Below are 55,006 nucleotides of genomic sequence, written 5' to 3' on the forward strand. Positions count from 1 at the left end.
GCACGTATGAGCTTGAAGCAAACGGTGAGCATGTATTAGCCTATGTGCGCAAGGAGCGCGATCACTTCGTCAAAGGGGTGCTGGAGGAGACGGATTCGTTTCCTCAGGACACGGTGATCCGTGGCTACGCTCGCTTCGAGTCGCGTACCGTTCTTCTCATCGATGACTTCGCGCGCGTGGAAGCCACGGCCGTAGTGATCGCCACAGGCTCGGCATCCATCGTTCCAGACGATTTCAAGTTGTTCGGCGACCACCTGATCACAAGCGACGATGTCTTCGAGCTGAAGACCCTGCCCAAACGCTGCGCCGTTTTCGGCGCGGGGCCAATCGCCCTGGAACTCGGCCAGGCATTCGCCCGACTCGGCGTGGAAGTCTTCATGTTCAGCCAGAAAAACCAGGTGGGTGCGCTGTCGGACACTCCTGTGCGCGATACATTGATTGAAGCGCTGCAGCAGGAGTTTTACCTCGACCCCGACGCGACCATCCTCGAAAAATCGATGCAGGATGGAGAACCCACGATCCGCTTTAAAGCGCTGGATGGGACCGAACGCACTGAGCGCTTCGACCGCGTGCTCGTGGCGACCGGCAGGAAGCCTGCATTGACTTCATTGCAGCTTGAAAAGACCGGCGTCGAACTTAACGACAAGGGCGTTCCCCTCTTCAACGAACAGTCGATGCAGTGTGGCGACAGCAATATCTTCATGGCAGGCGATTGCGACGGCACGCGTCCCTTTCTCTCCGATGCCGCCGACGAAGGGAAGCTCGCCGGCGACAACGCCACGTGTTTTCCTGATGTCCAATCCGTCAAACGCAAGGTGCCATTTTCCATTGTGTTCTGCGAGCCACAAGTCGCGATCGCGGGTGCGTCCTACGACGACCTCGACAAGCAGATGACAGTAACCGGAAGCGTGTCGTTCGAAACCCAGGGGCGCAGTCGCGTACTGCGGCAAAATCGGGGTTTGCTGCATGTCTATGCCGACGCCAAGACCGGCAGATTGCTCGGTGCGCAAGGGTGTGGACCGGCCCTCGAACATCTCGGGCATCTGCTTGCATGGGCGTTACAACTGGAACTGTCCGTGGAAGACATGTTGAAGCTGCCGTTCTATCACCCGGTGATCGAGGAAGGATTGCGCACGGCGCTCAAGGAAGCGAACAAGAAATGCTTTGAATCACGCTCGCAGTCGGCGCCTGAATTGCCAACCGCGGTAGGTTGCTGATTTTCGAATCCGCAAGCGCTTAAAACCCAACGAAAAAAGCCCGCTCGAACAAAACATTCGAACAGGCTTTTTATTGCTGCGAGAACCTGAATAGCGCGACTGCTCACATAAACCGCGCGCTTTTATTTTGACGTTACATTGCGTATTGCAGTGCGAGGTCAAATCCGAGCACCACCACCGAGCAGAACACACCAAGCAGCAAGTTACCTGCACGATGTGCAACGTCATGGTGTTTCGTCAACATGGCCGCAGCCATGAATGCGATTTCAACAATAATCTGGATTGCAAACACCGCTAGCATCAGCGCAAATTCATACCCCATCGAACTGAAGTCCGCGAAGTTGAAGCCACGCACGGCCACCCACGAACCTACGCGCCATAACTCATACGCCAGCAGCACCAACGGGAACAGGTAGCTGAACACGTAGGTCGGCAGCGTTGCATGCCGCAATTCCATGTGAAAATGACGAGTTGTTTGCATCTGGCTCTCCTTGATCCTGGCTATTTGCCGCCGGCATTTCGCTGGCCTTAATTAACCTGATAAACCTAATAAACATCTCAAAGCGGCTTCGCTGCCTTCATCACTGAATTCATCGCTCAGTTAGTAATTTACTTACTAATACAGATGAAGACATGAACGTCGTGCTTTGAGAATAGGCCAAAATCAGAAGAAGCGAATCATCGTATTCCCCATGTCCTTGCTTGGCATGGCAGAGCGAATGCGATGCTGCAACGCAGCTTAAAAGATCACATAAAATGCGCCGCAGCAATTCGCAATCGGCAAATATTAATCAGGCCTCCTCGCTACTGTACAGCTTGATGATCGCGGAGAAGTCCAACCCGCCCAAGCCCTGCATGCTCATGGTCTGGTAGAGCTGCTGCGCGAGCGCACCCAGCAGGATGGGTTGCTTGACTTGACGCGCTGCATCAACGGCCAGCCCCAGATCCTTCAACATGAGATCCGCGCCGAACCCCCCCGTATACCCGCGTGACGAAGGGGCATTCGGTAAAACGTTAGGGTAGGGATTACACGTATCGGCGCTCCAGCAACGTCCTGTCGATGTATTGATGATTCCGGCAAGCTTGCCTGGTTCAATCCCAAGCGACGCACCCAGTTTCATTGCTTCCGCCACGCCGATCATCGAAATGCCGAGCAGCAGGTTATTGCAGATCTTCGCGATCTGACCCGTCCCCGTTTCGCCGCACTGAACCATGTTCTTGCCCATGCCGGCGAGCACCGGTTTGAGCGTTTCGAACAACTCAGCATTGGCGCCGACCATGAACGTCAGCGTGCCCGCCTGCGCGCCGACGGTGCCGCCGGAAACGGGGGCATCGGCGAATGGATTGCCCTGCTTCGAAGCGGCTTCGCCAATCAGCCGCGCGGTCGCCGGATCGATCGTACTGCTGTCGATCAGCGGCACGCCCGGACGAACCCCGGCGAGCACGCCATCCGGTTCCAGATACACCGCCCTGACGTGCGCGGCGGCCGGAAGCATGGTGATCACCACCTCACTTGCCTGAGCCGCCTCACGAGGCGATGCGGCCGTCCGCGCGCCTGCATCGACGGCCGCCTGCAATGCCGTCTTCGATAAATCGAAAACCGTCAGCGAATGCCCCGCTTTCAGCAAGTTGGCGGCCATGGGGCCGCCCATGTTGCCCAATCCGATAAAGCCGATTTCCATTGCGTTCCCCTTTTTATTGCTTCGCAAACCTGACAACCAACTTAGCGCAGCGAAATAGTCGTGTTGACGCCGTCGTTGACGGTGGCGTCGTCGAACCAGCGCGACGTGACGGTTTTGGTTTGCGTATAGAACTGCACGACTTGTTTGCCGTACGGTCCAAGGTCGCCCAGCTTCGAACCGCGCGATCCGGTGAAGCTGAAATACGGCACCGGCACGGGAATCGGAATGTTGATCCCCACCTGGCCGACATCGATCTCGCTCTGGAATTTGCGCGCCGCCGCGCCGCTTTGCGTAAAGAGGCCAACGCCGTTGCCCATCGGATTGCGGTTGACCAGTGCAATGGCATCGTCAAGCGTTGCGGCTTCCAGCACGCAAATGACCGGTCCGAAAATCTCCTGCTTGTAGATGGTCATGTCGGTGGTGACGCCAGAGAACACCGTCGGGCCAATGAAATTGCCCTGCTCGTATCCCTTCACCTTTACATCGCGGCCATCCAGCGAAAGGGTTGCACCTTCCTTCACGCCTGCATCGATCAACCCGAGGATCCGCTCCTTGGCCGCGCGCGAGACGACCGGTCCGACGTCGGTGTTCGCTTCCGTGCCGCCGTTCACGGACAAACCGCGCGCCCGCTCGACCAGTTCCGGCAACCAGTCCTTCGATGCCCCCACGAACACCACCACCGATGTCGCCATGCAACGCTGCCCCGCCGCTCCAAAACCCGCACCGGCAAGCGCGTTTAGCGTCTGCTCGCGGTTTGCATCGGGCAAGACGACTGCGTGATTCTTCGCGCCCATCATGGCCTGCACGCGCTTGCCGTGCTGGCTGCCGAGGTTGTAAACATGCGTTCCCACATGCGTCGATCCGACGAACGAGATCGCCTTGATGTCCGGATGCGTGCAGATTGCATCGACCACGTCCTTGCCGCCGTGCACGACATTCAGCACGCCCGCCGGAATGCCCGCTTCGAGCGCCAGCTCGACCAGCTCCATGGTGGACAACGGGTCCTGTTCCGATGGCTTCAGCACGAACGTATTGCCGCAGACGATCGCCATTGGGAACATCCACAGCGGGATCATGGCGGGGAAGTTGAACGGCGTGATGCCGGCGCACACGCCTATGGGCTGGCGCAGCGTGTAGGTATCCACGCCGCCCGCGACGTTCTCGGAGAATTCGCCCTGCTGCAGCGTGCCGATCGAACACGCATGCTCGATCACTTCGAGGCCGCGGAAGATATCGCCTTCGGCATCGGGCAGCGTCTTGCCCTGCTCGGCCGTCAGCGTCTGCGCGATCCGTTTCATGTTCTGGCGCACCAGGTCCTGGAAGCGCAGCATGATGCGCATGCGTGCGCCAAGCGGCGTCAGGCGCCACGTCTGGAACGCTTTTGCCGCCGACGCCACGGCGGCGTCCACTTCTGCCTCGGTCGCAAACGGCACCCGGCCAACGACCTCCTGGGTCGCAGGGTTCACGATATCGCGCCACTCCTGCGTCGTCGATTCAACGAACTTGCCATCGATCAGCAATTTTGCCGTGCGCACGCCGGCGTTGGATTGTTCGGCCTGCGACGGACGGTCAGCAACGGTATTCATAGAGAGGCTCCTTGAACGGAACGTTCCTGGTGGAACGGGATGACAGAGACGCGGACGCACGCGGAAAATGCCGCGCGGGTCGCCAGGGGGAATGTCGTCTCCGGATTATTTGAATGTTGTTGGCTCACCCATTACACAACGGCTAGGGAGAGTCCACAACCTTCAGTATAGTTATGCAAATCTCTACGAAGTATGGATACAAATACCCATCCGATATGCAAAAAAGCACGACTCCGGGCCTTAGCAACCTGAACTGGGACGATCTCCGGTACTTCCTCGAAGTGGCGCGAACCCAGCGCGCAAGCGGCGCGGCGAAGCGTCTGGGCGTCGATTACACGACGGTCGCGCGGCGCGTGCGCGCACTGGAAGACGCACTCGGCACCCTCCTCTTCGATAAATCCCGCAGCGGCGGTTTCATCATGACCGCCGAAGGACAGCGTCTGCTGGCATATGTCGACGCAATGGAAAGCACGGTTCAATCGGCGACCGAGCACATTGCCAACTCGGGACACGCGTTGTCCGGTCACGTGCGAGTTGGCTCGACCGAAGGTTTCGGCTGCTTCTTTCTGGCGCCGCAGCTCGCGCGCTTTCAAGACGTGCATCCGCAGATTTTCATCGACTTGTTGCCGGTGCCGCACTTCGTCAGCTTGTCCAAGCGCGAGGCCGACATCGCCGTCACGCTCGAGCGCCCGGAACACGGCCAGACCGTCTACACCAAACTCTGCGACTACCGCTTGCGCCTCTACGCCACGCGCGAGTATCTCGACCAGCATGAACAGATAAGCCGGGTGGAAGACCTCGCGACACATCGCTTCGCGAGTTATATCGATGACCTCGCGTTCAGCTACGAACTGCTCTATCTCGAACGCGCGATTCCGGGTGCTGTATCGCGTTGGCGGAGCACCAGCGTGATCGCGCAATATCACGCCGCGTTGCAGGGCCGCTCGCTCGCAATCCTGCCGTGTTTCATGGCCGCGCAGGACCCGCGCCTCGTGCCCGTTCTCGCCGATGACATCGTCGTCACGCGCGCTTTTTATCTCTCCTGCCGCGAAGATTTGCGCAAACTGAAACGCATCACGGCAGTGTGGGATTTCTTGCGCACAGTGGCTGAAATCAATCGTCCGCTGCTGATGGGCGAGGCGCGCGAGATGCTATGGAACGAAACGGTGAGGCCGTGAATTTCGTGTTTGTTCAGCTCCCCTTATATATGAGATACGCATTCGCGTAACGGGTGCATAATCGTCCGCCCATAAGGCTTTCCGCCGTAGCCCTGCTGCGGCGTTTTCACATGGACGTGACCTTTATCCATCTCATATTTATCACTCGCAGACAGACCGGTCATCCATCGCCCGGGGGTGTTTGCTCGCCCCCGTTTTTGCGCGCGCGTTTGCCGCGTTCGGTGCGCTGATGGCGTTCGTCATCTGGTCCCGCCGGAACGTGTCGCACCAGCGTGTGCGTTTCGTCGAAGCGCGCACTGTCCGCGCCATGGTGATCGTCGCCGTCGTTGCGATGATCCTGGCCGCGCTCGCGCTTGGCATCGCGATTGGCGCGGCCATGGGCAACACGCACGCGGCCGAAGAGAAAGCGCAAACAGAGCGGCGCTCCTACGAAATCGATGAGCTCGGCAAGATCAGCGCAACACTCACGCATATCGAACCGCGTGTGATCGAACTCGTGTCGCAAGTGAATGAACTTCAGGACTTCGAAGCACAATTGAAAGCGGCACGGCGCGCGGCCGATCATCCGGACATCCACGTGGTTCCGCCGCTCCCCGATAACGACGACGAATCGCCGCTCGACAGCAGCGCATCGGGCGGACCATCAATGCCGCCGCGCCTCTGCGACGCCCAGCACGCGGCGGCTACCGGTTCCGCGCCGCAGCGGTTGAAGCGGACACAAAGCGCGCTCGATTGCCTCGATACAACCATCGGTGCACTCGATGACGCCGTGCTCGCTCACTACGCGTCATACATGGCGTTTCCGGGCCGCCAGCCCGCGCCCGCTGCGCGCCCCGGTTCGCCATTCGGCAACCGCATCGACCCTTTCACAGGACATCTGAACTTTCATCCGGGCGTGGATCTCGTTGCCCCTACAGGCACGGCTATCTTCGCCAGCGCGGGCGGCCGCGTGATCCAGGCGGGACCGCATGGCGGCTACGGCAATGCCATCGATATCCAGCACAGCAGCGGCGTGATTACCCGCTACGGACATACATCGAAGATATTCGTGAAAGTGGGCGATCTCGTCATGCCCGGCCAGAAGATTGCCGAAATCGGCTCGACGGGCCGCTCGACCGGACCGCACTTGCACTTCGAGGTGATCATCGACGGGACACAACTCAATCCCACGTCTTATCTCGCCCTCTTCAAGCCGAAATCCAATGCCGCGAACTGATCGAAACAGGCCTTCGCACAAGCTCACGCGCCGCACCTATTCGCTGACATCAAGACGCGGTCCGACGTGGCCCATGCTGTTGCTCGGCACGATTGCCGCTGCCTGCGCCGCGGCCGCGCTGGCGGCGGCGGGCTTCGCACTTGTCACGTCGCGCGACAACAGCAAGAAGGCCGATGCGTTGTGCGCACCGCCCATGTCTGAACGCGAGATCCGCGAGCAACTTTCGAAGGCGCGCCTCGCTCTCGACCACGAAGTGGCGACGCGGCTCGTCATGGAGCAGCAAGCGGCCGAAAGCTCGGCGGAGATTCATCGAATGCGAACGGACCTGACCTTCCTCAAGCGTCAACGGGACAAGTCGAACTAGACCGACCGGTCCCAAGCCACCCTCCACGCCGGCACATCGATCCGTCCATGACCGGCAACCATTTTTGCAATCCAGACCAGAAGGGGTTCTCCCATGTTCAAGAAAAAATCTCCCGGCGTCAGTCAAGCCAAGCTGGCTACGCTGATCGCACACGATGTCCAGATCGCCGGCAACCTCGAATTCAGCGACGGGCTGCGCATGGATGGCCACGTCAAGGGCAACGTGACGGGCCGCGCGGGCGAGCAGACGCTGCTGGTCGTCAGCGACCAAGGTTCGATCACAGGCAATGTCATCGCGTATGACATCGTGATCAACGGCACCATCACCGGCGATGTCACCGTCGAGCATTTTGTCGAGCTGCAATCGAATGCGCATGTGAACGGCAACATCTATTACCAGCAACTGCGCATGGACGTTGGCGCTTCCGTGGAAGGCAAGCTCACGAAACGCGACAACTCCCTGGCGCCGCAGGCGGAAACGCCGCGGCTCAGTTCCGAACTGACCTCGGACTACTCGCATAGCGAGACGTAACTTGCGTGCCGGCCGGGTTGCAAGACGACGGATCAGGGAAGACGCCTGCGCAGTAGGCGCCCGGCAAATCCGCTAACATCTACCGCAATCCCGGCCATGCCTCCCTGATACGCTGCCGCTCTTCGCGAAAGGCGGCATGCGCCGGCACCATCACCGTGTGCGGGGGCAGGAATCCATGCTGGTTAATTGCGCGGCTTACCAGAAAGGCCGCAAGCTCGCCGACGTCGCTATCGACGATATTTCCGCATACCGGGACATTTCCGACTGCTTCGTCTGGGTCGCGCTGAAGGACCCCGGCCCGGGCGAACTCGCGCATATGTCACACCAGTTCGGGCTGCACGAACTTGCCGTGGAAGACGCTCAGCAAGGCCACGAACGCCCGAAGATCGACGAGTACGCGGACTCGCTGTTTTGCGTGCTCCACACCGTGGAACTCGATACCGACAACGAGCTGGTGGTCGGCGAGATCAACGTGTTCGTCGGAAAGAACTACGTGCTGTCCGTCCGTAACCGGACGAGCCAGGGTTTCCAGGACGTGCGCAAGCGGTGCGAGCGCGAACCGCATTTGCTGGAACACGGCCCGGCATTCGTGATGTACGCGCTGATCGACAATGTAGTCGACCGGTATTTCCCCATTCTGGAAACGCTCGGCGCGGAGCTCGACGAACTCGAGGAACGCATTTTCGAGCGCAACGGGTCGGCGGCGTCGCGGGTGATCATCGAAGACCTGTACTCCCTGAAGCGCCGGCTTGTCCTGCTGCAACATCACACCGCGCCGCTGCTGGAGGCGGTCAGCAAGCTGTACGGCGGCCGCGCGCCAGGCATTTGTACCGGCATGCAGGATTATTTCCGCGATGTGTACGATCACCTGTTGCGTATCGTGAAAACCATCGAAGGACGCCGCGAAATGATCGTTACCGCGATTCAGGTCAACCTGGGCATGATTTCGCTGGCGGAAAGCGAAGTGACCAAGCGGCTGGGGTCGTTTGCAGCACTGTTCGCCGTGCCCACCATGATCGCCGGGATCTACGGGATGAACTTCCACCGCATCCCGGAACTCGACTGGGCCTATGGCTATCCGGCGGTCATTGTCGTGATGCTGGCGCTGGACATTGGCCTTTACTGGCGGTTCCGCAAGGCAGGATGGCTATGATGGTTATAATGGATGCTTCGGTGCCGCTGGAAGGCGGTTGGATGACTTAAGACGATTCGGCAGAAACAGCGCGGAAGCCAAGCGCAGCTCCCGTCGGACGGCATGTCAGCATTGCAGCATCGAGAGGCGGGGCCTCCGGCGACAGCGGAACTTTTTTCTGATTTGCTGTCTAATAATACATAGTGCGCTTCTAGCGCAGCGTGTTTGCCACGGCAGCAGCGATCCATCCAACATTTCAGCGCTTCGCTTTGGCTGAATGTCATCGCCCCGGCAGTGTGGGCTCCGCAAACGGTCGCGGCCCTGCATTCGTCTTCAAAGTTTAAACAGCAGCGACGTCGACGGTTGCTTGTTTCCACGCGTTGTACCGCGCATGGTTGCATAGGTAATACGTGCATAGGGGCATGGGCAGCGCGACATGCGCGGCGCACGTGTTACTGCGGTGTTACCGCGACGTTCTTCAACACCTACAGCCCAGCGAGCGGCTGCGCCATGTGTGCGCCGCGCGTCATTTTTTGCTCGTAAGCGCTTGGTCGGCCGCGCGTGCCATGGGGCACCGAACGGTCGACGAAGTGGTTTTCAAGGCATCGTCCGCACCATTTCGATGCCCGGGCGGGCGCAATACAGGAACTCAGGAAACATGAAAGAACTGGTCAAGCCGCTTAAGACGTACAAAGGTTATGAAATTCATCCGCTGATTTACCCCCGTGGCGCCCGTGACGGCGGTGCCGCAGTCCGTGCAGCGGATACCGGCTACGAAGCGTCGGTGCGCATCCGCCGCGCGCCGCCGGCAGGCGAGGAAGCAACGGGCGAAAGCCGCGTGTTCCGCATTGAACAGACCGGATCGTTTGAAAACGGCGGCCAGGCTCGCCGGGCGTGCTTGTTGCATGCGGAAAAACTGATCGACGGCCAGATCGACGGGCAGACTGTTGCAGATCTGTGACTAGATGCGGCTGTTAGACGTTAAAAGGCATCGCGAGGTCGGGCCGGTCTCGCATACAATCGCATCGAATAGATGATTTAAGGAGCTTTATATGGCGAAAGAAGAGTTACTCGAGCTGGACGGCATTGTTGACGAAGTGCTTCCCGACAGCCGCTACCGCGTGACGCTGGACAACGGCGTGGTCGTGGGCGCGTACGCATCGGGCCGCATGCGCAAGAACCACATCCGGATTCTCGCGGGCGACCGTGTGACGCTGGAATTGTCGGTGTATGACCTGACGAAAGGCCGGATCAACTTCCGGCACAAGGACGAACGCGCAACCGGCGGCGGTCAACGTCCGCAAATGCGTCGCCGCTAAGCAGAACGCTGTCGTGACGCGCCGTTAAAGCGAGTCCCGCGCAGTTTTGTTGGCTGGAGTCGAGACGAGAGCAACGCTTCGTCGGCGCCACCGCTTGATGCTGCCAGTCAGCATCGCATGGCGCCGATGTCGCTCTCCTACGCGTCCTCGTTCTCCTCAACCCTCGCATCATCATTTTCCCTTCCGGGCCGCCAGCAATCCGTTGAGGCCTAAAGCGAAGCCGTCTTCATCGTTCGTAGCCGACACAAACGTTGCGTGCGATTGAACGTCTGCCGACGCCTGACCCATCACAATGGAAACGCCCGCCACGTCGAACATGGCGACGTCGTTGCCCATGTCTCCCAGCACCGCCACGTTTCCCAGCGCAACGCCCGCCAGCCGCGCCAGTTCGCGCACGCCCTCGCCTTTGTTCGCGAGCGGATGCGTGATGTCGAGGTAATAGGTTTGTGAGCGCATTGCCATGGCGCGGCCCTTGAGCGTGTCCTGGAACTCGGCCTCCTTTCGTCCAAGCAGCACCGCGTCTTTCGTCGATGCCACGATCTTTTCGACCGAATCCAGGTCGATGTCCTCGAAACGCTTGACCACCACCGCGTCGTATCCCACGGTCCGGCGCTCCAGCGGCACGTATTCGCCGCCGGGATTCGTGATGTACCACTGGTCGTCGATGAACACCCATGCATCCACTCCGTCGCGCTCCAGGCTCTCCAAGGTCGCTTGCGCCGCGTCGCGCGACAACAAGTGAGCGCTCAAGGTCTTCCAGCCGGCGGGATCAACGAGTTTGCCGCCGTTGAAAGCGGCAAACGGCGACTGGATCCCAAGCGTTTCGACGATCGAATGCATGCCCTTGCCCGGCCGGCTGCTCGCCACGGTGAAGCGGACACCCGCGGCGGTCAGATTGCGCACCGCTTCCTTCGCAGGCTCACCGAGCGATTTATCCGTATAGAGCAAGGTGCCGTCGCAATCCGTGATCACGAGTTCGACCTTCGCCAGCGCCTTCTCCGGATCATCGTGACCGGGACTGAGCTTGAGACCCGTATCGCCAATGGATGTCATTCAAACGCTCCAGCCGGCAACTGCCGCGTTTCGCGCACTGAACGCGGGTGCCAAAGCCGCGCGCCCCCTTCAATACCTGCTTCGTTCGAGACGACTTTCACGTTATCCGGCAAGTCGAAGTTAAGGTTGGCTGCGTTGCCGCCGCCAATCCACAGACGGTCGTAGTTCACGAGCGAACTCAGAATGCCGATGATCTTCTCCACGCGGCGGTTCCAGCGCTTGTTGCCCGCCTTGTCGCGCGCCGCATTGCCGAGATATTCGTCGTACGTCTTGTTCTTGCTCACCGGATGATGCGCCAACTCGAGATGCGGCATGAGTTCGCCATCGCGGAAAAGCGCGGTGCCTGCACCCGTGCCGAGCGTCAGCACGAACTCGATCCCTTTCCCTTCGATAGCAGCAAGCCCCTGCATCTCGGCGTCGTTGATGATACGCACCGGGAGGTGCCCAAGATGCTCGGCCAGCATCGCCGCGAGCGGCACGTTGCGCCAGAATTCGTTGCCGAGGTTTGGTGCGGTCAGTATGTGGTTATCCCGCACTACGCCCGGAAAACCAATCGAGATCTGCGTGGCCGGCAGCGGCGTCAACAGCGGCCCGACCAATTCCACCAGCTTCTGCACCAACACGTCCGGCGGACACGGATGCGGCGTCGCCACCTTGACCCGCTCCGTTTCCATCTTCCCGTGCGCGTCGATAATCGCGGCCTTCAGGCCCGTCCCGCCCACGTCGATGGCAAGAATCCGTTCCTTCGCGCTCGAACGTCGGGCGGTCTTGCTTGCTGGTGCCTTGCTTGCGACTTTCTTCACTGCTACGGTTTTCTTCACTGCGGCCTTGCGCGCTGCTGTCCCCATACGGTTCTCCTTAGTTCTTGTCGTCGTGATCGGTTTTTTGCGTGTGATCGTCAGCCACCAGCGGACGCCAGGCGCGGCCGTCGGCCTTCAGCAGTTCGTCGGCTTCCTTCGGTCCCGCGCTGCCCGCCGTGTAGCCATGTACCGGCAACGGGCCGCCTTCGGGATGCAACACACCGTCAACCGCCGCCCAGCTTGTTTCAATGCTGTCCGCTCGCTGGAACAGCGTTTCGTCGCCGAGCATGCAGTCATACAGCAGCGTTTCGTAACCGACGTTCGGCTTTTCATCGAAGAAATCGCCGTATTTGAACGATGACTTGACGGCCCCGACCTTCATCACGGGCCCAGGCACCTTCACGTTGAAATCGAAGCTCGTGCCGTGTTCCGGGTCAATCCGCAAAGTCAGCACGTTCGGCACGAGGGTATCCACCGGCGTGTCGCGGAACAACAGGAACGGCACGGCTTTCAGTTGTATCGATATCTCCGTGCGCCGCGCCGTCATCCGCTTACCCGTGCGCAGATAAAACGGCACGCCGGCCCAGCGCCAGTTCTCCACGAACACCCGCGCCGCCGCATACGTCTCCGTCTGGCTATCCGGCGCGACGTCGGCTTCTTCCCGATACCCCGCCATGGTCGCCGATTTTTCGTACTGCCCGAGCACCACGTCATTGGGTTTCAGCGGCTGGATCGCATCGAAAATGTCCGCTTTCTTGTCACGCACGGCTTCAGCATCGAATGAATTCGGCGGTTCCATGGCGACCATGCCGAGCAACTGGAACAGGTGGTTCGGGACCATGTCGCGGAACGCGCCGGTCTGCTCGTAAAACCCGCCACGCGCTTCCACGCCAATGGTTTCGGCCGCCGTGATCTGCACGTGATCGATGTACTCGCGCCGGAAAATGGGTTCGAACAACGCGTTCGCGAAGCGCACCGCGAGGATGCTCTGCACCGTGTCCTTGCCCAGAAAATGATCGATACGATAAATCTGGTTCTCGCCGGCGAACTTGAGAATGCTCTCGTTGAGATCCTTCGCCGATGCGTAGTCGTGTCCAAACGGTTTCTCGATCACGACACGCCGGAAACCCTGGTCGGTTTCCTTCAGCAAACCCGCCTTGCCGAGCCGCTCGACGATCGGCTTGAAGAAGCGCGAACTGACAGCGAGATAAAAAATGACATTTCCACTGTCACCCAGCGACTGCTTGAGCTTGTTAAATACGTCATCGGTCTCGAACTCGCCAGCGACGTATTCCAGGCGCTCCGCGACCCAGTTCCACGCACGATCGTCGAGTTTGGAAGTATGGAAAGCACCCGCTTTGTCGGCGGCAAAACTTTTCAGCGATTCGGTCAGCTGGTCGCGCCAGGCGCTCGTCTCGAGCTCGCCGTGGTTTACGCCAATGATCTTCATCTTGTCGTCAAGCAGGCCATCGGACGACAGGTTGTACAGCGCCGGCATCAGCAGCCGTTTGGTCAGGTCACCGGCCGCGCCGAAGATGACGAGCGTACACGGCGGGGCGGGATGCTTGCCGGGAGGTTGCGGGGAGGAAGTTGCTGTAGCAAGTGAGGTCGACATAGGGTTCTTTAAAAGAAGAGTTGAACGCACTGCCTATTAAAGACCATGTTGGGCACAACACAGTTCAAAATCCTGCCCAAACGGTCTGCTTCTGGCCTGCTACTGCGTTTTCGAGTGATGCAAGTCGTATGCAATATGTAATCGGCGCGTGGGCTGTGCCGTAGAATGTCGGCACCTCGCGGCGGCTCGCCCGGCCTCGTTTCCATCACCCGTGCAAGAGTTCCAAATGAATCAGACACTCTCCCCGGCGCAACTCGCCGCGTATTTCGACCGCATTGGCTATACCGGGCCTCAGCAGGCTACATCAGAGACGCTGCACGCGCTGCACAGGCTGCATCCGCAAGTCATCCCGTTCGAAAATCTCGACTCGCTGCTCGGGCGCACGCCGCGCCTCGACCTCGCGTCCGTGTTCGCGAAGCTCGTGAACGCGCGGCGCGGTGGTTATTGTTACGAACACAACCTGCTGTTTCGCGCCGTGCTCGACACGCTCGGCTTCAATACGACAGGCCTCGCCGCGCGCGTCATGTGGAACGACGCGGCTGCCATGCCGCCGCGTACCCACATGACCTTGCTGGTCGAAACACCCGACGAAACCTGGCTCGCGGATGTCGGCTTTGGCAGCATGACGCTCAGCGCTCCGCTGCTCTTCGACGCAGGCCGCGAACAGGCGACCCCGCACGAGCCGTTCCGCCTCGACCTGATCGAGCGCGGTGATTTCCTCCTGCAAGTGAAGCTCGGCGATACCTGGAAACCTGTCTATCGTTTCGACCTCGAACCGCAACTTCCCGCCGACTACGCCATGGCGAACCACTATGTGTCCACGTATCCCGAGTCGATCTTCCTGAATCACCTGATCGTGGCGCGGGTGTTGCCCGGACAGCGGCAGACCTTGTTCGACTCAACCCTGAGCCAGCGTGGTGCGACGGAATCCAAACGCGACCTCGCAAGCGCGGAAGAGTTGCGCGCCGCGCTGCACGACACGTTCGGGCTGACGCTGCCCGGCCAGGATTCCGGCACTCACCGGGAAACGTCGGCCGGTGGACTTGATGCCGTGCTCGAGCGCATTGTCCGCTCTTCCACGTCCATCGCATCCACCACGTCCTGATCGTCACGATGCGTAAAACCGCCAAGCGAGCCCATGAATCTTATCGGACGCCCGTGAAAAACGCAGTGCTCGAAAGCCGGCTGCCACGATGGCGCTCCACGCTGATCGTCATGCTGATGTTCGCCGCGTTTGCCGCTCTCGCAACCCGCGCGCTGTGGGTGCAGGTCGTGAACCAGGATTTTTATATCGGCGAGGGGCAAAAGCGTTATCAACGGACGCTCGAGCTCAGCGCTACGCGTGGACGAATTGTCGACCGGAATGGCGCGATGCTGGCCGTGAGTCTTGCGACCTATGCGATCTGGGCCACGCCCTCGCGCTTTGATCGCGATACCGTGCCAGCAGTCGCCAGGTTGATCGATATGCCCGAGACGGAGCTGGCGCGACGGCTTGACGGTGCGCGCTCGTTCGTCTTGCTGAAGCGGCAAGTCAATGCCGACACAGCCACGCGTATTGCGGAGACCGGCCTCGCCGGCATAACGCTAGTCGCCGACACCAAGCGCTTCTATCCCGAAGGAGAATCGGCGGCTCATATCGTCGGCTTCACCGATAACGAAGACAAAGGTCAGGAAGGCATCGAACTCGCGGCCAACGAGAGGCTGACCGGCGAGCACGGTCAACGCGAAGTGATCCGTGACCGGCTTGGGCGCGTCGTATCCGAGATCGGCGAAGTGGAGTTGCCGGAGAATGGCGAGACCATTCATCTGACTATCGATCGCCGTATCCAGCAACTTGCTCACACGCAGCTAGCCGCCGCTATCACGAAGCATCGCGCGCGGGCGGGCAGCGTGGTCGTGCTGGACGCCAAGAACGGCGAGATCCTCGCGCTCGCGAACTATCCGACCTTCGACCCCAACGACCGCGCGCATCTGACGGGCGAGCAGTTGCGCAACCGCGCGCTGACCGATACGTTCGAGCCGGGTTCGACGATCAAGCCGCTGGTGGCGGCGCTGGCTATCGACCTGGGTTACGTGCGGCCGGATACGCGTATCGATACATCGCCGGGGACGTTCAAACTCGGGCCCAACGTGATCCACGATACGTCGAACCATGGCGTCATCACGGTCTCCGAAGCCGTGCAGATGTCGAGCAATATTGCGTTGACGAAACTCTCGCTGAAGCTTCGGCCGCAAACGGTGTGGGACAAGTATCGCGAATACGGTATTGGCCAGGCGCCGGACCTGACTTTCCCGGGCGCGGCCACCGGACGCCTGCGGGCTTACGAGCGCTGGCGCCCGATCGAGCAGGCGACCATGGCCTATGGTTACGGCCTGTCGTTGTCGTTACTGCAGATTGCACAGGTTTATACGGCTTACGCGGGCAATGGCGAATTCCGGGAGTCCACCTTGATTCGCGGTCAGGCCGTGCGAGATCCCGTGCAAGTCACGAAACCCGCGACGGCAGCGGCTGTGCGCGACATGCTCGAACTCGCGATGGGACCCCGTGGCACGGGACGTGCGGCAGCGGTGGATGGGTATCGCGTGGGTGGAAAAACCGGCACGGCGCGCAAACAGATCGGGCGTACGTATGCGGCGAACAAGTATCGCGCGTCGTTCGTCGGGATGGCACCGATGAGTGACCCGCAAGTGATTGTGGCTGTCATGATCGATGAGCCGTCAGCCGGCGCCTATTACGGCGGGACGGTGGCGGGTCCGGTGTTTTCAGGCGTGGTCGGCGGCACCATGCAGCTTCTGGGCGTGCCGCCCGATGCCTGAACGTCTGTAGAGGTTCGCTTGGGCGCGGTTTTGTTCCCGCCGGATAGGATCTGCGAGGCCGGAAACGACGGAAAACGTAAGGCCGCTATGCTGTAATGTCGGATTGCTGTAATTGAATGCTGCGTCGGAAAGGCGGCCGCAAACCCTTTAAGGACACCATGAAAAAGATTGTCTGCGCTCTCGCGCTTCCTCTGTTGTTGATGCAAGCCTGTACCACCCGGTTCCATAACGCGGATGCCGGTCAGCCGGAAGTAGAAACGGCGCCAAACGCATCGGTGGCAAGCATCGTCCAGTGTCTGACCGACGAAGCGAAGAAACACGACGCCACCTTCAAGCAAACACCGATTCCCCAAGGCACGATGCTCGAATTCGGCGATTCCAACGTGATCAAGGTGCGCTTCGATAACGGCGAAACGTCGTACCGGTTTTATCCGGGTGAGCGGCATGTATCGAACTTGTGGCTCGAAGGTGCGAGCAAGAAATGCGCACCTTGATGTTGCGTTTGACGCAGCCCGGTGGAGTCCTTCACGACGCCGGGTTCATCACATGTTGCTTTGATCAGGCTGATCGTGCGCTCGACTAAAGCCATCAATGCCGTCGAGCGTCTCAAGACACGCTCCGGCAATCAGCACTACGCGGCCGTTAGCTTGAGCGGCGGTCTGTTCTATCTCGTGGACCGCGCGGCAAGCGGTGAGCAAAAGCTCTCCGCGCCGCAGACCATGGATGATTTCGTGACCTTTGTGAACGCGCTCAAGCCGGAGAAGCCACGACGCGTCAGTAAGCTCGATCTCGCCATGGACGAACAGATCAAACGCAGCGGCAAACCTCGGGCGACAGACGGCGAGTGACGCGCAATTGCGCGCGTCGTCCGATGTTTGAAGCCGCTTCGAAGCCGCTGCAAAATGACATCGAACGATCGCTCGATCGCTCTCCCGTCTCCCCAATATCTCCTGCCAGTCTCAAGCATTGTTCCGCCGGGAATTAGCGTCGTTCGGCGCACTCGCTTCGTGCCCCAGCACACGGAAAACGTTTGCATCGCCCGGTTTACCGGACTCCCGGTGCCTCCAATGTGCGATTTCAGACGGTGCGTGCGTCCCGCCCTGGGCGAATATGTATCACGGTCGAAACAAACCGAAGACCGCTTAGCGCAACGAAAAAACGCGCAGGCGACGGGGTATAGCTGGACGCAGCAATGAACGCGTTAGTCATCGATAGAATCGACAACGCGCTCAGAAGCTGGCCGGCAAAAATGGGGGCGCAGGATGAAAGCCAAAAGAACGCCGACGTCAGAAGGCCCACGAACGTCGACACAGGCCGATGCGGAGCTTCAGCACATTGAACGGGCCATCGGCCAGTTGCGGGCGATGAGTCAGAAGCCGGCCGGCACGCTCAATGTCGAGTATTGGCACGAACGCTTGACCGCGGTCTGTACCGGCTACGTGCTGGTGCCGGCGCAACAGCGTCGCGTCGATGCGTTGCGCAAAGTGCTGGAGTCATTCTCGCAACCAAAGGGCGACCCCACTTCCGGGCGCAAAAGAACAACCAACAGGCTTTGGGCGAAAGCGGCGTAATTACGGCGCTTTCGCCATCGCGCATCGTGCGCGTAATCGACGGCGGCCTTCAGGCCGCCGGATGTCGTGTTTCGGGCGTGCCCGTTGTTCGAACAGTCACGGGGCGACATCGGCAATTCCTGATTTCCTGATTCTTCACACCGGAACAAGCTTAGCGGGAATGCTTGGTTTGCCTGGCGGCGATGCGTCGATAAGATCGGAGCTCGTTCCGTCACTGAATTGCCATGAGCCTTTATATCGACGATGCTCAACGCCATCAAATACAGCAACAGCGCGCGTCCTGGCGCTGGCGCAGCGAATGGCCCACCTGGCTTCTGATCGTCGCCGTGTATGGCGGCTGGTTCGCAACGGCGCTTAACGCGCGCTCAATGGGCCTGCCGCTGGCGATAAGCATTCTCGCCGTGCTGTCGTGCCTGTATCTGTCATTGCAGCATGAACTCCTGCACGGCCATCCGACCCGCTTCCCCTTGTGCAACGCGCTGCTTGGCGTCGCCCCGCTCGCGGTCTGGTTCCCTTACGCGGTGTATCGCGAGTCACATCTGCGCCACCACAACGACACGCATCTCACCGACCCCGATCTGGACCCGGAAAGCTATTTCGTCTCCGCCGAACACTGGCGCGGCGCCGGTGCGGCCGTACGATTCCTGCTGGTTTGCCGCAACACGTTCTTCGGGCGCATGGTGCTCGGTCCCTGGTTTTCGATCGTGAAAGCGATCGTCTCGGCGTTCACCCAGATCGCACGGGGCAATGGCCGTATTGCAGGCGCGTGGGCCTTGCATCTCGTGCTGCTTGGGCTGCTCGCGACATGGCTTCAGCGCCGCTGCGGCATCAGTCCCGCGCTGTTCATCTTTGGCGTTGGGTATCCGGCGCTCGCGTTGAGTGCGATTCGATCGTTCCAGGAACATCGCGCCGCCGATCACGTCGCGGAACGCACGGTCATCAATGAAGCATCGTGGGCCTGGCGTTTTCTGTTCCTCAACAACAATTTCCACGCGGTACATCACGATCTCCCGAGCGTGCCGTGGTACGCGCTGGCAAGCGTTTATCATGAGCATCGTGATGCGTATCGGGTGCGCAATGGCGGTTTTATCGTGCGCGGTTATCAGGAATGGCTTGTGCGGCACGGCCTCCAGCCGGTTGCGCCTGCGTTGCATCCGCTTCATGCCCGCGCCGCCGATCTTATGGTGCAGGCTCAGGCCGGATCTGCCGGCTCAGCACCACTAGGCGATGCCGCGCAGCCTGTCTGATGTGTCTCTCCAGCCGCGTGTTCGATGCGAGCCGACGTAACGGGAAAGAATTTGCATGAACTGGGTGGCTGCTTTACCGATGTACAACGTCACGCCGGCGCTTGGCCGCGTCTGGCGCGTTTTGCTCGACCACGTCCACCAGCATCTGCGGCCATGGCTCGACGCTCGCGGTGACACGCTCACCCTGGTCGATCCCGAAACGTCCCTGCAGGAATTCTGGCTGCGCGACGACCTGCTGCTGTCGCAGACATGCGGATATCCGCTGGTCCAGGCGCTCGACGGACGCGTGCAGTTGGTCACCACGCCCGTTTTCAGCGTCGACGGTTGCGAGGACGGCAATTATCACAGCGTCCTGGTCACCCGGGCTGCGGCCAAAATCACGTCGCTCGCGCAATGCCGCGGTCTGCGCGCTGCGTTCAACACCCCCGATTCGAATAGCGGCATGAATTTGCTGCGCAGCGCGGTCGCGCCGCTTGCCGACCGCCAGCCATTGTTCGCATCGGTGGTCGAAACGGGTGGGCACCTCGCGTCGCTGCAGGCCCTGCAGGACGACCGGGCCGATGTTGCCGCCATCGACTGCGTGACTTTTGCGTTCGTCCTCGATCACCGTCCGGAACTTGCCCATGGCCTGGTCGAAATCGGCACGACACGAAGTGCACCGGGCTTGCCGCTGATTGCATCGAAACGGGTGCCGGCGGCGGGTATCGAGGCGCTGGTGAGCGCACTCGCCGACGCCGTCGCGCACGATCGCCCGTTGGCGAAACGGCTCAAGCTCGATGGTTTTGCGAGGCGTCCGCTCGAAGATTACGCCAGCATTCTGGAAATCGAACTGAACGCCGTCGAACTCGGCTACCCCCGCCTCGCCTGAGAAGCGTCGGGCGCGTTGGGCGCGTTGGGCGCGTTGGGCGCGTTGGGCGCGTTGGGCGCGTTGGGCGCGTTGGGCGCGTTGGGCGCGTTGGGCGCGTTGGGCGCGCTGGGCGCGTTGAGCGTGGTCACGGCAGACTTTCCCGACTTCCGCCACAATCGGCTTTTACCCGCGTGCAAGGTGCATCCCGGATTTTTCGTTCGGGATCGGCGCTTGACGGGAATTGGATCTCCGGTCCCCGCGCTGCCCCTACACGAAGCCATGGAAGCCGCAATGATCCCGTTTTCAGTTCTCGATTTATCCCCTATTCCCGCCGGATCCACCGCCGCCGACGCCTTCCGACACTCGCGCGAGCTGGCCCAGCATGCCGAAAAACTCGGTTACCTGCGATTCTGGCTGGCCGAACATCACAACATGACCGGGATCGCCAGCGCCGCGACGTCCGTGGTGATCGGACACGTTGCCGCAGGTACGAGCACGATCCGCGTCGGCTCGGGTGGCGTCATGCTGCCGAACCACGCGCCGCTTGTAATCGCCGAGCAGTTCGGCACGCTGGCGTCGCTGTTTCCCGGGCGTATCGATCTGGGCCTCGGCCGCGCGCCCGGCACCGACCAGACGACGGCCCGCGCGCTGCGCCGCGATCTGCAGGGCAGCGCGGATAATTTCCCCGATGACGTCGTGGAATTGCAGCGCTATTTCGCCGACCCGGTCGAAGGCCAGCGCGTGCGCGCGGTTCCGGGCGCCGGGCTGAACGTGCCGATCTGGCTGCTCGGCTCGTCCACGTTCAGTGCCCAGCTCGCCGCCGCGCTCGGCCTGCCGTTCGCCTTCGCTTCGCATTTCGCGCCTGACTACTTGCTGACCGCGCTGCAGGTTTACCGGACGCAATTCCGTCCGTCGAAACAACTTGACCGCCCTTATGCGATGGTCGGCGTGAATGTTTTTGCCGCTGACACCACGGAAGAAGCGGAGTTTCTGTTCACATCGTTGCAACAGCAATTCATCAACTTGCGACGCGGTACGCCAGGTCAGTTGCCGCCGCCCGTCAAGCAGATTCCGTGGAACGAGGGTGAACGCGCCGGCGTCGACCACTCGCTCGCCTGCTCCGTGATCGGCGACCAGCGCCAGGTGGAGGCCGGACTGGCGTCGCTGATCGAACAAACTCAGCCTGACGAGTTGATCGTGACCGCCCAAATCTTCGATCACGCGGCCCGCCTGCGTTCGTTCGAGATCACGGCTCAGGCCCGCACGGCGATAGCGGCGTAGCGCCCGGTCCGCCGCATCCCGGACATCAAACGGACATCAAACGGATGTCAAGCCGATAGCAACCGAAAGTGGCGCGGCGAACACGCATTCGGATGCTGGACGGGTATCGTTTTGACAAGCAATAATGAGGACGGCAGGTTTGAGATCCGCCGGCCTGTGCCCGCTTTTAGTGCCTTCCTGCGACCGGCAGCAGCGGGTAAGCCGTTCGAAGGGTTTCAACAGATAAGATGTTGGATATCGGAAGGGAGAAAATGAATGACCAGAAGTCCCGCCACAGGATCCATGACCTTGCTGACGGAGCGCGATGAAGCCACCGGTCAGGAAGTGCGGACGTTGCGCCTCGAACCTGCGCCCGACGGCAAGGCTGTCCTCCTGATAGAGGTCGATGAAAGGAAGGCCGGTATCCATCGTGAAGTGCGTTATGAAATCACGCCGGCTGAACTGATTGCGGCAATTCGTGCACACGGCGCGGAATTACCGGGCGAGCAACATAATCGTTAAAATGATTTAGGCATACAATAGCGGCATTCGGCGCTATCATTTCCTTGTGGCGCCCGCGGTTGTCTGGACGAATTGTTGAATTAGCGGCTGCATGCATGGTGCATTTGAAACATGCGCAGCCGCCAGCCGTGCACCGATCTGGTCGTGAGCTACAGCCGCTGATCCGGCGGCTTACGCATCTCGCACCGATCTCAAACACAGTAACCAGTTTGTCGAGCTGCTTGCTCGCAGAAGTCCGATTATCGGGCGCTGCGGGTTAAAGCGGCAATTTGCGGTATTACACTAATTGACGCGCGTCACTCGGCGCGCCACGATTTTAGTCAACCCACACATTCCTCGAGCCGCCCCGGTCCGCGCGGGCAGATGGCTCGCCTTCAAGAAAGTAAAAGCTGAATCAGGACAGCCGTGGACGAAAGAAAGCGAGACAGCATCATTGCCTATTTGCGCAGCCGAATGGCTGAGTTTGGCATTACAGAAACAGCGCTGGCCGAAGCATTGGCCGACGTGCAGGTTTCCGTTACCCCTCCTCCAATGACCAACGGTTCCAGCGCGGCTTCCAAGCGCGCGTTGCCGTCAATGCCCTCGTTGCCCGAGAACGCTAACGGCACCACGCCGGTATTCAGAAGCGCAAACGGCGACACGTGGGACGGGACGGGTGACATGCCAGAGTGGTTGAAACGCGCTCAGCATGCCGGGCAGGATATCGAGTTTTACCGGGTTTAAAGCGGCTCGCCAGAGCCCGGTGGAAACCACTGATGCAAACAGGAACGCCCCGCATGCCTTGCGGCATCGGGCGATGTGCGCCTGCGCGGCCATTGCGCGGCGCTATCTGAATACATGGATTTAAAAACCGTTCGCCCGGTCATTGTCGGAAACGGACGCTGTGCCTGATTGTTCCAGGCATCCGGGCGAGCGGGAACACCTCAGCCTAACGCTTGCACCATCCCTTTCTCCACATCGCCCACATAAATCCCGAACGCATCTTCCGTTCTCTCCTTCACGTAACGCCGCAACATGGACTCGACAGCCGGATCGCGGATCCGGTCCCAGGGGATTGCGCCGAGCGGCACGTGCCGTACATCGGCGGCCGCAGGTGCATCGTCGACAATGCGGCCCCGATAGTAAATGTGGGTGATGCCCTTCTCCTCAAACACGGCGAACAGGAAATCCAGGTTCGCGTTCAGCCGATACCGCTCCAGCACGCCGCGCAAGCTACCCGGGTCCGCAAGCGGTTCCAGCCGCGTTCCAATGGGTAAGTGCAACGCCCCCGACGCAGTCTCGATCAACACCAGACCCGCGGGATGCTCGAGGATCGCCCCAACCTGCGCTCGCTGACCGGTCGCGGCCAACGCCTCCTGCGACAAACTGAAATCCACGTACGCACCGCGGCAATAGCCTAGCGGCGTCGCGCTCGTGTGCGTGAAATCCACCACGCGCCCGATCAGGATGATGTGATCCCCCGCCTCCACCACCTGATGCGTCTCGCAGTCGAAACTCGCGGCCGCGCCGTCCATGACCGGGCTGCCGGTGCGTCGCGCATGCCAACCGACCTGTGCAAACTTGTCCGCACTCTTCGATGCAAACACGCCCGATACCGGCCGCTGATCTTCAGCGAGTACGCTGACCGCAAACCGCTGGGTCACCGAAAACACCGGATGGCTTGAGGCCGTCTTCGCGATGCACACCAGGATCAAGGCCGGATCAAGCGACACGGACGTGAACGAGTTGGCCGTAAAACCACGCGGTGATCCATCGGGTTGAACAGTCGTCACCACAGTCACACCCGTCACGAATGCGCCCAATGCACGGCGGAATTCGCTTGTATCGAAGGAAGACTCATTCATGCTTTACTCCTTGAAGTATCGGTGCTGCTCAGGCACTCAGGCGCGACTCGCTTCACGAATGAACTGCACCAGCCGCTGGTTCACGATCGCCGGCGCGGTGACGTTCATCATGTGCCGTTCATTCGCAATGATTTCGGCGCGTCCGCGCGGCGCAGCGGCCGCCATCGAATGCGACATTGCGGGACTCGAATTCGGATCGCACTCGCCGGTCATGAACAACGCGGGCATGGCGAGTTTCGGCAAGCGGCCGACATGCGCCTGGTCCGAACTCGCAAACAACCGGTACGTTCGCGCATAGCCCTCAGGGTTCACGGTCTCCAGTAACGAACGCACAAGTTCTGCCACCTGCGCGAGATGACCCGGCACGGGATCGTCGAACCAGCGTGCCACCGTGGCGTCGATGCTCGGTTGCTCAAGACCTCCGCCTTCCAGCGATGCCGCGCGCTCCATCACCGCGGCCCGCTGCGTCGGCGTGCGGTCGTACACCGCGTTCAGCGCAACCACGCTCGCCACTCGCTGCGGATACTGCAGCGCAAACTCAAGCGCGATCAAGGAGCCCATCGAGTGACCCACAACATGCGCTGTATCGATTTTCAAATGGTCCAGCAGCGCGGCGAGCTGTGCAGCGTATTCATCGAGTGCGGGTGAGACCGCCGGCAAACGGCTCGCGCCGTGGCCCAGCATGTCGTATGACACGACGCGAAAACACAACTGCAGCGCGTCAACCTGGGGCGCCCACACGCTGCGATTCATCCCCACGCCGTGGATCAAGACGAGCGCCGGCCCATCGCCCGCCACGCTGTAGGCGGTGCCGTTAAACACGCCGCTCATCGACGCACGGCCAGTCACTGTTTCATGCTTCATTGGACCCAAGCTCCTTCAGATCCTGATAGCGGTCGCCAATCCGATGATGCGGCCGCCCGCCAATCGATGCACCCAGCGCAATCACGAGTTCATCGGGGCCGGGGGCATCGATGATCGAGAACTGGATGGTGAGGTAATGCGAGCGCATGCCTTCATCGCCCTTGTGCATGAGTGGAATGGTCACCGGACAGTTAGGACCGCCACGCAAATTCGTGAAGCTTAAATAGCTCTTCGCACCCACCGCTTCGCGGAACTTGTTACCAAAGCGCAGCGTGTGGATCAATGCCGACGCATGTTCGACTTCGCCCGACATCCCGACAATCGCGGCTTTTCCATACCCCTCCACCGCCTCTCCCGATCCGGCGATCCGCAGGATTTCGGCCGTCAGGATCTCGCCCAGTTGCGGCGCGAGTCCGTGAATCTCCGGACGCAGGTCTTCGACGAAACCACGTCCCGCCCACGGATTGCGCAGCACGGCTGCCGCGGCAAACAGCTTCAACGGCCGCTCGGCCGCCTTACCGCCTTCAATGAAAGTGTCTTCCACATAGGTAACCAGCTTGCGAATCTCGAGTTTCATGGGGGGTTTCTCCGGTGGCAAAAACGCCGCGGCTTCATGCGATGGCGTCGTCTTAATATTATGGTATTCCATATTACTGGATGCAAGAATTTTTCGACGATTGAGGGGTTTACGAGAGCACGCCGAGTAGTCTGGATAACCTGAGGGCGAAAAAAAACCGTCGATATCGACGGCTTCGGTCACTGCAAACGCTCGTTATGCTGCAGTCAGACGCTGGCTTCGGCAGCCCTCTCGGCGAGCGTGGCCATCACGATGCCTGCCGTGTGGCGCACATGTTCAAGCGATGCCGCAGCGGCAGCGTCCCCGTCTTTCTTGGCGATAGCGGACAGCAACTTGTTCATTTCCCGATTGGAGTCCGCGCCCCGTCCCGGCGACGCAATCGTCACGGCCCGCAACTGGTTGATCCGTGCGTTCAGCGACTTGACCACCTGATGCATCATCAGCTTGTGGCCGCCGGTGAACATGGCTTCGTAGAACCGCTCCGTGTAGGTCAGCACGCGTTTGAAGTCCGACTCGTCGAACGCGTCTTCGATCTCCTTGCGGATTTCGCGTAGCTGTTTCACCAGCGCCGGGGTTGCATGCTCGGCACACGCGCGCGCCGCTTCGGACTCGAGCAACGCGCGGATTTCGTAGATTTCCTGAACCTGCTCAGGGTCGAGCCGCGCGACGATCGGACCGGAATGCGCCACCGTCTCGACCAGGCCTTCAGTTTCGAGGTGCCGCAGAACTTCACGCACCACGGTCCGGCTGACACCCAGCTGGTCGCACAGCGTGCGCTCGATCAAACGGTCGCCGGGATGATAGATGCCCTGCGAAATAGCATCGCGCAATTTTTCCAGCGTGAGCTCACGCAACGTCGGCGCGCTTCGGTCGACACGCATTTGATCGGTCATGGTTTTCTTGTCTCCGGTCTGATATCCGGAATCCCTGGTTTTTGGAATCCCAAAGTATTGCACACCCGTACGGCATTCCTTTCTGCGGGCCTTGTCGAGCTCGCATTTTCAGGCGGCGAACACCCGCGCGCTCTCGTTCTCCCATTCGAGCCAGGCCCGCGCACCGACCGCCAGGCTCGGCGCGCGCGAGCTGATGGATGTCCGCACCGCGATCTCCTGTTCCCAAGGCGTGGCGACTGCATAGTGCATGGTGTCGCCGAGATAAGTGACGTCGCGGACAATTACCGGCAAGCCGCCGTCCGCCATCTCCGACGGTTGCGCGCGAATGCGGATCTGTTCCGGCCGAAGCATCAGCGCGCCATTGTCGCCATCGTTCAACGCGTGATCGAATCCACCGACAGAAACTGGCTTGCCGTTCGGAAACACCGCGCGTGACGAGCCATTGCTGCCCGCCAGCGTAACCGGCAGGAAATTCGAATTGCCGATGAAACTTGCGACAAAGCGCGATGCCGGCTTCGCATAGAGCTCCTCGCCGCTGCCCACCTGCTCGATGCGCCCTTTGTTGAACACCGCGATCCGGTCAGACAAACGCAGCGCCTCTTCCTGGTCGTGGGTCACATACAAGATCGTCACGCCGGTCTGCTGGTGAATGCGCCGGAGTTCGGTCTGCAGTTCCTCGCGAAGTTTTTTATCGAGTGCTGAAAGCGGTTCGTCCATCAGGAGAACGGGCGGATCGTAGGCGAGCGCGCGGGCAATCGCCACGCGCTGCTGCATCCCGCCCGACAACTGGTCCGGCATGCGGTCGCGGCAATCGCCGAGGTGCACGAGCTTGAGCATCTGCTCGACCTTCAACTTCACCTGCGCGTCGGGCAAACGCCGCACGCGCAACGGAAACGCGACGTTCTCGCCGACCGTGAGATGCGGGAACAACGTATAGCGCTGAAACACCATGCCGATGTTGCGCTTGTTCGGTGCGACCGACAGCAGCGACTTGCCATCGAGCAGCACGCGCCCTTCGGTGGGCGACTGAAAGCCCGCGACAATGTATAACGTCGTGCTCTTGCCCGAGCCCGACGGCCCGAGGAAAGTCATGAACTCGCCCTTCTTGATATCGAGCGAAACATGGTCGATAGCGACGACCTGGTCGTAGGTTTTACGAAGCCGTTGGATCTGCAAAAACGGTGCGCTCACGATTTACCTCTCTTAAGGACAAGCCCCAACAACATCAGGATGACAGTCAAGCCGACCAGCAGCGACGACGCTGCGGCAATCACCGGCGTCAGGTCCTGCCGCAATGTGCTCCAGATGCGCACGGGCAGGGTCTGCAACGTCGGACTTGCCATGAAGATCGACACCACCACTTCGTCCCACGACGCAAGGAACGAGAAGATCGCGGCGGCGAACAGGCCGAGACGAATGGCAGGCAGCGTGACGCGCCACTTCACTTCGAACGGGCTCGCGCCGCAGATCAGCGCGGCATCTTCGAGCGCGGTATCGAAACTCTCAAGCGAATTGCTGATGGCGATGATCGAAAACGGCAACGCAATGATCAGGTGCCCGATCACGAATCCGACCAGCGTTCCCGTGAGCCCGATGCGCAAGAAAAAACCGTACAACGCGACGGCCAGAACAACGACGGGCAGTACCATCGGCGTGAGGAAAAACGCTTTCAGCAACGCGCGGCCGCGGAAATTGCCACGCGTCAAAGCAAGCGAGGCAAACAGTCCCAGCACGACCGACAACACCATCACCACCACGCCCAGTTCGACGCTGGTCATCAGCGAGTCGAGCCAGCCCGGATCGGTAAACAGCATGCTGTACCAGCGCAGGGTCCAGCCCGGCGGCGGAAACATCAGCCACTGCGAATCGCCGAACGACAACGCGACGATGAACAGCACCGGCAGCAGCAGGAACAGCGACACGGCTGCGCCGACGCCCAACAACGCCCAGCGCAACGGTCCGAGACGATCGAAATCGAGCAGCATGTCAGTGAACTCCTGAAGCGTCCGGTGCTCGACCGGAAAAGCGCAATTGCACCGCGTAAAGCGACAGCGTCACGAGCAGCAGCACGAAGGCGGCGGCACCCGCGAGCCCCCAGTTCAGCAATTGCTGCACGAGTTGCGCGATCAGTTCGGCGAGCATCATGTATTCAGGTCCACCAAGCAGAGCAGGCGTCACGAAATACCCTAGCGCCATCACGAACACCATCAATGCACCGCTAGCGATTCCCGGCATGGCGAGCGGCACCAGCACACGCCAGAATGCCTGCCAGCGGCTCGCACCGCAGATAGCGGCCGCACGCAGCGTAGTGGGGTCGATGGCACGCAGGGTCGCGTGCAGCGGCATCACGAGGAACGGCAACATGATGTAGGTCATGCCGATCGTGACGCCGGTCAAGTTGTTGACGAGCGTCAGCGGCTCATGAATCACGCCGAGCCACATCAGCAAGCGGTTGATCGGACCCGTCTGCTGCAGCAGGACCATCCACGCGAAGGTGCGTGCGAGCAGGTTGGTCCACATCGAGAGCAGCAGGATGGCGAACACCAGCTTGCTGACCCAGCGCGGTGCAATGGCGAGCAGCCACGCAGTCGGAAAGCCGATAACAAGCGTGACAGCCGTCACCACCGAGGCCACGAAAAACGTGTTGCCGAAGACCCGCAAGTAAGTTGTCGAGCCAAATAACTGTGCATAGTTTTGCAAGCCCGGCGACGGGTCCAGCACGCTTCTCAGCAACAGAGAAAGCACCGGCAGCAGGAAGAACACGATCAGCAACAGCAGGGCCGGCAGCACCAGCCGTGCCCTCCTGAAACCGGCGCTCACCTTGGGTAGAGACACCGCAGGCTCCGCTACCGTGCTTACTGCGTTCGACATGACAACTCCTTCAAGATGGTCGGCAGCCATTGCTTATTCCACTTCAACCCAGCGTTATTTCGATTGCCACGCGTACCAGCGCTTGGCAATTTCGTCACGATGATCGGCCCAGTACTTCATGTCGAGGTTGATCTGCGTCGCCTTGTACTGGTCCGGCTGGGTCTTCGCGACATCGGCCGGCAACAGCGCGGCGGACTTCAGGTTGACCGGCGCGTAGCCCGTCTCAGCCGCGAAATTCGCCTGCGCCTGAGCGCTGGTTGCAGTCGCGAGGAACTTCATTGCGTCGGCCTTGTGCTTCGCGCCCTTCGGGACCACGAGCATGTCGGCAGCGGTCAGGTTCTGGTTCCACGACACCCCCACATCCACGCCGGTCTGCTGCAACGCATGCAGGCGGCCGTTCCAGAATACGCCGAGCGGCGCCTCGCCCGATGCCATCAACTGCTGCGACTGCGCGCCGCCGCTCCACCAGACAATCTGGCTCTTGATGGTGTCGAGTTTCTTGAATGCGCGGTCGAGGTCGAGCGGATATAGCTTGTCAGGTGCCACGCCATCGGCGAGCAACGCGACTTCCAGCACGCCTGGCGCGGACCATTTGTAGAACGTCCGTTTGCCGGGGAAGCGCTTGGTATCGAAGAGATCGGCATAGTTAGCAGGACTGCCGTTCTTGAACGAAGCCTTGTTGTATCCCAGCACGAACGAATAATAGAAACTGCCGACCGCACCCGGCGACATGAAACGCGGATCGAGCTGGCTCTTGTTCACCACCGAATAATCGATCGGTTCGACCAGCCCGTCGCGCAACGCGGCATAGGCGAAGTCGCCTTCCACGTCGACCACATCCCACTGCACGTTGCCGCTGTCGACCATGGCCTTGAGCTTGCCGTAATCGGTCGGACCGTCCATCAGCACCTGGACTCCCGATGCCTGGGTGAAGGGCGTCGCCCAGTCTTTCTGTTGAGCTGATTGCGTCGTGCCGCCCCAACTCGCGAAGACAATCGGCGCGGCAGCCGCGAACACGGGCGCGCTAACAGAAACAACAGCGGTAACGATCAATGCGCGCGCGAGGGCGTGCAAATTTAAAGGTTGCTGCATGACGACTGCTCCTTGAGAGGAAACGGCTGGTTTTTACTTGAGCGGGGAAAATGCAGCGGGCTTCATGATCTTGCTTTCCATCGTTTCCAGCAGCGCCTGAATCTTCGGTGCAAAGGCCTGCCACGCGGGGTCTTCCGCGAGGCGCTGACGGCGTGCTTCGCGGTCATCGAGACTGGTATAGGCCCACATGTGGACGATCTGGTTGAGCGGGCCGATCTCGGAGAAGAAGTAGCCGACGAGCTCTCCCAGATGCTCCTTCTGCAAAGCAATGCCCTCTTCCTCAACAAGTTTGAGATAAGCCGGGACTGCGCCCGTGCGGATCTTGTAAGTGCGGATTTCGTAGTACATGGCGGCTCGTTCGTATTTGTCTTCAACGCATGACGAAGGGATCGGCAATCGGCTCGTCCGATGTCCGGATCCACACGGATTTGGTGCGGGTGTAATCGAGCACGGCGTCGAGTCCGCCTTCGCGTCCGAGACCGCTCAACTGGTAACCGCCGAACGGGACGATCGGCGAGACCGCGCGATACGTATTCACCCAGACGATGCCGGCGCGAAGCTTGCGCGTGAGCCGGTGCGCGCGTGTCAGGTCGCGCGTGAACACGCCTGAGGCGAGTCCGTATCGTGTGTCGTTGGCAAGTGCAATAGATTGCTCTTCGGTATCGAAACTCATCACGCTGAGCACGGGGCCGAACAACTCCTGCGCGACGCTCGGTACATCCGACGTGGCACATTCGACAATGGTCGGTTCGAAGAAAAACCCTTTGTCCATGCCTTCGGGACGATGCCCGCCGGTCAGCAGTTTTGCGCCCGCGGCGAGGCTCGCGGCCAGCACCGATTCGATGTGGTCACGTTGTTTTGCCGTGGCCAGCGGACCCATTTCAGTGTCCACGTTCTGCGGATCGCCTAGCTTGATTGCCCGCGCTTTCTCGACCAGTTTCGCCAGCAGCCGGTCGCGAATCCCACGCTGCACAAGGAGCCGCGAACCCGCCACGCAACTCTGGCCTGTCGCCGCGAAAATCCCTGCGATGACCGCGTTGCTGACGCTCTCGACGTCGGCGTCATCGAAGACCAATACCGGCGATTTGCCGCCCAGTTCCAGCGACGTCGCCGCGAGGTTCTCGGCCGAGTTCCGCACGATATGGCGTGCCGTTTCAGGGCCGCCCGTAAACGCGATCTTCGCGACCAGCGGATGCGTAGTGAGCGCGTGTCCGCAGTCGGCGCCGAAACCCGTCAGGATGTTCACCACGCCCGCCGGAAAGCCCACCTCATGCACAAGACGCGCAAACGCGAGCAAAGGCGCAGGACCTTCTTCGGATGCCTTGATAACGATCGTGCAACCCGCAGCCAATGCAGGTCCAATCTTCACCGCCGATAAAAACAGTTGCGAGTTCCAGGGCACGATTCCAGCGACGACACCCACCGGCTCGCGTCGAAGAAACACTTCCATGTCAGGCTTGTCGACGGGAAGATATGCCCCCTGAATCTTGTCCGCGACGCCCGCGTAATAGCGGTAGTACTCGGCGACATAACCAATCTGGCTGCGTGTCTCGCGGATGATCTTGCCGGTGTCGGCCGTCTCGAGTTCAGCGAGTTCTTGCGCGTTGGCCGCGACCAGATCCGCCAGCCGATACAGCAGCTTGCCGCGCTGGCTTGCATTCAGGTTGGCCCACTCGGGCGAGAACAGCGCGCGATCGGCTGCTCTGACCGCCCGGTCGACATCCTCCGCGCTGGCTGCGGGCATGCTCGCCCAAACCTCGCCCGTCGCCGGATTAATGCTGTCGAAGGTCTGCGACGCGTCGCTGAATTTGCCATCGATGTAATGCTGGAACGTCTGCACCATGTCATCTGCTCCGGTTTAGCGGGCGTCGAACGCGGGCATCACGTCGGCAATAAACAGTTCCAGCGAACGGCGCTTGCGCTCGAAACTCATGTTGCTGTCGAGCCAGAAGCTGTATTGATCGAAGCCGAGTTCTTCATACTGTTTCAACCGGGCGATGACATCGGCGGGCTGGCCGATCACCAGGTTCTTGCGAATCTGCTCCGGCGTGTATTGCGGGAACGAAGCGATGTCCACTTCCGTCAGCGGTTCAATGAACCCCTGCTTCACCGGCCGCTCATTCTTGAACCACTTGCTGAAATAACAATAGAAGCGGCTCAGGTCCGCCACGGCGGCATCGACTTCCGCGGCGTCCGCACCCACGAAGGTGTGCATCAGCATCATGATCTGCGGACGCGGCACGTCGGGGTTCGCCCTGCATGCTGCGTTGAATCGATCCATCAGGTTCACCACTTCGCCATCACCCGCCGCCAGCGACGTGACCTGCACATGGCAGCCATTCCTCACCGCGAATTCATGCGAATTCGGATCGCGCGCTGCGAGCCACATCGGCGGATTGGGTTGCTGGACCGGGCGCGGCACCGGCGTGGTCGAAGGCCACGACCAGAACTCGCCCTGATGCGCATAGTCGCCCTTGAACAGCTTCTGCAGCGCTGGCACGAGCTCGCGCATCCGGGCGCCGGCGCCGAATGCATCGAGGCCCGGCAGCAAGCGTTCATATTCGAAGGAGTACGCACCGCGCGCAATGCCGAGGTCGAGACGCCCGTTGCTTGCGACATCGACCATGCCGGCTTCGCCCGCGAGGCGGATCGGATGCCAGAACGGTGCGATCACCGTGCCGGTGCCGAGACGAATGCGTTCGGTGCGCGCGGCAAGGTACGAAAGGTTGATGAAGGGGTTAGGCGCGATCGTGAATTCCATCGCGTGGTGCTCGCCGACCCACGCGGTTTCGAAGCCGCCCTTTTCCGCGATCTGGACGAGTTCGGTGAGTTCGTCGAAGAGTTGCCGATGCGGTGTGTGCGCGTCGTACCGCTCCATGTGGAGAAACAGCGAGAATTTCATGATCGACCTATGTGCAGGAAACATGCAGGAAACAGTTCGTCTTGCTGCGGGTGCGAGGAACTCGAGCGACCCGCTTCGCGTCGACCGCTTGAACGTTGCGGCTGGTATTACGGTATTCCATCGAATGTCGCAAATCAAGTGTTTCAATATTATGGTATTCCATAATATTAGACGCGCGCAGGGATGGGTTTAGAGACGTGGAGTGAACAGGAAAGCCGGTCTTTAAAGCACGCGGGGGCCATGTGGGCTGGCGCAGTGTGCGCGGGAGAAATAAGCTGAGGGATAGCGCGCCGCAGGTTTTACGATCGTTCCAAGTAGCCGAAGACCGCGCGGATCACCCGGCGTTCGAGTTCGCCAATGTCCGTTTCACCGCGCTCTCCTGCGGAATCGGTCAGCGCGCGGGTGATCGCGAGGATGTCTGAGGCCAGGACGGCGATGTCCTCAGACGAACGCTCCGGCCGCTTCTTCAGCACCTCGACAATGGCTGCATGAATGGTGCTGGCGACACGCACGGCATGGGCCGGGAACGGCAGCCGGGCCTCCTCGAAATCGAGCAGCCGTGCGAGTTTCGGACGTGTGAGTTGATGCTCCGTCGCCGCACGGATCATCGACCTGAGCGCGTCTGCCCAGTCTTCCATGCGGGCCGCCTTCACCACGGCGTCCAGCAAGAGCGCCGATTCCTGCTCGATCAACGCGATGGTGATCGCGTCCTTGCCGGGGAAGTACTGATACAGCGAGCCGATGCTCGCGCCCGCGCGTTCGGCAATTGAATTGGTCGTGTAACCCTCGAAGCCGTGCTGCTCAAGAATGTGAGCCGCCGCTTCAAGAATGATGCTCACAGTTCGGCTCGAACGCGGCTGAGCCGGTTGTTTCCTGGGGTTGAGACGAGTGGCGGAGCGCGGTGGTGTCATGTCCGGAATGCGAGTAGCTGATGTGAGCTTGTGCTCGTATTATCTATCAAACGTTTCGACGAATGTTTTGTTCGATTCCTTTTGGTCCTCTGAGACTTCCTTTGCCTTTCGACTTCATTTCATGATAATTAGTGATCCTTATATTTGTTCCGCATTGATCCGTGGCGTTACGGATCAGTTAGCCGCATCGGCTGCGCCACCCAGACCGGACGAAACGGTCAACCAGCTCATACATCGTGTCACCCAGGCAAGCACGTGGGCAAGCACGGTGATGCGAACGGCGCTCCGCCAGCATTATCCGGACATTGGGTGGTCCAGTTCGGAAGCGCAGCCGGATAACCCCGATGAAACTTCGGCAGCTCCGTATTGGATCTACGACCCGATTGACGGCGCGTATCACTATGTTCAGGGACTGCCGTTATGGTCGAGTTCGCTGGCGTTGATTAGCGAAGGGCGTCCGGTCTTTTCAATCGTCTACGATCCGTCGCAGCGTGAGTTGTTCGTGGCACCGGAATCCGGCGGTGCCACGCTTAATGGCGGGCCCTTGCGGGTATCGGGAAAGTCGGATTTGCGCAGTGCGGTTGTGGCCACCGCGTTACCGCCTTTTGGATACGGCGATGAGGATGAGCATCGTCGATCGGTTGCGTTACTCGGCGCAGTGTCCAGGCGTGTATTTGTCGTGCGGCAGATGGCGTCCGCGTCGCTGCAACTGGCTTATGTGGCTGCGGGACGGCTCGATGCGTATTGGGAGACGGGTAATGACTTATACGACTGGATGGCGGGCGCGCTGCTGGTCAGGGAAGCCGGAGGTGAGGTAACTGATCTTGCCGGTGCGCCGTTAGGCTCGAATGCGAATGGCATTGCAGCCGCGCCAGCCGGGCTTAAGGTTGCGTTGCTTGAGGGGCTTGTGGGCTAGGGATTGCCGGGCCCCCAGCGTTGACCTTGGCGCTTATATAGGCCCTGCGGTCACGGCCGAATCGGCGCAAAGATTCGGCCGGTCGCAGCGGCTCTGTTCAAAAGAAGAACCGTGGGATCACCAGCAGACATAACCGCCGTCGGCCAGCACGATCGATCCGGTCATCAGGCTGGCCGCGTCGCTGGCGAGAAATAAAATGACCGCTGCCACTTCATCGACGCGTCCCATCCGGTTCATCGGCGTCCCGCCAACCCAGTGCTGCAATTTTTCCTTGTCCTGATAGACATAGGTATTCATCTCGGTATCGATATACGTCGGCGCAACCGCATTCACCCGCACGCCGCGTGCGCCCCACTCCGCTGCCAGCGACTTCGTCAGATGATGCACCGCCGCCTTCGACGCGTTGTAGTTCGCTTGCTCCTGTGGCCGGTTGACGATAAACCCCGACATGGAACCCACGTTCACAATGCTGCCCGCGCCGCGCTCAAGCATGCCTTTGCCAAACGCGCGGCAAGCCCAGAACACGCCATTGAGATTGACGTCGATGACCTTGCTCCAGATCTCGTCGGTCATGGTCTCAGCCGGATGATTCGAGATCGCGATGCCCGCGTTATTGACCAGCACATCCACGCGGCCGTGGCGCGCGACAACCGCGTCGTTGACTCGCTGGGCAGCGCCGGGGTCCGTGACATCGAATAATTCGGTCTCCACACGATAACCCTTCGACGCAAGCGTTTCGGCGGCCTTGGCAAGCAAGTCAGCATTCATGTCCGTGAGCACGACCAGCGCGCCGGCTTCAGCCAGCGCCTCGGCAGTGGCGAGACCGATGCCGCGTGCCGCGCCGGTGACAACAGCAATCTTGCCGGTCAGCTTGAACTTGTCGAGATACATGCAATGTTCCTTAAATGGATTTGGCGGGCGCCGGCTTGCCGGCTTGCGCCGCGATCCGGCTGATCTCGTCGAACCCGGGGCCGCGCACCGGGATGTCGACGTGAAAGACTTCCGCGATCACGCGCGTCCAGCCATAGATAAAGTAGGTCCAGCCGTCCTCTATCTGAAGTGAGCGTGCGGTTTGTTGAGCCCGCGCCTGATCGAGAAAAACCAGGTTGCCACGATAATTCAACTCCCACACGACCGCGCGCTCGGGGAACACGGCTGCGTCACTCAACGGTGACCCCGGGGCGTCCTTGCCCAGTCCGGTGGCGTTGATCACCAGCGCACCCGGCGACAAACGCTGCAGGACGGCGTCGTTATCTTCCGTCCTCGACGCAACGATATATTCGCACGGAACATCGAATTTCAGCTCACGATGGATACGTTCGATTTCTTCCAGCCTGCCAGCCGATCGGTCCGACACAAGGACCCTGGAAGGCCGGTTTGCGCCACGCTCCTTCTGCATCAGATGCCAGGTCAGCGCGATGGTCGACCCGCCCGCACCGATCGAAAAAACTTCTGCCCCAGTGATGGCGAAATGATCCCTGGGGAGGAAGCCGTCGAGCGCGAAACCCGACGTGATCGAATCCTTGGCATGACAGATTAATTTTCCGCCCTGCTTCGAGAGGCAACTCGTTTCACCCATGATCTGCGCGGTTGGATCGATGACATCGAAGAGATCCTTGCACGCCGCGTACAAATCGATCTTGTGCGTAGTCACCAAAGCACCGAGCGACAGCGGATCATGCTTGAGGAATTCGACCGCTTCCCGGTAGGCTTCAGGTGACGCATGCGGCTGGAAATCAATGCCCTTCATGTCCACATCGCCAAGTCCAAGATGCATGGCCCATTCCGGGAACACACGCATGATCGAACTTTGCGCTGTGGTCACGCCTATGAAATAGAACGTGGGCCGCTTGGCGGGTTCATAAGTGCTCATCGCGGCACCCCTTCCGCGGCCGCAACACCACGTGCTAGCAAGGCTTCGACTTCCTGCTGCGTGCGCGGCTTGTACTGCGGATTAGGTACGCTGCGCCATGAACCCGCACCGTCATCGACAATCCGCAGTTTCATGCCGTTCGACTGCTCGATGATCGCGTAGTCCTGACCCGAATCCGCCGGATAACAGAACAGCATCACGAAGTCCTCCTGCCCAAGATTGACCGACCGGTGAATCCATCGCGGCGGCACATAACAAGCCGTGTTCGCCTTGATCTCGACCACACGCGTATCACCGCTCGGCGACTCCATCACCATCACGCCGAAGCCCTTGAGCCCGAAGTACAACTCAGGCCGGTCGATAGCCGCGTGTATGTGCCCCCGCGTCATGAAGAATTCATCGCCCACTTTACCCGGACTCATGCGCGTCACGCCGGTAATCAAGTCGCCCGGGTTGCTGTTGGGCCGGTGATCGGTGACCTCATACACGACCTCATCGCCGCGAGCGGCTGCGAGCACGTCGAACGCGGCGGAATCGGCGTACAGGCCGCCCAGGTCGCGCAGGAATTTCTGATAACGCGAATCGGTGCCGGTCATCAAGCCGGTCTCCAAGTCGACATCGAAAGAACGCGGTTCAGGCCATTGCATCGGGTCCATCTCCTTGAATTTGCGAGTCGCTTCGCCCTTGATGAAATCGAATGACATTCACAGAAGGCTAAACGTTAGTTTTAATAATGATAACTTTAACTAAAACCCAAAAAATTGGGGTTTTCCCCGAAGCGCCACCACTGCTTTTTCGTTTAATGATAGCTATACTATCGTTCATGATGTGCAGACACAACGTTACTCGCACTAACGTTCGCTAACCTTGTGTCCTGCGCAAATTCGATTGCAAGGCGTGACGGCGCATCAAGAGCGCCGCCCGCCAACCCGCAGGAGTGATTCGATGCACGAACAATCGTCCCCCGCGCTCAACGGGTCCCAGCGCGCTGTGATTGCGCTGCGCGAGGTGCTTGGAGCAGAGGTAGTCAGCCTGCCGCACGAGTTCACCGGGAGGAAGAATTCGGACTCGAGCCGCATGCCAAGTGCGGAGCCGCTTGCGCTGATCCGGCCGCGCAATACGGAACACGTCGCCACTGCGCTGCGGATCTGCCATGAGCACGGGCAAGCGGTTGTCACGCAAGGCGGTTTGACGGGACTCGCCGGCGGCGCCACTTTCCTCGGCGGGGAAGTGGCGTTGAGCCTGGAATTGATGAACGGGATTGAAAGTATCGACGCGATCAGCGCATCAATGACCGTGCTATCCGGCACGCCGCTGCAGATCGTCCAGGAAGCCGCGGACGCCGCGGGCTTCATGTTTCCGCTTGATCTCGGCGCGCGTGGAAGCTGCACGATCGGCGGCAATCTCGCGACCAACGCGGGCGGCAACCGCGTGATCAAGTACGGGATGATGCGCGACCAGGTGCTCGATATAGAAGCCGTGCTGGCGGATGGCAGCATCGTTGGCGGCTTGCGCAAGATGATCAAGAACAATACCGGATACGACTTGCGCAACCTCTTGATCGGCAGCGAAGGAACGCTGGCCGTCATCACGCGCGCCGTGCTGCGCTTGCGGCCGAAACCACGCGCCGTATCGACCGCATGGTGCGGCCTGCCGGACTACGACGCCGTGACCACGTTACTGCGCCGCGCGCAGGAAAGCTTGCCCGCCGGCGTGTCCGCATTCGAAGTCATGTGGCCGGGTTATTACGATTTCGTGCTGTCGCGCTTGCCCGAATTGCGCGCACCGCTTGAAGGAAAACATGCGTTCTACGTGTTGCTGGAAAGCAGCGGCGCCGATCCCGAACGTCAGGCCGACGCGTTCGAGGACTTTCTCTCGGGCATGCTCGAAGAAGGACTACTTAGCGATGCCGCGCTCGCTTCGTCGGAATCCGATGCCGCCGCGTTCTGGGCCATTCGCGATGCGCCCGGTGAATATCAACGGCTGATTCCCGGCCGCGTTTCTTTCGACGTCAGCTTCTCGATCGCCGACGTGGGCGAAGCGGCCCGCCGATGCGAACAGCAGCTTCGCGAACATTGGCCGGGCGCGACCATCCTGATCTACGGACATCTCGGCGACGGCAACCTGCATATCGTCGTCCAGGAACCCGGCTGGCCGCGCGATACCGCGCCAAAGGTCCAAGCCGTGGTGTACGCGGTAACCGGTGAAATGGGCGGCTCGGTATCGGCGGAACACGGCATTGGCACAAAGAAACTGAAGGTGCTGGCGTTGTCGCGCACGCCTGCTGAACTCGCCGCCATGCGTGCAATCAAGGCCGCGCTCGATCCACTGAATATTCTCAATCCGGGAAAGTTGTTGCCGCACTGATTCAACAGTTTTGATGTTTTTTAAAACCGCCAAACCCTAACAACAGGAGGAGACATGACGCGGTTCGTGAAGCAGGTGATGTGTGGTGTAGCGCTGGCAGTGGCCAGCGCAATCGCAACGGCCCCGGCGTTTGCTGCCGACAAGATGAAAGTGGGCATTTCCATGAAGGTGCTCAATGCGCCTTATTTCTCGGCTGCAATGGAGTCAGCCAAGGCACGGGCTACGGAGAACGGCGCCGAGGTCATCACAGCCGATGCCCAGGGCAAGATGGGCAAGCAGATCTCGGACGTGGAAGACATGTTGACGCGCGGCATCAAGGTACTGATCATCGACCCGGCCGATCCCAAAGGCCTCGTTAATGCAGTCAACACTGCAACGGCTGCCGGCGTGAAAGTGGTCGTGATCGACAGTACGCTCGATCCCAAAGCTAACTACCTGACGCTCGTGCAATCGTCGAATCGCGAAAACGGTGCGCTGGTTGGCTCGTGGGTCGTCGACACCATGGGCGACAAGCCGCTGAAGATCGCGCTGATCTCCGGCGAGAAAGGCAATCCGGTCGGCAAGGAACGGCGTGACGGCGTGATCGAAGGGATTGTCGAAGCGCAGCTCGCCAAGACCGGCAAGGTCAACATGCAGATCGTCGGTCAGGGCTGGGGCAACTGGTCGGACGAAGGCGGCCTGAAGGCGATGGAAGATTTGCTGGTGGCCAACAAGGACATCAACATGGTGCTGGGCGAAAACGACAGCATGGTCCTGGGCGCACGCCGTGCAATCGAAAGCGCGAACCGTCAGGGCATCACGCTGGTTGCAGCCGCCGACGGCCAGAAGGAAGCGCTCAGCCTGATCAAACAAGGCAAGTACGGCGCGACCGCGTTGAACGATCCGGCACTTGTTGCACGCACGGCGGTGGACATCGGCATGAAGGCGGCCAAGGGTGAATCGACGAACGTGCCGAAGATCTCATACACGCCTTCCGCCGTGATCAACCAGAGCAACGTCGACAAGTTCTACAACCCGAAAGCGATCTTCTAAAGATTCGCGGGTTCATGCAACGCGCGCCGGCTTCGCCGGTGCGCGTGCATTCTGGAGACACCTTCATGATTCCGTTTATCGCCCTGACCGGCGTTGACAAGCGCTTCGGCGGCATTCACGCCATTGAAGACGTCGACTTCGATGTCCTTAGCGGCGAAGTCCATGCGCTTGTCGGCGAGAACGGCGCGGGCAAGTCGACGCTGATGCGAATTATCGGCGGCGGCCATCAACCCGATGCCGGAACGATCCAGGTCGAAGGGCGCGAGATGTCCTTGCGAAATCCGCATGCGGCCATGGAAGAAGGCATTGCGGTGATTCATCAGGAAACCGCGTTGGCGCCGGACTTGTCGGTCGCTGAAAACGTGTTTCTTGGCGCGTTGCCAGCCGTGATCGAGTGGCGTTCGTTGCGCAAGCGCGCGCATGAATTGATCGCGAGCCTTGGCTTTGACATCGACCCTTCAGCGCTGGTCGGCAGCCTGTCCACCGCACAATGCCAGGTGATTGAAATCGCCAAGGCGCTGAGCCGCCAGGTCAAGCTGCTGGTGCTGGACGAACCCACTGCCGCGCTCGCGCCGTCGGACGCCAACAAGCTCCTTGAGATCGTGCGCGACCTGCGTTCGCGCGGCGTGGGCATCGTGTATATATCGCATCGGCTGGAAGAGGTGTTTGCGATTGCCGACCGCATCACCGTGCTCAAGGACGGCAAGCGCGTGGACACCGTCAAGCCTGCCGATCTCAACATGGATGAACTCATTCGCAAGATGGTCGGCCGCCCGCTTTCAGTGCTGTTTCCGCAGCGTCACGCAACGCTCGGCGCCGAAGTGCTGAAGGTCACCGGCCTCGTACGCGGTCATGCGGTGCGCAACGTGTCGTTCACATTACGCGCGGGCGAAGTCGTTGGGCTGGGTGGTTTGATCGGCTCGGGGCGCACGGAAGTTGCCCGGCTGATCTTCGGTGCGGACACCCGCGATTCCGGCACCATCGAACTGAAACAAAAGCTGCTGGCGATTCGCTCGCCAATGGCAGCGGTCAGGGCCGGCATCGGCTTCGTCCCTGAAGATCGTAAAGGCCAGGGCGCGGTTTTATCGATGCCAATCCGCGTCAACGCCACGCTCGCAGCGCTTAAATCCGTCAGCCGCCCGGGTGGCTTTCTGGCCTTCGGCCGCGAGCGCGCGTTCGTTCAGAAGTTGATGGAACAACTGCGCATCAAGGCCCGTTCGATGGACGCCGATGTCTCCACGTTATCAGGCGGCAACCAGCAAAAAGTCGTGCTCGCCAAATGGTTTCATGCGGACGGCGACCTGATCATCCTCGACGAACCCACACGCGGTGTCGACGTGGGCGCCAAGGTGGAAATCTATACGCTGATCAACCAGCTCGCGGAACGGGGCAAGGCGGTACTCGTGATCTCGTCCGAGCACCAGGAGTTGATGGGTCTGTGCGACCGCATTCTCGTGATGGGCGAAGGCGAGATTCGCGGTGAACTCAAGCCCGCCGATTTCAGCGAAGAGCAGATCCTCTCGCTTTCCTTGCGTCGTACGCCGGACGAAGCGCCGGCAGCGCTTGCTCAATAAACCAGTCACGGAGACTCGCATCATGAATCCCAGCGCTGTCAGTCATAAATCTCATCAGGCCCAGTCCGGCCAGGCGAGACATTGGTGGTCGGTTGCGCGCCGCTTCAACACGGTTGCGATCCTGATCGTGCTCGTGATTGCCGCGTCGTTCGTATCGAGCGATTTCTTCTCGGTGGCGAATCTGTCCAACATCTCGCGTCAGGTCGCGGGCGTCGGCATCATGTCGGTCGGCATGCTGCTGGTCGTGCTGACCGGTGGTATCGACTTGTCGGTCGGCTCCATTGCGGCGCTGGGCAGTGTGGTGTCGGCCATGCTTATTCCTCAGTACGGCCTGAGCGTCGCCCTGCTCGTCACGCTCCTGGTCGGCGGTGTTTGCGGCTTTGTATCGGGCGCGTTGATCGCGTGGTTCCGTCTGACACCGTTTGTTGTCACGCTGGCCATGATGACCGTTGCGCGAGGCGTGGCAATGATCGTCTCCAACGGCTCGCCAATCCTCGTCGATGATCCCGGCCAGGCGTTGCTCGACTTCGGCCGTCACTCGTATTTTGGGGTTCCGGGACCCACGCTCGTCATGCTGATCGTATTCGTGATGGGCGGCATTGCGCTGAACCGGCTGCGTGCCGGCCGCGTAGTCCGCGCGATCGGATCGAACGAAGAAGCCGTGCGGCTTTCCGGCGTACCTGTTGCGCGGCATGTGCTCGGCACCTATGTCAGCTCAGGGTTGCTCGCGGCGCTTGCCGGCATCATTTCGACGTCGCGTGCCGGAGTGGGTGCGCCGACCGTCGGCGTGGGCGACGAACTGACTGTGATTGCAGCGGTCGTGATCGGCGGTGCGAGTCTGGCAGGCGGTAAAGGCGGCGCCGTGAATACGCTGATGGGCGTGCTGATCCTCGGTGTGATCGGCAACATCATGAACCTCGCCAGCGTGCCGGGTTACCATCAGCAAGTGGTGATGGGCGTGATCATTGTCGCGGCTGTCCTGTCCCAGCGCGGCGCCCGTTTCTGGCGCCGCTAGCGGCTTATCCCATTCGTCCAATTCGTCCGATACACTTGGCAGCCTGGCCTTACGCCAGCACGGGGCGCCGCTTGCGGCGCCCCGTGCACAATGAACGAAGGAACATCGAGTGCCCGATTACAACATCCTCGAACTGATCGACCGCGCGCGCCCCGGCCTTCGCCGCGGCAGCCGGCAAGTGGCCGACTACATCCTTGCAAACCTGGCTTCGATCTCCGACATCAACCTGGCTGAGCTTGCGCGCAACGCGCAGGTCAGCGAGCCAACCGTGCTGCGTTTTTGTTCGACGCTCGGATGCAGCGGGTTCAAGGACTTCAAGATCCGCATGGTGCAGAGCCTCGCGCTCGGCGCCCCTGCCACGCACTCGGTACTCGCCAAGGGCGACGACCCTGAAACCATCGCTACCAAGATCTTCGACTACACCATCACGAGCCTCGACTGGGCGCGCAAGAAGCTGGATTTTGCGGCTATTGGGCGCGCAGTGGATTTGCTGGCAAAAGCGCAGCGTATCGAGTTCTTCGGGTTCGGTGCATCGGGCATTGTCGCGCTGGACGCGCAGCAGAAGTTTCCCCTCTTCGGCGTGCCATGCGTCGCGCATCAGGATTCGCATCAGCAGTTCATTGCCGCGTCCATGCTCAAGCCCGGCGATGCGGTCGTGGCCATCTCGAACACGGGCTCTACCCGCTCGCTGATCGAGGTCGCGCGGACCGCCCGTGAACGCGGCGCAAGCGTCATTGTGATTACCGGATCTAATAGCCCGCTAGTGAGCTTCTCTGACGTCGCGGTCATTGCGGAGACGCTGGAAAATACAGATGTCTATACGCCGACCACGTCCCGGCTTGCCGCGCTCGTCATTATCGATATCCTTTCAACAAGCGTCGCTCTGCGCAAAGGCGACGCTCATACGCTCGCCGTGCTGGACATGAAAAAGCGCTTGGCCGACATGCGCTCGACCGGCGTTATTTAATGGCGGCAGCTTTCGTTGCTTGCATCAAATGACAAAGGCCTCTCCGGTCTTTGCATCAGGCGCTTGCCGCGCCTGACGGCTCTGGATAAGGGCCTGCGCGGACACATAAGCCTGAATCTCACCGAAATTGCGAGTCTTTCAATAAGTTGTTGTTCAAATAACACGCATGCGAATTGAATGTTCCGTGTAAGCCCGAACGTAAATATGATTTCACACAATTGAAATCGGGCCACATTAAGGTTCGTCGAGCCGAACGTTCATTACCCTTCGAAAACCTTACACATCGATGGATAAAGGTCGAACCGCCTGCTCGTGATCGGGTCGATCCCATGCTGCACGGTTTGGAATGCTAATTATTTCGGCTATATGAATTTTTAGCATGTTGCTTTAGAAAGCAACGGAATAACCAAACAATCAAACATCGGTGGGACTTTACGACCCTATCAAATAGGATGTCTCCTCTTTTCCCAACTGAAGCACAACAAAATGAAAATCCAAAAGACCACGGCTGCCATCCTTGCTATCGGAGCATTGTCCGGCACCGTACACGCACAAAGCAGCGTAACGCTGTACGGCATTGCCGACGGCGGTATTCTCTTTAACAACAACGTCAAGGGTGCGAAGCAATATGCGTTGTCCAGCGCCAACTCGTCACGTTGGGGTTTGCAGGGCGCTGAAGACCTGGGCGGCGGCCTCAAGGCAATCTTCACCATTGAAAACGGTTATACCCTCGGCACGGGCGCATTGAGCCAAGGCGGCCTGGAGTTCGGCCGCAAGGCCTTCGTCGGCCTGAAGAGCGATACCTACGGTACGGTGACGCTGGGCCGCCAGTACTCGGCCAGTAACGACGCTACTGCTTCGTTCGCGTCGGGCGCTGACTGGGCTGCATCCGGCCTCGGCTACGGCACGCGCGCAGGCGACGTCGATAACGTCGATACGTCGAACCGTATCCAGAACGCCCTCAAGTACACGAGCCCGAATTACCGCGGCTTGACGGTCGGCCTCCTGTACAGCCTGGGCGGCCAAGCCGGCCAGTTCTCGCGCAACGAAGTGACCGACGCAGCTGTGTCGTACGTCAATGGCCCGCTCAAGCTGGGTGCCAGCTACAACTTCACCAAGGACCCGTATTACGCCACGTTCGGCAACCAGGGCAACTCGTCGACGCCGACTTCGGCCGCGGGTGGGAACAACAACATGCCTAGCCGGATTTACGGCGGCTACGCTTCAGCAGGTTCGCAGCAGATCATCACGGCCGGCGGTTCGTACGTGCTGGGATCGGCAACGATCGCCCTGCTGTACTCGAACACGCAGTTCCAGAACCTCGGTCAGGTCAATGCAGTGGGCAGCTTCGGCACCAAGTACAACGGCGGCACCGCTACGTTCAATTCAGGCGAACTGAACGTAAAGTACGCGCTGACCCCGGCCCTAACGCTGGCCGGCGCCTACATCTACACGCATAACAGCGGCGCCGATGGCGTGGGCAGCGCGAAGTACAACCAGTTCAACCTGGGCACCATCTACTCGTTGTCCAAGCGTACGTCGCTCTACGCGATCGGCTTCTTCGAAACCGCATCGGGCGTGGATTCGACGGGCAAGCAGGCTGTAGCAGACTTCAGCGGATCGTCCTTCTCGTCCAACAATCACCAGTTGGCAGCGATTGTCGGCATCACGCACAAGTTCTAAAAAGTCCTGCAACGTTTAGGACGGTACTCCTAAGCTTTTTTAGCAGCATGTGGCCTTCTCTTTTCGGTTTCCGCGAGAGAGAAGGCTTTTTCCGTTTTACACGCCTGAAACGTAGCCACCATCCACGGGCAACGTGACGCCCGTGATGAACGCCGACGCCGGCGATGCCAGGAACACCGTGGCGCCTACCAGGTCGTCCACTTCGCCCCAACGCTTGAGCGCGCTGCGCGCCGCTATCTTCTCCGCGCTATCCGGTACTTCCCAAAGCGCGCGTGTCATGTCGGTGCGATGGTAGCCTGGCGCAATCGCATTCACCCGCACCCCTGCCGGGCCAAACGAATGAGCCAATGAACGCGTCAAACCAAGAATGCCAGTCTTGCTGGCGCAATAAGCCGGCACATCCACGTCGGCGATATAGCTCAGCATCGACGCCACGTTGACGATCGCTCCACGCGCGTGCTCGAGCTTGCTACGGGCGGCCATGGCGAGGCGCATGGCTGCCGTGAGGTTGACATCGATCACCTCGCGAAAGACATCGTCACTGTATTCATCGACGGGACGCGCCACGCCGGCGGCATTCACCAGCACGTCGAGCACGCTCAGGGTAGCGACGAAACTTTTGATGGCGTCGTTATCGCGGACATCCAGTTGCTCGAAGCGGATGTTTTCGAGTTCGGCGTCCGCGCGCAATCCTTCGAGCTTGCTGGCCGAGCTGCCGGTTGCGATCACCTGCGCGCCTAACGCTGCGAAACCTCTCGCGATGGCGAGGCCGATGCCGCTGGTTGCGCCCGATACGAGGACCGTCTTGCCGTCGAAGAGACCGGGACGGAAAGCAGTTATTTCCGCGCCTTTGAGTTCGCTTGTCATGATGTTGCCTCGCTATTGAAGGTGTTGATCGGATCGCGCTGCGTACTGGCCGGGGTCTTCAACGCGCATGTACCGCAAGTTGAACGCCCAATGCATCGGCGAGTTCGTATTCGGAGTGCACGATTTTCGCGCCTTCGGGAAAGGTACTCGCAGCACGTTCATGCTCGGGCCACGCCAGTACCCGCATGCCCGCTGCGATAGCCGCGCGGGCGCCGGTCGGACTGTCTTCCACCACCATCGCTTCCCCGGGATGCACGCGTAGCAGCCATGCAGCGCGCTGATAGGGCTCGGGATCGGGCTTGCCGGCACGCACATCGTTAATGCTGATGGAGATCAGTTGCGGGTCCTGCAAGTCGAGCGCGAGAAGCCCCGCTTCAAGCAACATGCGCGGTGAATTCGACACAATCGCTTGGCGTATTCCCGCTGCGCGCACTGCGTGATAAACACTCAGCGCGCCGGGTCGTGGCTGCATCTTCGGGGCTTCGGACACGTAGTGCCGCGCCCTTGCCATCGTCCATGGTTCGTAGTCGAAATCGATACCAAAACGCTCGCAGCAGAACGCGTGCACTTCGCGGCCGGTCTTGCCGAATATCGACGCATGTAATTCATCGCCTGCTGTTATTCCATGCTGTGCCAACACCGTCACCAGTGTGCTCAAATGCAGTGCTTCGCTGTCGGCGAGCGTGCCGTCCATGTCCCACAAGACAGCTTTGATTGCTTCCTTCATGCATGAGCCTCGGCAAGACGATCCAGGTCGTCGTAGAACTGTTGCGAACTCGTGTAGAGCCGCTCGAAGATCGGCATCATCCGATCGTAGGTATCACTGGCCCGCGGATCTGGCAGGACCTCGCGTTCGAACTGAACGAAGGCCGCGACTGCATCGCCCAGACGCGCGAACTGGCCGTGCGCCGTCGCGGCAAGAATCGCACAGCCGATCACGCCGCATTCGAGCTGCGCAGGCACGAGGATAGGCGTGCGATACATGCTTGCCTTGATCTCCAGCCAGAGAGAAGCCTTGGCGCCCCCGCTAGCCGCGACCAGCCGCTCCATGCGCACGCCCGCCGATTCAATCACGCCAATGTGCCGCCGCACGCCGAAAGCAACCCCTTCCAATACCGCGCGATGCAGATGCGCCGTCCCATGCTTCGCCCCGATACCGAAGAACTGGGCGCGCGAATTCGAATGCTCGCCAAGCCGTTCGCCGGTCAGGTAAGGCAAGAAGAAAAGCCCTTCGGAACCGACGGGTGCATCAGCCGCTTTTTGTGCAACGGCCTCGTAGCTCAAGGTGTTTTCGTGAAATGCGCGGCGCGCCCAGCGCACTGCATCGCCGCCAGAATCGAGCAGCATGAACCTTCCCCAGAGCCCTTCCGCCGAGATCATGTTCGAGACTTCCGGGTGCAGCATGGGGGTGTCTGCGATCACCGTGATGATCGACGATGTGCCGGTAATATCCGAGCCGAGACCGGGTCCATATACGCCTGAGCCGAGCATCGAAAGCGGATAGTCGGCCCCGCCGACCAGCACGGGTGTTCCTTCGCGCAAGCCGGTTGCGTACGACGCTTCGGAGGTGATCGTTCCCAGGATCTCTTGCGGCGAGCGGATAGGTGGAAGCTTGCTGCCGTCGAGACCCAGCTGATCGAGCATGGGCTGGGACCATGACCGCATTTCAGGGTCCATCAGGAAGCTGGTGGATGCGTCGCTCCAGTCCCAGGCGCGCTCGCCTGTCAGCCGGAAATTGATGTAGTCCTTCGGCATGAACACCGTTGCGGCACGCGCGTATGCGTCGGGCTCGTTCTGCTTGAGCCATTGCAATTTGAAGCCCGGCCATGCGGGTGTTGCCGGGTTGGCCGTCAACGGCAGATACGATGCAGCCGGTTGATTCGCGCGAAAGGCAGCCACTTGAGCAAGCGTGCGTTTGTCATTCCACAGCGGCGCGGTTTCGCGGGTGAGCTGACCATCCGGCCCGATGAGAACCGTGCCGTGCATCTGGCCACATGCGCAGATAGCCGCGATGTTTTCAGCGGCATGGGGGGTGCCGCCAAGGACCTCTTTAATGGCAGCAGCAACGCCCAGCCACCAGTCGGCCGGACGCTGTTCGGACCAGCCGTAGCGCGGCACGATCTGCTCGTGTTCGCGCGCCGCCATGCTCACAATGACGCCATGCGTATTGACCAGGGCAGCGCGGGCGCTACCCGTGCCAACGTCGATGGCAAGGTAATACGTCTCCATTACTCGAATCCTCAGGTACTGCCTGAACGAGCAGGCAATCGCTCGCAGGTTTGAGGTGCGAGCGATTGCGTCTATATTTTATTAACGTTATTTTGACTACGTTTTTTGATCGTGTCAATTGACGCATATCCCATTTATAAAGGGACTAACCTCTCGCGCCGCCTCCACGCTCTTTATCATTATCGTTGTTTTTGCTAACTTTATTTAAGCAACCTGAAACCTAGTGACCGCCCGCTCCCGCAGCCGCTGCGGCGCCGTCCTTGCTCGGCTTGGTGATCCAGATAAGCGGGATGATCGCGATAAAAATGACTGCCGAAAGCCAGAAGATATCGTTGAGTCCAAGCATGGCGGCCTGCGCGTTGAGCGACGATTCGAAGAACGCCATTGCTTGCGACACGCTTCCTCCCAGCGTGCTCTGCAACGCATTGATACTCGCACCGAAGTTCGGATTGTTGACGCTCGTTTGTTCAGCCAGTTGAGCGTGATGCAGGATCGTCCGGTCGTTCCAGCCTGTGCTCACGAGGGACGTTCCAACCGCACCCGCAAAGACCCGTGTGAAGTTTGACAGCCCTGCAGCGGCGGGTATTTTGTCAGCCGGCAAGCCCGACAAAATGATCGCCGTCAGCGGCACGAAAAACAGCGCGGTGGGAATGCCTTGCAACAAGGTAGGAAGGACCAGGGTCCAGGTATCGACGCCCGTCGTGTAGAACGAACGCATGAAAAACACGCCGGCAAAACCAACGAACGTCAAGGTGGCGAGCACCCGCGCATCACTCTTCGGCATGATCTTGGCCATCACCGGCGTAAGCAGCACGGCGAAGATACCCAGCGGCGCGGTCGCGAGACCGGCATCGACTGAACGATAGTTAAGGTACTGCTGCATCCACGTCGGCAAGATCACGAGGTTCGAAAAGAAGAGCGCATAGGCGACTGAAATCGCGACGGTTCCACCCAGGAAATTACGTCCCTTGAAGAGCCACAGATTGATGATCGGATTTTTTTCCGTCAACTCCCAGATCATGAAGAACACGAAGCTGATCAACGCAAATAGCCCCAGCGCGACAATCACCGGCGAGGTGAACCAGTCGAGGTCCTTGCCTTTATCGAGCATGATCTGCAACGAACCGACCCACGCGACCAACGAGATCAGGCCCACTTTGTCGATGGGAATCCGCTTCACCGGCGTTTCGCGCGTCCGGTAGATCGCCCACGTCACGCCGGCTGCAAACAGGCCCACTGGAATGTTGATGTAGAAGATCCAGGACCACGAGTAGCTATCGGTGATCCAGCCACCCAGCGCCGGTCCAACGATCGGGCCTACCGTCGCGGTCATGGCCCACAACGCCAGCGCGTGCGAGCTCTTTTCCTTCGGGTATGAACCGAGCAGGATGGCTTGCGAAAGCGGGATCAGCGGACCAGCGACCGCTCCTTGCAGGATCCGCGCGCCAAGCAGCACGGGAAGGTTGGGCGCCAGACCGCACAACCATGAAGACACCACGAACAACAGGATCGCCCAGACGAACAGCTTCACCTGCCCAACCCGTTGCGTAAGCCAACCGGTCAGCGGGATCGAAATGGCGTTGGCTGCGGCGAACAGGGTAATGACCCACGTGCCTTCATCGACGGAGACACCCAGGTTGCCCGAGATGGTCGGAATAGCCACATTCGCAATCGACGAATCCAGCACGTTCATGAACGTGGCAAGTGCGACAGCAAGCGTGGCAAGCGCCAGTTTCCCGCCAGTGAGCGGCGCGGGCGGGCCGGATTGAGACGACGTATTCATGTTTTCTCTCAATGACACATTTAATCTGACTTGTCAGATATCAGGTTAAAAAATGCTGTTTAGCCAGCGCGATGGAATTGGGCTTGATCGCGCTTCGCCACAGTCTTGGGAGGGGCTATCGGCATGTTGTCGGCGATCACCTTGGCGATCTCCGCGTTGGCCTGCTCGCCGTATTGCTCGAACACATCGGTCCGGTAAGACGTGTTGGTGGCAGCGGCCAGTTGCGTACCGGATTCGTCGCGTGTCTCGACTTCGACGTCCATCGACAAGCCGATGCGCAGCGGATGCTGTTCAAGCTCACGCGGGTCAAGCTGGATGCGCGCCGGCAAGCGTTGCACGACCTTGATCCAGTTGCCCGTTGCATTCTGTGCGGGCAGCACGGCAAACGCGCTGCCCGTGCCAGCGGAAAAACCCAACACGCGGCCGTGATACTTGACGCTCGAATCATAGACATCGGCCGTCAACGTCACCGGCTGACCGATGCGCATGTGCCGCAGTTGCCCTTCCTTGAAGTTGGCGTCGACCCAGACACGGTCGAGCGGCACGATCGCCATTAGAGGCGTACCGGGCGCAACACGCTGCCCGACTTGCACCGACCGGCGCGCGACATAACCCGTCACCGGCGCGGGCAAGGTATTACGGGCATAGCTTAAGTAAGCATCCCGAAGCTTGCTTGCAGCAGCCTGCACGTTCGGGTGTTGTTCAATGGAAGTGCGGTCGGTGAGGACGTGGTTCGCTTCGGCTTGCTGGCGGATGGCATCGAGCGAGGCTTGCGCGCTTTTGACGGCATCGCGCGCATGCGACACGTCTTCGGCGGACACCGCCCCGGTGTTCTCCACCGCCTGACGACGTTGCAGATCCGAGTTGGCGCGGGCGAGATCCGACTCGCGTTGAGCGATGCTCGCCGCATAAAAGTCGTTGTTCACGTAGAGGCTGCTCACTTGCCGCACGGTCTGCCCGAGCGTGGCTTCCGCATTGCCGAGCGCGACTTTTGCATCGGCCGAGTCCAGCGTCACGACCGGGTCGCCGACCTTGACGATCTGCGTATCGTCCGCGTTCACCGCGACAACCGTGCCACTGACTTGCGGTGTGAGTTGTACGAGATTGCCGCTGACGTAGGCGTCATCGGTTGACTGGTAGAAGCGCGCATCGGTGTAGTAATACGCGCCGTAGGCAGCGGCCGAGATGACGATTGCTGCACCGAGCAGGGAAAGCAGCAGCTTGCGTTTCGTACGCGGGGCGGCCTCTTGCGGCACGGGGCCCTTGACCATTTTGTTTGAATCCGCCGCCACGCGGTCGGACTGGATGGTGTCGCTCATTGCAATTTCTCCTGATGGGTCCGTTGAATGCCGGCTCAGCGCGCGGCAACAGTTTGTGATGACGATGAGGCGCTGGTGTCGGTGTAGCCGCCGCCGAGTGCTGCGGCGAGCGCGATCTGCTGGTCACGACGGTTCATCTTCAGATCGACGACAGCCTGGTCCGCCGACAACGCGTTCATGTCAGCGTTGAGCACGGTCAGTTGATTCGTGAGGCCGCCCTTGTACTGGACGATCGCGAGTTCATCGGCACGATGCGCGGCGTCCTGCGCGGTTTCTGCATCGACGAGTTGCGCATCCGTCGAGCGGATCTGCGCGAGTTGCGTCGCGACGTCGCTCAGCGCGGTGACGAGCGTCTGGTTATAAGCCGCTACCGCGTAATCGAAATCGGCGTAACGGCCTTTGAGTTGGGCGCGCAATGCGCCGGCATCGAAGATGGGCAGGTGGATCGCCGGACCTGCCGTTGCGGTCCGGCTCGCGGCTGTCAGCAAGCGGCCAAAGCCGAATGCGTCCAGGCCAAGCGATGCACCCAGGTTGATGTCCGGATAGAACTCAGCCTTCGCTTCCTTCACATCATGTGTGAGGGCGTCCACACGCCAGCGCGCGGCCACCAGGTCCGGACGACGGCTGACGAGATCGGCGGGCAAGTTGTCGGGGAGCAGCACCTGATCTCCTACGCCAAGCGCCGGGCGTTGGATCGTCAAGCCGCGATCCGGTCCAGCGCCCAGCAACGCGGCGATCTGATAGCGCGTCGTGAGAATCTGGCCGTCGAGCGCGGTCAGGGATGCGTGACTGGTCGCGACGTTTGCCTGCGCCGTCTTGCGCTCCACTTCGGTGTCCAGTCCGGTCGCAATCCGGCCCGCCGCAATGCGTTCGATCTGATCGCGCTGTGCAACTTCCTTGACGGCGATATCGCGCTGATCGTAAAGCCGTGCAAGCTGGTTATAAGCGCGGGCAATCGACGCAGTCAGCGTCAGCTTCACGACCTCTGCATCCGCTTCACTTGCCTGCGTTTGCGACACCGCCGCCTTCAACGCTTCCCGGTTCTTGCCCCACAGATCGAGGTCATACGAAGCCGACGCCAGCAGCTTGTTTTCGGTTTGCCACGAACCCGCGTAAGGCGGCGGCACGAGCGCGGTGGCCGAATATTGCTGGCGGGTCATCGAATAGTCCGCGCCTACTTTCGGCATGGTATCGGCCCTCGCCGTTTCACTATAGGCATTGGCCGACGCAACCCGGGCACGCGCCTGATCGAGGGACGGACTGTTCTTCAATGCTTCGGCAATCAACCCTTTCAACTGGGCGTCACCGAATTGATCGGCCCAACCCGCTGCCGGCCAATGACCGCTCTCTGCCGGGATGCTTTGTGTCGTCTCGTACGATTGAGGCTGGGACATCTGCTGGTCGCTGTGAATGCCCGCGTAGTTCGCGCACGCCGACAGCACCGCGGCAAGCATCACCGATACGCTCGCCCTCAACACGCGCGAACCGATCAACTTCTGATTTGATTGTGATTGCATTTTCTGACCTGTCAGATAATTGGACAAAAAAACGGCCGGTTTATTCGCGACTCGTTTGTTCAGCTTATTTTAATCAGCTAACCTACTCATCGATAAATTTACGAAGCAGGCGGTTCAGTTCTTCGAACTCGGTCTTGCTGAAATTCTTCAGGTGCGCGTTAAGCACATCCGGTGCGACGCTCGGAATCTGGCCCGCCACAGCCTCGCCCTTTTTCGTCAGCGCCAGGTTTACCACCCGGCGATCTTCAAGGCTGCGCGAGCGTTTCAACAGGTCTTTCGTTTCCAGCTTGTCCAACATGCGCGTCATCAGCCCGGTATCAATTCCCAGCGCCTTCGACAACTCAAATGGCGTTGCAGCCGAACCGGTTTTGAGCGACATCAGGATACCCATCTGCTGGCTGGAGATATCCAGGTGCTTCAGGACTGCATCCATCTCGACTGTCATGATGTTGCGCGCCTTGGCGATCAAGAAACCGATACTTTCAGTCAGCCGAAAATTTTGCTTGCTGTAATGGTTCATCGCTGTCTCCGTTGATGAACCGCATATTATTTGACATGTCAGATACTGTCAAGATAGATTTATCGAGGCGGGTGGCGGCGCTTATGTCGGCACATTTTCGAAATTTCCCGAGTTGCGGGTGGGTTATGTGGCGCCGCCGGCGTCGTTGCATGAAGCCGTACAGAAAGCCAAGCAGATTAGTGACTGGCATAGCTGCTCGATGACGCAGGCGGCGCTAGCCAAGTTCATGCTGGATGGCGATTTTGCCAAGCATTTGCGACGTATGCACCAACACTACAAGGATCGTCGGAGGATGCTTGTTTCGTCGCTGCAGAACGAACTTGCTGAATGGTTCGAGCCGCGGATTCCCGCAGCGGGAATTCATATGACTGCTAGGTTGAAGGGGGCGTTGAAGGAAAAGCATCTGACCGGTGGTGTGCTTGATCCGTCTATTGGGTTGTATGGGATCTCTGGGTTCTATATGAATCGGCCAACGCACGAAGGGTTGATTTTCGGGTATGGCGGGATCGGGGTGGATGAGATCGGGGTCGCTATGAAGAAGATAAGGATGCGATTGTTGAGGATGACGTGAGTTGGTCAGGGTTAGTGCCGGTTGCCAGGTTCTGGGGTTAGCGGTCGGAGTCGATGCCGGGTTGCACGGGTTCCGCGTTAGCGGTTCTGGTTCAATGCCGGTTGCTGCTTTCCAGGTCTTCGCGAGTTTAGTGTTGGATGTTTTCTTTATCACTATTAGCCACTGCGCGTGGCAGCGCGTCATTTCTTTTTCCAAAGCGAAAAAGAAACGAAGCAAAGAAAACGCTTTCACCGCTCTACCCTAAGTGTCCACAGCGTGCAGTTCCATTTCATAGGTGCCCCAAAAGCACGGTGCTCGCCAGAGCTTAGGATGTTTGAACCCCTCCTTCTCGCGAATCCTGACAGTAAAACGCTTCGCCCCGTACGCTCTCGGGCAAGCACTAACGACTGAACCCGCCCAAGGAGCGCCCCGCGCTATCCGCGGAAAACCAACCTCCAAATTTGTATGCATGCCGAACCATTTGAAAACCCGTCGAAAAACGGTGCTGCAGAACGTGTAAGGCCTTACACCCGAAATAACAGCGCGAACCGACGAGCTAACCCGCGAAGAACCGCACCCATAAAAGCGCGTGAGGCCGTGCGGGTTTGTGGGGCACTGGTGCTTGCCCGAGAGCGTACGGGGCGAAGCGTTTTACTGTCAGGATTCGCGAGAAGGAGGGTTTCACACATCCGTGGCTCTGGCGAGCACCGTGCTTTTGGGGTACCAATGAAATAAACTGCACGCTGTGGACACTTAATTTTTGCTTGGTCGGCGGAATTTATGGGTGGTTTCGTAGTTCAGGTATGGTTTTTTGAACGATGTTATGCGCAGGTGCAGGCTTATCCACCGAGCTTGCCTGTGGACAAGCCGAGGTGCCTTTCAC

The 55,006-nt window shown here is 60.0% G+C and carries 54 protein-coding genes (1 of these 54 running past the window's edge); 26 read left to right on the plus strand and 28 right to left on the minus strand.

Translation table 11 applies throughout. The annotated features are described in order from the left end of the window. Nucleotides 1-1,217: the 3' portion of a dihydrolipoyl dehydrogenase gene (locus ACMX25_RS24905; protein WP_414952715.1), read on the plus strand. 220 nt of this gene lie to the left of the window's left edge; the window shows 1,217 of its 1,437 coding nt (coding positions 221-1,437); its start codon lies beyond the left edge, outside the window; its stop codon occupies nucleotides 1,215-1,217. Between the two features lie 133 nt (nucleotides 1,218-1,350). Here the strand turns inward: ACMX25_RS24905 and ACMX25_RS24910 are convergent, their stop codons facing one another. From ACMX25_RS24910 to ACMX25_RS24920, 3 genes are all read right to left on the minus strand, one after another. Beyond that, on the minus strand, nucleotides 1,351-1,698 hold the full coding sequence (locus tag ACMX25_RS24910; protein ID WP_414952716.1) for a hypothetical protein: 348 nt from the start codon (nucleotides 1,696-1,698) through the stop codon (nucleotides 1,351-1,353). A gap of 310 nt (nucleotides 1,699-2,008) precedes the next feature. Next, nucleotides 2,009-2,899: a 3-hydroxyisobutyrate dehydrogenase gene (mmsB, locus tag ACMX25_RS24915; RefSeq protein WP_414952717.1), complete on the minus strand. Its 891-nt coding sequence runs from the start codon at nucleotides 2,897-2,899 to the stop codon at nucleotides 2,009-2,011. Between the two features lie 41 nt (nucleotides 2,900-2,940). Continuing rightward, entirely contained in the window at nucleotides 2,941-4,485 is a 1,545-nt protein-coding gene (locus tag ACMX25_RS24920; protein WP_414952718.1) for a CoA-acylating methylmalonate-semialdehyde dehydrogenase, read from the minus strand. Between the two features lie 215 nt (nucleotides 4,486-4,700). On the opposite strand from ACMX25_RS24920, the gene ACMX25_RS24925 reads away from it, so the two are divergent. The 7 genes from ACMX25_RS24925 (at nucleotide 4,701) to infA (ending at nucleotide 10,225) form a co-directional block, all read left to right on the plus strand. After that, the gene (locus tag ACMX25_RS24925; protein WP_414952719.1) at nucleotides 4,701-5,663 is read left to right on the plus strand and encodes a LysR family transcriptional regulator; all 963 of its coding nucleotides are present in this window, start codon (nucleotides 4,701-4,703) and stop codon (nucleotides 5,661-5,663) included. Nucleotides 5,664-5,844: 181 nt separating this feature from the next. Beyond that, nucleotides 5,845-6,879: a M23 family metallopeptidase gene (locus tag ACMX25_RS24930; RefSeq protein WP_462686299.1), complete on the plus strand. Its 1,035-nt coding sequence runs from the start codon at nucleotides 5,845-5,847 to the stop codon at nucleotides 6,877-6,879. Further along, a complete protein-coding gene (locus ACMX25_RS24935; protein WP_414952720.1) occupies nucleotides 6,866-7,243 on the plus strand; it encodes a hypothetical protein in 378 nt (125 codons plus the stop codon). Before ACMX25_RS24930 ends, ACMX25_RS24935 begins: the two co-directional genes overlap by 14 nt. A gap of 93 nt (nucleotides 7,244-7,336) precedes the next feature. Beyond that, nucleotides 7,337-7,774: a bactofilin family protein gene (locus tag ACMX25_RS24940; protein ID WP_414952721.1), complete on the plus strand. Its 438-nt coding sequence runs from the start codon at nucleotides 7,337-7,339 to the stop codon at nucleotides 7,772-7,774. A 175-nt stretch (nucleotides 7,775-7,949) separates the two neighbouring features. Further along, nucleotides 7,950-8,927 (plus strand): magnesium/cobalt transporter CorA, encoded by a 978-nt coding sequence (gene corA / locus ACMX25_RS24945; protein ID WP_414952722.1) that lies wholly within the window; start codon nucleotides 7,950-7,952, stop codon nucleotides 8,925-8,927. Between the two features lie 646 nt (nucleotides 8,928-9,573). Then, nucleotides 9,574-9,867: a hypothetical protein gene (locus ACMX25_RS24950; RefSeq protein WP_174254562.1), complete on the plus strand. Its 294-nt coding sequence runs from the start codon at nucleotides 9,574-9,576 to the stop codon at nucleotides 9,865-9,867. Nucleotides 9,868-9,958: 91 nt separating this feature from the next. Continuing rightward, nucleotides 9,959-10,225: a translation initiation factor IF-1 gene (gene infA, locus ACMX25_RS24955; RefSeq protein WP_031361766.1), complete on the plus strand. Its 267-nt coding sequence runs from the start codon at nucleotides 9,959-9,961 to the stop codon at nucleotides 10,223-10,225. Nucleotides 10,226-10,396: 171 nt separating this feature from the next. On the opposite strand, the gene ACMX25_RS24960 is transcribed toward infA, so the two are convergent. Genes ACMX25_RS24960 through zwf form a run of 3 tightly spaced genes read right to left on the minus strand, consistent with a single transcriptional unit; the run spans nucleotide 10,397 to nucleotide 13,693 of the window. Next, nucleotides 10,397-11,278 (minus strand): HAD family hydrolase, encoded by an 882-nt coding sequence (locus tag ACMX25_RS24960; protein WP_414952723.1) that lies wholly within the window; start codon nucleotides 11,276-11,278, stop codon nucleotides 10,397-10,399. Next, on the minus strand, nucleotides 11,275-12,126 hold the full coding sequence (locus tag ACMX25_RS24965) for an ROK family protein (protein ID WP_414952724.1): 852 nt from the start codon (nucleotides 12,124-12,126) through the stop codon (nucleotides 11,275-11,277). Before ACMX25_RS24965 ends, ACMX25_RS24960 begins: the two co-directional genes overlap by 4 nt. A 10-nt stretch (nucleotides 12,127-12,136) precedes the next feature. After that, a complete protein-coding gene (gene zwf, locus ACMX25_RS24970) occupies nucleotides 12,137-13,693 on the minus strand; it encodes a glucose-6-phosphate dehydrogenase (protein ID WP_414952725.1) in 1,557 nt (518 codons plus the stop codon). Nucleotides 13,694-13,919: 226 nt separating this feature from the next. Between zwf and ACMX25_RS24975 the strand changes: the two genes are divergently transcribed. The 10 genes from ACMX25_RS24975 to ACMX25_RS25020 all read left to right on the plus strand — a co-directional run bounded on the left by ACMX25_RS24975 (nucleotide 13,920) and on the right by ACMX25_RS25020 (nucleotide 22,680). Beyond that, entirely contained in the window at nucleotides 13,920-14,798 is an 879-nt protein-coding gene (locus ACMX25_RS24975; RefSeq protein WP_414952726.1) for an arylamine N-acetyltransferase family protein, read from the plus strand. Nucleotides 14,799-14,806: 8 nt separating this feature from the next. Continuing rightward, nucleotides 14,807-16,510: a peptidoglycan D,D-transpeptidase FtsI family protein gene (locus ACMX25_RS24980; RefSeq protein ID WP_414952727.1), complete on the plus strand. Its 1,704-nt coding sequence runs from the start codon at nucleotides 14,807-14,809 to the stop codon at nucleotides 16,508-16,510. A gap of 158 nt (nucleotides 16,511-16,668) precedes the next feature. Next, nucleotides 16,669-17,004 carry a hypothetical protein gene (locus ACMX25_RS24985; protein WP_414952728.1) on the plus strand — a complete coding sequence of 112 codons (336 nt, stop codon included), beginning with the start codon at nucleotides 16,669-16,671 and terminating at the stop codon, nucleotides 17,002-17,004. Between the two features lie 75 nt (nucleotides 17,005-17,079). Continuing rightward, nucleotides 17,080-17,358, plus strand: a complete 279-nt coding sequence (locus ACMX25_RS24990; RefSeq protein WP_414952764.1) for a hypothetical protein — start codon at nucleotides 17,080-17,082, stop codon at nucleotides 17,356-17,358. Between the two features lie 414 nt (nucleotides 17,359-17,772). Then, the gene (locus tag ACMX25_RS24995; protein ID WP_414952729.1) at nucleotides 17,773-18,081 is read left to right on the plus strand and encodes a hypothetical protein; all 309 of its coding nucleotides are present in this window, start codon (nucleotides 17,773-17,775) and stop codon (nucleotides 18,079-18,081) included. A gap of 224 nt (nucleotides 18,082-18,305) precedes the next feature. Next, nucleotides 18,306-19,328, plus strand: coding sequence for a fatty acid desaturase (locus ACMX25_RS25000; RefSeq protein ID WP_414952730.1), 1,023 nt, complete (start codon nucleotides 18,306-18,308; stop codon nucleotides 19,326-19,328). A 55-nt stretch (nucleotides 19,329-19,383) separates the two neighbouring features. Beyond that, a complete protein-coding gene (locus ACMX25_RS25005; RefSeq protein WP_414952731.1) occupies nucleotides 19,384-20,196 on the plus strand; it encodes a phosphate/phosphite/phosphonate ABC transporter substrate-binding protein in 813 nt (270 codons plus the stop codon). 270 nt (nucleotides 20,197-20,466) lie between these two features. Continuing rightward, a complete protein-coding gene (locus ACMX25_RS25010; protein ID WP_414952765.1) occupies nucleotides 20,467-21,456 on the plus strand; it encodes an LLM class flavin-dependent oxidoreductase in 990 nt (329 codons plus the stop codon). A gap of 255 nt (nucleotides 21,457-21,711) precedes the next feature. Next, nucleotides 21,712-21,957 carry a hypothetical protein gene (locus ACMX25_RS25015; protein ID WP_031361754.1) on the plus strand — a complete coding sequence of 82 codons (246 nt, stop codon included), beginning with the start codon at nucleotides 21,712-21,714 and terminating at the stop codon, nucleotides 21,955-21,957. A gap of 405 nt (nucleotides 21,958-22,362) precedes the next feature. Next, nucleotides 22,363-22,680: an H-NS family nucleoid-associated regulatory protein gene (locus tag ACMX25_RS25020; protein WP_299706644.1), complete on the plus strand. Its 318-nt coding sequence runs from the start codon at nucleotides 22,363-22,365 to the stop codon at nucleotides 22,678-22,680. A gap of 200 nt (nucleotides 22,681-22,880) precedes the next feature. On the opposite strand, the gene ACMX25_RS25025 is transcribed toward ACMX25_RS25020, so the two are convergent. From ACMX25_RS25025 to ACMX25_RS25080, 12 genes are all read right to left on the minus strand, one after another. After that, entirely contained in the window at nucleotides 22,881-23,801 is a 921-nt protein-coding gene (locus ACMX25_RS25025) for a flavin reductase (RefSeq protein WP_414952732.1), read from the minus strand. Between the two features lie 36 nt (nucleotides 23,802-23,837). Then, nucleotides 23,838-24,665, minus strand: coding sequence for an alpha/beta fold hydrolase (locus ACMX25_RS25030; RefSeq protein ID WP_414952733.1), 828 nt, complete (start codon nucleotides 24,663-24,665; stop codon nucleotides 23,838-23,840). Then, nucleotides 24,655-25,242, minus strand: a complete 588-nt coding sequence (locus tag ACMX25_RS25035; RefSeq protein WP_414952734.1) for an amino acid synthesis family protein — start codon at nucleotides 25,240-25,242, stop codon at nucleotides 24,655-24,657. The genes ACMX25_RS25030 and ACMX25_RS25035 overlap by 11 nt, the downstream gene beginning before the upstream one ends. A 206-nt stretch (nucleotides 25,243-25,448) precedes the next feature. Then, nucleotides 25,449-26,135: a GntR family transcriptional regulator gene (locus ACMX25_RS25040; RefSeq protein WP_414952735.1), complete on the minus strand. Its 687-nt coding sequence runs from the start codon at nucleotides 26,133-26,135 to the stop codon at nucleotides 25,449-25,451. Nucleotides 26,136-26,243: 108 nt separating this feature from the next. After that, nucleotides 26,244-27,326 (minus strand): ABC transporter ATP-binding protein, encoded by a 1,083-nt coding sequence (locus ACMX25_RS25045; RefSeq protein ID WP_414952736.1) that lies wholly within the window; start codon nucleotides 27,324-27,326, stop codon nucleotides 26,244-26,246. Next, nucleotides 27,323-28,120 (minus strand): ABC transporter permease, encoded by a 798-nt coding sequence (locus ACMX25_RS25050; protein WP_414952737.1) that lies wholly within the window; start codon nucleotides 28,118-28,120, stop codon nucleotides 27,323-27,325. Before ACMX25_RS25050 ends, ACMX25_RS25045 begins: the two co-directional genes overlap by 4 nt. Before the next feature lies 1 nt (nucleotide 28,121). Continuing rightward, nucleotides 28,122-29,006 (minus strand): ABC transporter permease, encoded by an 885-nt coding sequence (locus ACMX25_RS25055; RefSeq protein WP_414952738.1) that lies wholly within the window; start codon nucleotides 29,004-29,006, stop codon nucleotides 28,122-28,124. 54 nt (nucleotides 29,007-29,060) lie between these two features. Continuing rightward, entirely contained in the window at nucleotides 29,061-30,098 is a 1,038-nt protein-coding gene (locus ACMX25_RS25060) for an ABC transporter substrate-binding protein (protein WP_414952739.1), read from the minus strand. 33 nt (nucleotides 30,099-30,131) lie between these two features. Beyond that, nucleotides 30,132-30,446 carry an NIPSNAP family protein gene (locus ACMX25_RS25065; RefSeq protein ID WP_031361744.1) on the minus strand — a complete coding sequence of 105 codons (315 nt, stop codon included), beginning with the start codon at nucleotides 30,444-30,446 and terminating at the stop codon, nucleotides 30,132-30,134. A 22-nt stretch (nucleotides 30,447-30,468) separates the two neighbouring features. Continuing rightward, complete coding sequence (locus ACMX25_RS25070) at nucleotides 30,469-31,941, minus strand: aldehyde dehydrogenase (protein ID WP_414952740.1); 1,473 nt, start codon at nucleotides 31,939-31,941, stop codon at nucleotides 30,469-30,471. 15 nt (nucleotides 31,942-31,956) lie between these two features. Continuing rightward, entirely contained in the window at nucleotides 31,957-33,000 is a 1,044-nt protein-coding gene (locus tag ACMX25_RS25075; protein WP_414952741.1) for an LLM class flavin-dependent oxidoreductase, read from the minus strand. Nucleotides 33,001-33,299: 299 nt separating this feature from the next. After that, entirely contained in the window at nucleotides 33,300-33,839 is a 540-nt protein-coding gene (locus tag ACMX25_RS25080; RefSeq protein ID WP_414952742.1) for a TetR/AcrR family transcriptional regulator, read from the minus strand. Between the two features lie 193 nt (nucleotides 33,840-34,032). On the opposite strand from ACMX25_RS25080, the gene ACMX25_RS25085 reads away from it, so the two are divergent. After that, the gene (locus tag ACMX25_RS25085) at nucleotides 34,033-34,827 is read left to right on the plus strand and encodes an inositol monophosphatase family protein (protein ID WP_414952743.1); all 795 of its coding nucleotides are present in this window, start codon (nucleotides 34,033-34,035) and stop codon (nucleotides 34,825-34,827) included. A 117-nt stretch (nucleotides 34,828-34,944) separates the two neighbouring features. Here ACMX25_RS25085 and ACMX25_RS25090 read toward each other — a convergent pair whose 3' ends face one another. From ACMX25_RS25090 to ACMX25_RS25100, 3 genes are read right to left on the minus strand one after another with little or no spacing between them, the layout of a single operon-like run. Beyond that, entirely contained in the window at nucleotides 34,945-35,718 is a 774-nt protein-coding gene (locus tag ACMX25_RS25090) for an SDR family NAD(P)-dependent oxidoreductase (RefSeq protein WP_414952744.1), read from the minus strand. A 10-nt stretch (nucleotides 35,719-35,728) separates the two neighbouring features. Further along, nucleotides 35,729-36,700, minus strand: a complete 972-nt coding sequence (locus ACMX25_RS25095) for a shikimate dehydrogenase family protein (RefSeq protein WP_414952745.1) — start codon at nucleotides 36,698-36,700, stop codon at nucleotides 35,729-35,731. Further along, on the minus strand, nucleotides 36,697-37,404 hold the full coding sequence (locus ACMX25_RS25100; protein ID WP_414952746.1) for a glucose-6-phosphate isomerase: 708 nt from the start codon (nucleotides 37,402-37,404) through the stop codon (nucleotides 36,697-36,699). The genes ACMX25_RS25095 and ACMX25_RS25100 overlap by 4 nt, the downstream gene beginning before the upstream one ends. A gap of 241 nt (nucleotides 37,405-37,645) precedes the next feature. Here ACMX25_RS25100 and ACMX25_RS25105 point away from each other — a divergent pair, with 241 nt between their 5' ends. From ACMX25_RS25105 to ACMX25_RS25130, 6 genes are all read left to right on the plus strand, one after another. Further along, a complete protein-coding gene (locus ACMX25_RS25105) occupies nucleotides 37,646-39,067 on the plus strand; it encodes an FAD-binding oxidoreductase (protein WP_414952747.1) in 1,422 nt (473 codons plus the stop codon). Nucleotides 39,068-39,121: 54 nt separating this feature from the next. Continuing rightward, nucleotides 39,122-40,099, plus strand: coding sequence for a sugar ABC transporter substrate-binding protein (locus ACMX25_RS25110; protein ID WP_414952748.1), 978 nt, complete (start codon nucleotides 39,122-39,124; stop codon nucleotides 40,097-40,099). A 65-nt stretch (nucleotides 40,100-40,164) separates the two neighbouring features. After that, nucleotides 40,165-41,673: a sugar ABC transporter ATP-binding protein gene (locus tag ACMX25_RS25115; protein WP_414952749.1), complete on the plus strand. Its 1,509-nt coding sequence runs from the start codon at nucleotides 40,165-40,167 to the stop codon at nucleotides 41,671-41,673. Between the two features lie 22 nt (nucleotides 41,674-41,695). Continuing rightward, nucleotides 41,696-42,688, plus strand: coding sequence for an ABC transporter permease (locus tag ACMX25_RS25120; protein ID WP_414952750.1), 993 nt, complete (start codon nucleotides 41,696-41,698; stop codon nucleotides 42,686-42,688). 109 nt (nucleotides 42,689-42,797) lie between these two features. Further along, on the plus strand, nucleotides 42,798-43,655 hold the full coding sequence (locus ACMX25_RS25125) for an SIS domain-containing protein (protein WP_414952751.1): 858 nt from the start codon (nucleotides 42,798-42,800) through the stop codon (nucleotides 43,653-43,655). Nucleotides 43,656-44,141: 486 nt separating this feature from the next. Beyond that, nucleotides 44,142-45,338, plus strand: coding sequence for a porin (locus ACMX25_RS25130; RefSeq protein ID WP_414952752.1), 1,197 nt, complete (start codon nucleotides 44,142-44,144; stop codon nucleotides 45,336-45,338). A gap of 96 nt (nucleotides 45,339-45,434) precedes the next feature. Here the strand turns inward: ACMX25_RS25130 and ACMX25_RS25135 are convergent, their stop codons facing one another. From ACMX25_RS25135 to ACMX25_RS25165, 7 genes are all read right to left on the minus strand, one after another. Beyond that, nucleotides 45,435-46,205 (minus strand): SDR family NAD(P)-dependent oxidoreductase, encoded by a 771-nt coding sequence (locus tag ACMX25_RS25135; protein WP_414952753.1) that lies wholly within the window; start codon nucleotides 46,203-46,205, stop codon nucleotides 45,435-45,437. Nucleotides 46,206-46,263: 58 nt separating this feature from the next. Continuing rightward, nucleotides 46,264-46,932: an HAD family hydrolase gene (locus tag ACMX25_RS25140; protein ID WP_414952754.1), complete on the minus strand. Its 669-nt coding sequence runs from the start codon at nucleotides 46,930-46,932 to the stop codon at nucleotides 46,264-46,266. Beyond that, a complete protein-coding gene (locus tag ACMX25_RS25145) occupies nucleotides 46,929-48,434 on the minus strand; it encodes a xylulokinase (protein WP_414952755.1) in 1,506 nt (501 codons plus the stop codon). The genes ACMX25_RS25140 and ACMX25_RS25145 overlap by 4 nt, the downstream gene beginning before the upstream one ends. Nucleotides 48,435-48,654: 220 nt before the next feature. Next, nucleotides 48,655-50,217, minus strand: a complete 1,563-nt coding sequence (locus ACMX25_RS25150) for a DHA2 family efflux MFS transporter permease subunit (protein ID WP_414952756.1) — start codon at nucleotides 50,215-50,217, stop codon at nucleotides 48,655-48,657. 59 nt (nucleotides 50,218-50,276) lie between these two features. Next, nucleotides 50,277-51,536, minus strand: coding sequence for an HlyD family secretion protein (locus tag ACMX25_RS25155; RefSeq protein WP_414952757.1), 1,260 nt, complete (start codon nucleotides 51,534-51,536; stop codon nucleotides 50,277-50,279). 35 nt (nucleotides 51,537-51,571) lie between these two features. After that, nucleotides 51,572-53,053: an efflux transporter outer membrane subunit gene (locus ACMX25_RS25160; protein ID WP_414952758.1), complete on the minus strand. Its 1,482-nt coding sequence runs from the start codon at nucleotides 53,051-53,053 to the stop codon at nucleotides 51,572-51,574. An 82-nt stretch (nucleotides 53,054-53,135) separates the two neighbouring features. After that, nucleotides 53,136-53,573 (minus strand): MarR family winged helix-turn-helix transcriptional regulator, encoded by a 438-nt coding sequence (locus tag ACMX25_RS25165; protein WP_414952759.1) that lies wholly within the window; start codon nucleotides 53,571-53,573, stop codon nucleotides 53,136-53,138. Nucleotides 53,574-53,634: 61 nt separating this feature from the next. Between ACMX25_RS25165 and ACMX25_RS25170 the strand changes: the two genes are divergently transcribed. Then, complete coding sequence (locus ACMX25_RS25170; RefSeq protein ID WP_414952766.1) at nucleotides 53,635-54,144, plus strand: aminotransferase class I/II-fold pyridoxal phosphate-dependent enzyme; 510 nt, start codon at nucleotides 53,635-53,637, stop codon at nucleotides 54,142-54,144. Nucleotides 54,145-55,006: the final 862 nt, after the last annotated feature.

Source organism: Caballeronia eucalypticola (assembly GCF_047608185.1).
Lineage (GTDB): Bacteria > Pseudomonadota > Gammaproteobacteria > Burkholderiales > Burkholderiaceae > Caballeronia.

Coding starts and splice junctions, on each gene's coding strand:
- ACMX25_RS24935 (WP_414952720.1), top strand. CDS start 6,866: ATGCCGCGAACTGATCGAAACAGGCCTTCGCACAAGCTCACGCGCCGC.
- ACMX25_RS25140 (WP_414952754.1), bottom strand. CDS start 46,932: ATGAAGGAAGCAATCAAAGCTGTCTTGTGGGACATGGACGGCACGCTC.
- ACMX25_RS25085 (WP_414952743.1), top strand. CDS start 34,033: ATGATAATTAGTGATCCTTATATTTGTTCCGCATTGATCCGTGGCGTT.
- ACMX25_RS25160 (WP_414952758.1), bottom strand. CDS start 53,053: ATGCAATCACAATCAAATCAGAAGTTGATCGGTTCGCGCGTGTTGAGG.
- ACMX25_RS25015 (WP_031361754.1), top strand. CDS start 21,712: ATGACCAGAAGTCCCGCCACAGGATCCATGACCTTGCTGACGGAGCGC.
- ACMX25_RS25060 (WP_414952739.1), bottom strand. CDS start 30,098: ATGCAGCAACCTTTAAATTTGCACGCCCTCGCGCGCGCATTGATCGTT.
- ACMX25_RS24925 (WP_414952719.1), top strand. CDS start 4,701: ATGCAAAAAAGCACGACTCCGGGCCTTAGCAACCTGAACTGGGACGAT.
- zwf (WP_414952725.1), bottom strand. CDS start 13,693: ATGTCGACCTCACTTGCTACAGCAACTTCCTCCCCGCAACCTCCCGGC.
- ACMX25_RS24920 (WP_414952718.1), bottom strand. CDS start 4,485: ATGAATACCGTTGCTGACCGTCCGTCGCAGGCCGAACAATCCAACGCC.
- ACMX25_RS25075 (WP_414952741.1), bottom strand. CDS start 33,000: ATGAAATTCTCGCTGTTTCTCCACATGGAGCGGTACGACGCGCACACA.
- ACMX25_RS24985 (WP_414952728.1), top strand. CDS start 16,669: ATGAAAAAGATTGTCTGCGCTCTCGCGCTTCCTCTGTTGTTGATGCAA.
- ACMX25_RS25130 (WP_414952752.1), top strand. CDS start 44,142: ATGAAAATCCAAAAGACCACGGCTGCCATCCTTGCTATCGGAGCATTG.
- ACMX25_RS25065 (WP_031361744.1), bottom strand. CDS start 30,446: ATGTACTACGAAATCCGCACTTACAAGATCCGCACGGGCGCAGTCCCG.
- ACMX25_RS24975 (WP_414952726.1), top strand. CDS start 13,920: ATGAATCAGACACTCTCCCCGGCGCAACTCGCCGCGTATTTCGACCGC.
- ACMX25_RS24910 (WP_414952716.1), bottom strand. CDS start 1,698: ATGCAAACAACTCGTCATTTTCACATGGAATTGCGGCATGCAACGCTG.
- ACMX25_RS25165 (WP_414952759.1), bottom strand. CDS start 53,573: ATGAACCATTACAGCAAGCAAAATTTTCGGCTGACTGAAAGTATCGGT.
- ACMX25_RS25095 (WP_414952745.1), bottom strand. CDS start 36,700: ATGAGCACTTATGAACCCGCCAAGCGGCCCACGTTCTATTTCATAGGC.
- ACMX25_RS24980 (WP_414952727.1), top strand. CDS start 14,807: ATGCGTAAAACCGCCAAGCGAGCCCATGAATCTTATCGGACGCCCGTG.
- corA (WP_414952722.1), top strand. CDS start 7,950: ATGCTGGTTAATTGCGCGGCTTACCAGAAAGGCCGCAAGCTCGCCGAC.
- ACMX25_RS25100 (WP_414952746.1), bottom strand. CDS start 37,404: ATGTCATTCGATTTCATCAAGGGCGAAGCGACTCGCAAATTCAAGGAG.
- infA (WP_031361766.1), top strand. CDS start 9,959: ATGGCGAAAGAAGAGTTACTCGAGCTGGACGGCATTGTTGACGAAGTG.
- ACMX25_RS25150 (WP_414952756.1), bottom strand. CDS start 50,217: ATGAATACGTCGTCTCAATCCGGCCCGCCCGCGCCGCTCACTGGCGGG.
- ACMX25_RS25070 (WP_414952740.1), bottom strand. CDS start 31,941: ATGGTGCAGACGTTCCAGCATTACATCGATGGCAAATTCAGCGACGCG.
- ACMX25_RS25000 (WP_414952730.1), top strand. CDS start 18,306: ATGAGCCTTTATATCGACGATGCTCAACGCCATCAAATACAGCAACAG.
- ACMX25_RS25145 (WP_414952755.1), bottom strand. CDS start 48,434: ATGGAGACGTATTACCTTGCCATCGACGTTGGCACGGGTAGCGCCCGC.
- ACMX25_RS25030 (WP_414952733.1), bottom strand. CDS start 24,665: ATGAAGCATGAAACAGTGACTGGCCGTGCGTCGATGAGCGGCGTGTTT.
- ACMX25_RS25010 (WP_414952765.1), top strand. CDS start 20,467: ATGATCCCGTTTTCAGTTCTCGATTTATCCCCTATTCCCGCCGGATCC.
- ACMX25_RS25055 (WP_414952738.1), bottom strand. CDS start 29,006: ATGTCGAACGCAGTAAGCACGGTAGCGGAGCCTGCGGTGTCTCTACCC.
- ACMX25_RS25105 (WP_414952747.1), top strand. CDS start 37,646: ATGCACGAACAATCGTCCCCCGCGCTCAACGGGTCCCAGCGCGCTGTG.
- ACMX25_RS25115 (WP_414952749.1), top strand. CDS start 40,165: ATGATTCCGTTTATCGCCCTGACCGGCGTTGACAAGCGCTTCGGCGGC.
- ACMX25_RS25135 (WP_414952753.1), bottom strand. CDS start 46,205: ATGACAAGCGAACTCAAAGGCGCGGAAATAACTGCTTTCCGTCCCGGT.
- ACMX25_RS24965 (WP_414952724.1), bottom strand. CDS start 12,126: ATGGGGACAGCAGCGCGCAAGGCCGCAGTGAAGAAAACCGTAGCAGTG.
- ACMX25_RS25035 (WP_414952734.1), bottom strand. CDS start 25,242: ATGAAACTCGAGATTCGCAAGCTGGTTACCTATGTGGAAGACACTTTC.
- mmsB (WP_414952717.1), bottom strand. CDS start 2,899: ATGGAAATCGGCTTTATCGGATTGGGCAACATGGGCGGCCCCATGGCC.
- ACMX25_RS25040 (WP_414952735.1), bottom strand. CDS start 26,135: ATGACCGATCAAATGCGTGTCGACCGAAGCGCGCCGACGTTGCGTGAG.
- ACMX25_RS25025 (WP_414952732.1), bottom strand. CDS start 23,801: ATGAATGAGTCTTCCTTCGATACAAGCGAATTCCGCCGTGCATTGGGC.
- ACMX25_RS25005 (WP_414952731.1), top strand. CDS start 19,384: ATGAACTGGGTGGCTGCTTTACCGATGTACAACGTCACGCCGGCGCTT.
- ACMX25_RS25155 (WP_414952757.1), bottom strand. CDS start 51,536: ATGAGCGACACCATCCAGTCCGACCGCGTGGCGGCGGATTCAAACAAA.
- ACMX25_RS25090 (WP_414952744.1), bottom strand. CDS start 35,718: ATGTATCTCGACAAGTTCAAGCTGACCGGCAAGATTGCTGTTGTCACC.
- ACMX25_RS25050 (WP_414952737.1), bottom strand. CDS start 28,120: ATGCTGCTCGATTTCGATCGTCTCGGACCGTTGCGCTGGGCGTTGTTG.
- ACMX25_RS25120 (WP_414952750.1), top strand. CDS start 41,696: ATGAATCCCAGCGCTGTCAGTCATAAATCTCATCAGGCCCAGTCCGGC.
- ACMX25_RS25110 (WP_414952748.1), top strand. CDS start 39,122: ATGACGCGGTTCGTGAAGCAGGTGATGTGTGGTGTAGCGCTGGCAGTG.
- ACMX25_RS24940 (WP_414952721.1), top strand. CDS start 7,337: ATGTTCAAGAAAAAATCTCCCGGCGTCAGTCAAGCCAAGCTGGCTACG.
- ACMX25_RS24960 (WP_414952723.1), bottom strand. CDS start 11,278: ATGACATCCATTGGCGATACGGGTCTCAAGCTCAGTCCCGGTCACGAT.
- ACMX25_RS24995 (WP_414952729.1), top strand. CDS start 17,773: ATGAAAGCCAAAAGAACGCCGACGTCAGAAGGCCCACGAACGTCGACA.